This window comes from Nocardiopsis synnemataformans (assembly GCF_965343085.1).
Classification (GTDB): domain Bacteria; phylum Actinomycetota; class Actinomycetes; order Streptosporangiales; family Streptosporangiaceae; genus Nocardiopsis; species Nocardiopsis alborubida.
In genome coordinates this window covers 1-57,671 of the sequence record NZ_CBDRFA010000008.1, presented here as the reverse complement: position 1 = coordinate 57,671, position 57,671 = coordinate 1, and the positions used below count along the sequence as shown (strand labels likewise).

45 protein-coding genes, 1 pseudogene and 1 CRISPR repeat array (1 of these 47 running past the window's edge) are annotated in these 57,671 nt (G+C 70.5%); of the genes and pseudogenes, 23 read left to right on the top strand and 23 right to left on the bottom strand.

Annotation, left to right across the window (positions count from 1 at the left end; translation table 11 throughout):
- Window positions 1-414: a CRISPR direct-repeat array (repeat unit 29 nt; unit sequence GTGCTCCCCGCGCACGCGGGGATGGTCCC); it reaches 837 nt to the left of the window's first position.
- Between the two features lie 294 nt (window positions 415-708).
- Window positions 709-1,845: a methyltransferase domain-containing protein gene (locus tag ACSIH6_RS06305; RefSeq protein WP_435107276.1), complete on the top strand. Its 1,137-nt coding sequence runs from the start codon at window positions 709-711 to the stop codon at window positions 1,843-1,845.
- Between the two features lie 6 nt (window positions 1,846-1,851).
- Here ACSIH6_RS06305 and ACSIH6_RS06300 read toward each other — a convergent pair.
- The 3 genes and pseudogenes from ACSIH6_RS06300 to ACSIH6_RS06290 form a co-directional block, all read right to left on the bottom strand.
- Window positions 1,852-2,028 (bottom strand): annotated as a pseudogene (locus ACSIH6_RS06300) (Scr1 family TA system antitoxin-like transcriptional regulator); the annotation flags it as partial.
- A 239-nt stretch (window positions 2,029-2,267) separates the two neighbouring features.
- Window positions 2,268-2,459 carry a DUF397 domain-containing protein gene (locus tag ACSIH6_RS06295; protein ID WP_435107274.1) on the bottom strand — a complete coding sequence of 64 codons (192 nt, stop codon included), beginning with the start codon at window positions 2,457-2,459 and terminating at the stop codon, window positions 2,268-2,270.
- Between the two features lies 1 nt (window position 2,460).
- On the bottom strand, window positions 2,461-3,300 hold the full coding sequence (locus tag ACSIH6_RS06290) for a helix-turn-helix domain-containing protein (protein WP_435107273.1): 840 nt from the start codon (window positions 3,298-3,300) through the stop codon (window positions 2,461-2,463).
- A 186-nt stretch (window positions 3,301-3,486) separates the two neighbouring features.
- On the opposite strand from ACSIH6_RS06290, the gene ACSIH6_RS06285 reads away from it, so the two are divergent.
- The 6 genes from ACSIH6_RS06285 (at window position 3,487) to ACSIH6_RS06260 (ending at window position 7,055) form a co-directional block, all read left to right on the top strand.
- Entirely contained in the window at window positions 3,487-3,903 is a 417-nt protein-coding gene (locus ACSIH6_RS06285) for a hypothetical protein (RefSeq protein ID WP_435107272.1), read from the top strand.
- A gap of 163 nt (window positions 3,904-4,066) precedes the next feature.
- Entirely contained in the window at window positions 4,067-4,318 is a 252-nt protein-coding gene (locus ACSIH6_RS06280) for a hypothetical protein (protein ID WP_435107271.1), read from the top strand.
- The gene (locus ACSIH6_RS06275) at window positions 4,315-4,611 is read left to right on the top strand and encodes a hypothetical protein (RefSeq protein WP_435107270.1); all 297 of its coding nucleotides are present in this window, start codon (window positions 4,315-4,317) and stop codon (window positions 4,609-4,611) included. The genes ACSIH6_RS06280 and ACSIH6_RS06275 overlap by 4 nt, the downstream gene beginning before the upstream one ends.
- Window positions 4,612-4,710: 99 nt before the next feature.
- Entirely contained in the window at window positions 4,711-4,944 is a 234-nt protein-coding gene (locus ACSIH6_RS06270; protein ID WP_435107269.1) for a BldC family transcriptional regulator, read from the top strand.
- A gap of 147 nt (window positions 4,945-5,091) precedes the next feature.
- Complete coding sequence (locus ACSIH6_RS06265) at window positions 5,092-6,228, top strand: ATP-binding cassette domain-containing protein (protein ID WP_435107268.1); 1,137 nt, start codon at window positions 5,092-5,094, stop codon at window positions 6,226-6,228.
- Complete coding sequence (locus ACSIH6_RS06260; protein WP_435107267.1) at window positions 6,225-7,055, top strand: ABC transporter permease; 831 nt, start codon at window positions 6,225-6,227, stop codon at window positions 7,053-7,055. The genes ACSIH6_RS06265 and ACSIH6_RS06260 overlap by 4 nt, the downstream gene beginning before the upstream one ends.
- A 4-nt stretch (window positions 7,056-7,059) precedes the next feature.
- Here the strand turns inward: ACSIH6_RS06260 and ACSIH6_RS06255 are convergent, their stop codons facing one another.
- From ACSIH6_RS06255 to ACSIH6_RS06240, 4 genes are all read right to left on the bottom strand, one after another.
- Window positions 7,060-7,665, bottom strand: coding sequence for a hypothetical protein (locus tag ACSIH6_RS06255; protein WP_435107266.1), 606 nt, complete (start codon window positions 7,663-7,665; stop codon window positions 7,060-7,062).
- A complete protein-coding gene (locus tag ACSIH6_RS06250; protein WP_435107265.1) occupies window positions 7,662-8,339 on the bottom strand; it encodes a hypothetical protein in 678 nt (225 codons plus the stop codon). The genes ACSIH6_RS06255 and ACSIH6_RS06250 overlap by 4 nt, the downstream gene beginning before the upstream one ends.
- Before the next feature lie 132 nt (window positions 8,340-8,471).
- A complete protein-coding gene (locus ACSIH6_RS06245) occupies window positions 8,472-10,649 on the bottom strand; it encodes an ATP-binding protein (protein WP_435107263.1) in 2,178 nt (725 codons plus the stop codon).
- Complete coding sequence (locus ACSIH6_RS06240) at window positions 10,633-11,337, bottom strand: response regulator transcription factor (RefSeq protein ID WP_435107262.1); 705 nt, start codon at window positions 11,335-11,337, stop codon at window positions 10,633-10,635. Before ACSIH6_RS06240 ends, ACSIH6_RS06245 begins: the two co-directional genes overlap by 17 nt.
- 233 nt (window positions 11,338-11,570) lie before the next feature.
- Here ACSIH6_RS06240 and ACSIH6_RS06235 point away from each other — a divergent pair, with 233 nt between their 5' ends.
- The 3 genes from ACSIH6_RS06235 to ACSIH6_RS06225 all read left to right on the top strand — a co-directional run bounded on the left by ACSIH6_RS06235 (window position 11,571) and on the right by ACSIH6_RS06225 (window position 14,150).
- The gene (locus tag ACSIH6_RS06235) at window positions 11,571-12,311 is read left to right on the top strand and encodes a L,D-transpeptidase (RefSeq protein ID WP_435107261.1); all 741 of its coding nucleotides are present in this window, start codon (window positions 11,571-11,573) and stop codon (window positions 12,309-12,311) included.
- 67 nt (window positions 12,312-12,378) lie between these two features.
- On the top strand, window positions 12,379-12,735 hold the full coding sequence (locus ACSIH6_RS06230; RefSeq protein WP_435107260.1) for a hypothetical protein: 357 nt from the start codon (window positions 12,379-12,381) through the stop codon (window positions 12,733-12,735).
- 158 nt (window positions 12,736-12,893) lie between these two features.
- Window positions 12,894-14,150: an FAD-dependent oxidoreductase gene (locus ACSIH6_RS06225; RefSeq protein WP_435107259.1), complete on the top strand. Its 1,257-nt coding sequence runs from the start codon at window positions 12,894-12,896 to the stop codon at window positions 14,148-14,150.
- Window positions 14,151-14,225: 75 nt separating this feature from the next.
- Here the strand turns inward: ACSIH6_RS06225 and ACSIH6_RS06220 are convergent, their stop codons facing one another.
- From ACSIH6_RS06220 to ACSIH6_RS06210, 3 genes are all read right to left on the bottom strand, one after another.
- Window positions 14,226-14,699, bottom strand: a complete 474-nt coding sequence (locus tag ACSIH6_RS06220; RefSeq protein ID WP_435107257.1) for a hypothetical protein — start codon at window positions 14,697-14,699, stop codon at window positions 14,226-14,228.
- Entirely contained in the window at window positions 14,696-17,074 is a 2,379-nt protein-coding gene (locus tag ACSIH6_RS06215) for a molybdopterin oxidoreductase family protein (RefSeq protein ID WP_435107256.1), read from the bottom strand. The genes ACSIH6_RS06220 and ACSIH6_RS06215 overlap by 4 nt, the downstream gene beginning before the upstream one ends.
- Window positions 17,075-17,341: 267 nt before the next feature.
- Window positions 17,342-18,046 (bottom strand): IclR family transcriptional regulator, encoded by a 705-nt coding sequence (locus tag ACSIH6_RS06210; RefSeq protein WP_435107255.1) that lies wholly within the window; start codon window positions 18,044-18,046, stop codon window positions 17,342-17,344.
- Between the two features lie 120 nt (window positions 18,047-18,166).
- Between ACSIH6_RS06210 and ACSIH6_RS06205 the strand changes: the two genes are divergently transcribed.
- The 5 genes from ACSIH6_RS06205 to ACSIH6_RS06185 all read left to right on the top strand — a co-directional run bounded on the left by ACSIH6_RS06205 (window position 18,167) and on the right by ACSIH6_RS06185 (window position 23,484).
- Window positions 18,167-18,580, top strand: coding sequence for a nuclear transport factor 2 family protein (locus ACSIH6_RS06205; protein ID WP_435107254.1), 414 nt, complete (start codon window positions 18,167-18,169; stop codon window positions 18,578-18,580).
- A gap of 149 nt (window positions 18,581-18,729) precedes the next feature.
- Window positions 18,730-19,563 (top strand): SDR family NAD(P)-dependent oxidoreductase, encoded by an 834-nt coding sequence (locus ACSIH6_RS06200; RefSeq protein WP_150251010.1) that lies wholly within the window; start codon window positions 18,730-18,732, stop codon window positions 19,561-19,563.
- Window positions 19,556-21,004 (top strand): FAD-dependent oxidoreductase, encoded by a 1,449-nt coding sequence (locus tag ACSIH6_RS06195; RefSeq protein WP_435107253.1) that lies wholly within the window; start codon window positions 19,556-19,558, stop codon window positions 21,002-21,004. Before ACSIH6_RS06200 ends, ACSIH6_RS06195 begins: the two co-directional genes overlap by 8 nt.
- Window positions 21,005-21,323: 319 nt before the next feature.
- The gene (locus ACSIH6_RS06190; protein ID WP_435107252.1) at window positions 21,324-22,646 is read left to right on the top strand and encodes an MFS transporter; all 1,323 of its coding nucleotides are present in this window, start codon (window positions 21,324-21,326) and stop codon (window positions 22,644-22,646) included.
- 13 nt (window positions 22,647-22,659) lie between these two features.
- Window positions 22,660-23,484: an SDR family NAD(P)-dependent oxidoreductase gene (locus tag ACSIH6_RS06185; RefSeq protein ID WP_435107251.1), complete on the top strand. Its 825-nt coding sequence runs from the start codon at window positions 22,660-22,662 to the stop codon at window positions 23,482-23,484.
- Window positions 23,485-23,774: 290 nt separating this feature from the next.
- On the opposite strand, the gene ACSIH6_RS06180 is transcribed toward ACSIH6_RS06185, so the two are convergent.
- From ACSIH6_RS06180 to ACSIH6_RS06150, 7 genes are all read right to left on the bottom strand, one after another.
- Window positions 23,775-26,081, bottom strand: coding sequence for a glycoside hydrolase family 3 protein (locus ACSIH6_RS06180; RefSeq protein WP_435107250.1), 2,307 nt, complete (start codon window positions 26,079-26,081; stop codon window positions 23,775-23,777).
- Window positions 26,078-27,367 (bottom strand): glycoside hydrolase 5 family protein, encoded by a 1,290-nt coding sequence (locus ACSIH6_RS06175; RefSeq protein ID WP_435107249.1) that lies wholly within the window; start codon window positions 27,365-27,367, stop codon window positions 26,078-26,080. The genes ACSIH6_RS06180 and ACSIH6_RS06175 overlap by 4 nt, the downstream gene beginning before the upstream one ends.
- Window positions 27,364-28,248: a carbohydrate ABC transporter permease gene (locus ACSIH6_RS06170; RefSeq protein WP_435107248.1), complete on the bottom strand. Its 885-nt coding sequence runs from the start codon at window positions 28,246-28,248 to the stop codon at window positions 27,364-27,366. Before ACSIH6_RS06170 ends, ACSIH6_RS06175 begins: the two co-directional genes overlap by 4 nt.
- Window positions 28,245-29,132, bottom strand: coding sequence for a carbohydrate ABC transporter permease (locus tag ACSIH6_RS06165; protein ID WP_435107247.1), 888 nt, complete (start codon window positions 29,130-29,132; stop codon window positions 28,245-28,247). The genes ACSIH6_RS06170 and ACSIH6_RS06165 overlap by 4 nt, the downstream gene beginning before the upstream one ends.
- 44 nt (window positions 29,133-29,176) lie before the next feature.
- Window positions 29,177-30,499, bottom strand: a complete 1,323-nt coding sequence (locus ACSIH6_RS06160; RefSeq protein WP_435107246.1) for an ABC transporter substrate-binding protein — start codon at window positions 30,497-30,499, stop codon at window positions 29,177-29,179.
- Between the two features lie 2 nt (window positions 30,500-30,501).
- Window positions 30,502-33,618 carry an alpha-mannosidase gene (locus ACSIH6_RS06155; RefSeq protein ID WP_435107245.1) on the bottom strand — a complete coding sequence of 1,039 codons (3,117 nt, stop codon included), beginning with the start codon at window positions 33,616-33,618 and terminating at the stop codon, window positions 30,502-30,504.
- Window positions 33,619-33,784: 166 nt separating this feature from the next.
- Entirely contained in the window at window positions 33,785-34,798 is a 1,014-nt protein-coding gene (locus ACSIH6_RS06150; RefSeq protein WP_435107244.1) for a LacI family DNA-binding transcriptional regulator, read from the bottom strand.
- Window positions 34,799-34,947: 149 nt separating this feature from the next.
- Between ACSIH6_RS06150 and ACSIH6_RS06145 the strand changes: the two genes are divergently transcribed.
- On the top strand, window positions 34,948-37,122 hold the full coding sequence (locus ACSIH6_RS06145) for an endo-beta-N-acetylglucosaminidase (RefSeq protein ID WP_435107243.1): 2,175 nt from the start codon (window positions 34,948-34,950) through the stop codon (window positions 37,120-37,122).
- A 235-nt stretch (window positions 37,123-37,357) separates the two neighbouring features.
- On the opposite strand, the gene ACSIH6_RS06140 is transcribed toward ACSIH6_RS06145, so the two are convergent.
- Entirely contained in the window at window positions 37,358-38,296 is a 939-nt protein-coding gene (locus ACSIH6_RS06140; protein ID WP_435107242.1) for an alpha/beta fold hydrolase, read from the bottom strand.
- Between the two features lie 625 nt (window positions 38,297-38,921).
- Here ACSIH6_RS06140 and ACSIH6_RS06135 point away from each other — a divergent pair.
- Both ACSIH6_RS06135 and ACSIH6_RS06130 read left to right on the top strand, forming a co-directional pair.
- Window positions 38,922-40,085, top strand: a complete 1,164-nt coding sequence (locus tag ACSIH6_RS06135; protein ID WP_435107241.1) for a sensor histidine kinase — start codon at window positions 38,922-38,924, stop codon at window positions 40,083-40,085.
- Entirely contained in the window at window positions 40,082-40,741 is a 660-nt protein-coding gene (locus tag ACSIH6_RS06130; RefSeq protein WP_435107240.1) for a response regulator, read from the top strand. Before ACSIH6_RS06135 ends, ACSIH6_RS06130 begins: the two co-directional genes overlap by 4 nt.
- Before the next feature lie 139 nt (window positions 40,742-40,880).
- On the opposite strand, the gene ACSIH6_RS06125 is transcribed toward ACSIH6_RS06130, so the two are convergent.
- Window positions 40,881-42,575 carry an SLC13 family permease gene (locus tag ACSIH6_RS06125; protein WP_435107239.1) on the bottom strand — a complete coding sequence of 565 codons (1,695 nt, stop codon included), beginning with the start codon at window positions 42,573-42,575 and terminating at the stop codon, window positions 40,881-40,883.
- A 273-nt stretch (window positions 42,576-42,848) separates the two neighbouring features.
- Entirely contained in the window at window positions 42,849-44,015 is a 1,167-nt protein-coding gene (locus tag ACSIH6_RS06120) for an enolase C-terminal domain-like protein (protein WP_435107238.1), read from the bottom strand.
- Window positions 44,016-44,130: 115 nt separating this feature from the next.
- Here ACSIH6_RS06120 and ACSIH6_RS06115 point away from each other — a divergent pair, with 115 nt between their 5' ends.
- A complete protein-coding gene (locus tag ACSIH6_RS06115) occupies window positions 44,131-44,832 on the top strand; it encodes a GntR family transcriptional regulator (RefSeq protein WP_435107237.1) in 702 nt (233 codons plus the stop codon).
- 311 nt (window positions 44,833-45,143) lie between these two features.
- Here the strand turns inward: ACSIH6_RS06115 and ACSIH6_RS06110 are convergent, their stop codons facing one another.
- Both ACSIH6_RS06110 and ACSIH6_RS06105 read right to left on the bottom strand, forming a co-directional pair.
- Window positions 45,144-45,959 (bottom strand): helix-turn-helix domain-containing protein, encoded by an 816-nt coding sequence (locus ACSIH6_RS06110; RefSeq protein ID WP_435107390.1) that lies wholly within the window; start codon window positions 45,957-45,959, stop codon window positions 45,144-45,146.
- A 653-nt stretch (window positions 45,960-46,612) separates the two neighbouring features.
- Window positions 46,613-46,852, bottom strand: a complete 240-nt coding sequence (locus tag ACSIH6_RS06105) for a hypothetical protein (protein ID WP_435107236.1) — start codon at window positions 46,850-46,852, stop codon at window positions 46,613-46,615.
- A 335-nt stretch (window positions 46,853-47,187) separates the two neighbouring features.
- Here ACSIH6_RS06105 and ACSIH6_RS06100 point away from each other — a divergent pair, with 335 nt between their 5' ends.
- The 3 genes from ACSIH6_RS06100 (at window position 47,188) to ACSIH6_RS06090 (ending at window position 49,687) form a co-directional block, all read left to right on the top strand.
- Window positions 47,188-47,838: a LuxR C-terminal-related transcriptional regulator gene (locus ACSIH6_RS06100; RefSeq protein WP_435107235.1), complete on the top strand. Its 651-nt coding sequence runs from the start codon at window positions 47,188-47,190 to the stop codon at window positions 47,836-47,838.
- Between the two features lie 183 nt (window positions 47,839-48,021).
- Complete coding sequence (locus ACSIH6_RS06095) at window positions 48,022-48,969, top strand: ABC transporter ATP-binding protein (protein ID WP_435107234.1); 948 nt, start codon at window positions 48,022-48,024, stop codon at window positions 48,967-48,969.
- Window positions 48,950-49,687: an ABC transporter permease gene (locus ACSIH6_RS06090; protein WP_435107233.1), complete on the top strand. Its 738-nt coding sequence runs from the start codon at window positions 48,950-48,952 to the stop codon at window positions 49,685-49,687. Before ACSIH6_RS06095 ends, ACSIH6_RS06090 begins: the two co-directional genes overlap by 20 nt.
- A gap of 178 nt (window positions 49,688-49,865) precedes the next feature.
- Here the strand turns inward: ACSIH6_RS06090 and ACSIH6_RS06085 are convergent, their stop codons facing one another.
- Complete coding sequence (locus ACSIH6_RS06085; RefSeq protein WP_435107232.1) at window positions 49,866-51,101, bottom strand: M23 family metallopeptidase; 1,236 nt, start codon at window positions 51,099-51,101, stop codon at window positions 49,866-49,868.
- A gap of 641 nt (window positions 51,102-51,742) precedes the next feature.
- On the opposite strand from ACSIH6_RS06085, the gene ACSIH6_RS06080 reads away from it, so the two are divergent.
- On the top strand, window positions 51,743-57,671 hold a 5,929-nt coding region (locus tag ACSIH6_RS06080; protein ID WP_435107231.1), incomplete at its 3' end, for an amino acid adenylation domain-containing protein.

The window sequence follows — 57,671 nt, the reverse complement described above, 5'->3', positions numbered from 1 at the left end:
CGTCACCCGTAGCCCACCGTGCTCCCCGCGCACGCGGGGATGGTCCCGCAGGAGGATGGGGGCGTGGTAGACCGCACGCGTGCTCCCCGCGCACGCGGGGATGGTCCCGCGTCGAAATGTGGTCGTGCCCCGCGAGGACTGTGCTCCCCGCGCACGCGGGGATGGTCCCTGTGCAAGGTCGCCGAGATCGAGCACCCGGAGGTGCTCCCCGCGCACGCGGGGATGGTCCCGTCGAGGATCGCGTGGACACCCAGGTGGAGGTGGTGCTCCCCGCGCACGCGGGGATGGTCCCCAGGTCGACGCCTGGTGGGCCGCCGCGCTCGGGTGCTCCCCGCGCACGCGGGGATGGTCCCATGGTCTACGTCCGCGCCGAGCTGCGGGCCGCGTGCTCCCCGCGCACGCGGGGATGGTCTCGTGGAGATTTTCGACGGCCAGGCTGCGGTCGCCGACAGGGGAGACGGCAGACACGAACGGCTGGGAGCCAGCGCTACCCCGGCCCGGCACCGCGCAACCGGCGCTGTTCGAGACCGGCCGATCCCATGTCAGCTAGTCGCAGGAGGGTTACCCTCTGTGTGAGCTGTTCCCCTGTGGAAGGAGTGCCATGGCCAAGCATGAGGGCCAGCCCAAGCCCAGTAAGCCGTTCGAGCCCGCACCGCCCTCCCCGGACTCCCCGACACCCGGCGGCGGCACCCGTGAGAAGCCCAAGGGATGACGAGCCCCGAGTCCCTCGCGGACGACCTGAGCCGGTCGGGGTACCTGACCGACCGGCGCTGGCACGCCGCCTTGGCCGCCGTCCCCCGAGAGCTGTTCATCCCGGCCGCCGCGGTGGCCGTGCCGGTGGACGGCTCACACCGGTACCCGATTGACCGTGACGCCGACCCCGACACCTGGCGCACCGCCGTGTACACCGACACCGCCATCGTCACCCAGCTCGACGACGGCGCCTCCGACCTATCCGCAGGCGTCGGCGACTACACCAGTTCCGCGTCGGCCCCCGGGATCGTGGTCGACTTCCTGGAACTGCTGGACCCCTATCCGGGCGACCAGATCCTGGAGATCGGCACCGGCACCGGATGGACAGCCGCCCTACTCACCTCCGAGCTGGGAGCGGAGGCGGTCACCACCATCGAGGTCGACGACCAGGTTGCCAAGGACGCCGCCACCAACCTTGAGCGCGCCGAGCTGGCACCGACCCTCATCGTCGGTGATGGCACGGACGGCTGGGCGAACGGGGCCCCCTACGACGGTGTACACGTCACCTGCGGCGTCCGCACCGTCCCGCGCGCCTGGGTCGCGCAGACCCGGCCCGGTGGTCGCATCGTTCTGCCATGGGTGCCCGGCTTCGGCCATGGCCACCAGACCCGACTCACCGTCATCGGTGAAGGCTGTGCGGTCGGCCGGTTCACCAACGGCAGCACGTACATGATGCTGCGCTCCCAGCGCCCGCCCGCCCCAGCGGCCGACGAGGGCGGCGACTGGCGGGAAGGTTCCACGTTGCTCGATCCGCGGCGCGTTGTCGGTGCCGACCCGGGTGCGCACGTCGCCATCGCGGGAATGCTCCCGGGTCTGTTCGGGCATGGCGCGAACGGCGAGGCGGGCACGTTCCAGCTCTGGCTCTGGGACGGCAACGGGTCGGCCGCACGCGTGGCCTACGATCCGCAGTACACGCGGTGTGGCGTCGAGCAGCAGGGGCCTCGGGCCCTGTGGGAGGAACTGGAGCACGCCTATCTCACCTGGGTCGGCTGGGGTCTGCCAGACCGGGCCCGGTTCGGGCTGACAGCCACCACCGAGGGCCAGCAGGTGTGGCTCGACGAGCCCACCCGCCTGGCAACGAACCCGATGTGACCGTGTCTCGATCGTCTCGCCGGGACGGAGGGCGGCCAGGCGCAGGTGGTTCATCAGGGTTCTGTATCGGGCGATCTCGTCGGGCTCCTCCAAGTAGATTCCATCGGTGTCCGTTTCCAAATAGACCACCGTGGGGTCGACCGATTCGGGAAACTCCAGGATGACGAAGAAGCCTTCGCTCCCCGTGCACGCGAGGATGGTCCTACTCGGGGGTGCTCCATCTCCTGGGGGCGGATGAAGCTGTCGGGACGGGAGCACTTCGGGCTCACTGTGACCGCGATCGGCCATCAGGTACGGCTCGGCGAACCTGACAATACGGTCCTGGCGGATAGTGTCCGACAACCCTGGGCGGTAGAGTGATCTCGGGAATCGAACACAGGGAAGCCCCGGCCTCATGGCCGGGGCTTCCCTGCTGTTGGCCTCTAGCCTTGCGAAGTCTTCACCGTGGTCACCAGGTGAGCCCACTCGCGAGCAGCGAACATCAGGTGCCCCTGTTCTCGATTCTGGGTGTCTCGCACGGCGGACCCGGTCGGCAGGTCTGCTACCTCTACGCAGTTCTGAGGCTGGGAGTAGGAGGACTTCCGGAAGAGGTCAGCGGGAATCGAACTGCTCATCTCAGGCAATCATTTCTCGTAGTCGGGCTATGGTGTCCTCCGGCTTGAGAGCCGTGAGGCGTAGGTGGCCGAACAGGGTGCGGTACCGGGCGACTTCGTCAGGTTCTTCCAGGTAGAGGCCGTCGGTGTCGGTTTCCAGGAAGATGACGGTCGGATCGACGATGTTCGGGAAATCCATGATGACGAACGGTCCGCCTGTGCCAGGGTGCAAGCGGTCGTGCGGCACGAGCTGAATCGTCATGTAGGGGTTCTCGGCAGCCTGGATCAGGTAATCGACCTGGTTGCGCAGGGTCTCCGGGTGGTCTCTGAGGCGCATGAGTGCCGTCTCGTCGAACACGAACCAGGCATCGTCGGGCGGGTCCTCGCGAAGGATGTTCTGCCGCTTGATGCGTGCGTCGACCACCCTCTGAACATCCTTGCTGTCCCGGACGAGCGCAGTGCGGGTGATCAGTTCGGTGTACTCCGGTACCTGTAGCAGACCCGGGATCACCGCGAGTTCCCAGTTGCAGATCACGCTCGCCTCAGCCTCGAAGCCGACGAACTTGCTCGACAACACGTCCTTGTAGCGCACCCACCACCCGCGTTCGCGGGACTGGCGGCACAGGTCCAGGACTGCCTCGCGGGTCTTGTCGTCGGTGACCTCATACACGTCCAGGAGCGTACGGATCTCTGCGACCTGCGGACGCTGGCGTTCACCCGATTCGATGTTGCCGATCTTGCCGCGCGACCACTCGGTGGCCGCCACGACGTCCTCCAGTGTCTTGCGGGCTTCGTGGCGAAGACGGCGTAGCTCCTCGGAGAGTCTGCGTCGACGCACTGTAGGGCTGTATCGGTCGCTCATCTGCTGCTCCTGGTGGGCCGGTGTACCTGATCGTATGACTGGCCAGGTGAAACCGGACAAATATGGAATACAGGGACTGTATTCCTTGAGGGTCTTGCAAACATGTATTCCATGTTTCAGTATGGAGGGTGTTCGATTCCCTCGCCGCCTTCCCAGCGGCACCCTTCGTCACCAGGAGGTCGCTCCGTGCGCTACCTGATCCAGTTCTTCGTCATGCTGTGGCGGGCGATAGCCCCGCCCGCCCAGGGCCGCCACGCGCGGTCCGCGCCGCCTCCCGCTCGAACCCAAGCCCCGCGCCGCCGCCCGCCCGTGCGTCGCCGCTGGGAGTGGCAGGACCTGCCGCCCCTTCCCCCGCAGCCCGTCGAACCCCCTGCGGAACGCGACCTGATCCCGCCCTATTACCGGGCATGGGAGCAGGCGCGAGCAGACAAGCGCCCCGCCCCCGACCACCTCGGCGGCGACCTCCTGCACGTCATCGCCCCGGCCGCGCCGCACCCGACCCCGCGCCCGCGTCCGTCCGACGACCTCACCGACCTGGCCGCCGTGGTCCGCCAGTGGCACACCGTCCAGACCGCCCGAACCGTCGAGGGGGTGAGGGCGTGAACTCCCTCGCCTTCCGGCCGCGCCACCATGGCAGCCACCACCGTCACCGCAGCCGCCGCGCCCGCCCCTTTCTGACCGCGCTCCCCATGGCACGGGTCGGCGTCGCCACGGGCGCCCTTCCGATCGTGCGCGCCGCGCACCAGGCACTCCGGGAGGCGAAACGATGATGTCCGCGACCACCGCCGTCACCGTCACGGACCTGACGTGCGACGACGTCCGCCTGTGCCGCGAGGCCAACGGGTCCGGCGCCCTCGCTTCCCTGGCCGTGGCCGCCTGCCACGTCGACCTCTCCCCGGGCTGGAGCACGCACGGCCGCGCCGCGCGGGTCGCCGCCCTGGAGAAGCTCGCCCGCCTGGCCGCCCAGGCCGCGCACGAGCTGCGCGAGTCCGGCCAACGCCAGGGGCGTGAGCCATGACCGCCGTACCCGAGCCGCGCCGCGAAGCCAGGACCGTGTTCGAGGTGCACGAGGTCGAGAGCAGGGAGGCCCTGCACGCCTGGGCGCGCGCCCACGGGGTAAGGGTCCGCTACCTGGGCTCGACCTGGCAGCACGAGGAGGTCTACGGAGCCCAGCAGGGCACGCAGGTCCGCGTGTGCCGCACCCCCTGGGAGCACCACCGCCTCCACCCGCTCGTGTGGAGGTCACCGCTGGAGGCACTGCCGCTGGAGAAGCTGCCGTCCATCCCCCGGCAGCGCACACCCACTACCTGAACCGGTCGCGTGCCGGGCGGCCCCGAGCCCCCGGCGCGCGGCCCTCCACCCTTCACCTCCTGCTTCTCGCCCCGCCTCCACCCCCGACGAAGGACAACCGTGCCCAACAAACCCCACACACCCCGTAAGCCCCACGCATCCCATGCCGACCTGCCCGTTTCCCTGCTCACCGTGGCCGAGGTGGGCGACCTGTTCAGGGTCAACCCCAGGACCGTGAACCGGTGGGTCGCGCAGGGGCGCATCCCCGTGGTGCGTACCCCCGGCGGCCACCTCCGCTTCGACCCGGCCGAGGTCCGCCGACTGCTCCGGGCCGACCAGTGGCCCGCCACCTGAACCCCTGCGCGTGCCGGAGACAGCGCCCCGCGCCCGGACCGGAAGAAGATTCTGTACGCCGTACGGAATTATCTCCGGTTCCCTTGTGTTGCCTGGAGCGTAGGGCGTACTGTACGGCGTACGACAAGCGGTGGAGAGGGGAACGCTGTGAACACGACCGGAGGCGCGATCACCGCGCGCGGTCTGGGCAAGCGCTACGGGAACAGCTGGGCGCTGCGGGGGTTCGACCTGGCCGTGCCCGCGGGCAGCGTGTGCGGGCTGCTCGGACCCAACGGCGCTGGCAAGACCACCGCCGTGCGCGTCCTTGCCACGCTGCTGCGCGCGGACGAGGGCACCGCGCGCGTCGCCGGGTACGACGTGGCGTCCCAGGGGGACGCGGTCCGCCGGAGCATCGGACTGGTGGGCCAGAACGCCGCCGTCGACGAGGTGCTCAGCGGACGGCAGAACCTGGAGATGTTCGGCCGCCTGTACCACCTGGGCGCCCGGCGCGCCGCCGCGCGGGCCGACGAGCTGCTGGAGCGCTTCCGCCTGGCCGACACCGGCCGCAAGCCGGTCAGCGCCTACTCCGGAGGCATGCGCCGACGCCTGGACCTGGCCGCGAGCATGATCCTGTCCCCGCCCGTGCTGTTCCTGGACGAACCCACGGTAGGGCTCGACCCGAGGGGCCGCAACGAGGTGTGGAACGCCGTCCGTGCCCTGGTGGCGGGCGACACCACGGTGCTGCTCACCACCCAGTACCTGGAGGAGGCCGACCAGCTCGCCGACCGGATCTCGGTGGTCGACTCCGGCCGCGTCGTCGCCGAGGGAACACCGGAGGAGCTCAAGTCCCGCCTGGGCGGCGACCGGCTCGACGTGGTGCTCCACGAGGCCGCCGCGCTCGACGGGGCCGCCGCCCTCATCGGCCGGGTGACCGGCGAGCGGCCCGAGATCGAGGCCGACGCGCGCCGGATCGGTGTCGGCGTCCGGAACCGGGTCGCGGCCCTGACCGAGGTGGTGAGGGCGCTGGAGGAGGAGGGGATCGCGGTGGAGGACGTCGCGCTGCGCCGACCGACCCTGGACGAGGTGTTCCTGCACCTGACCGGCGGTCATGAGGGCCGTGGCGACCGCGATGACCGTGGTGGCCGTGGTGGCGCCGAAGGAGCCGGTGAAGCCGGTGACCGCGACACCGGTGGCAGTGACGGTCGCGACGTTCGTGGGGACCGCAGTGACCGCGATGACCGCGAGGACCACGGCGAGCGCGGAGGGCACGAAGATCGCGGCGACTGCGTGGGGGAGAGCCGATGAACGACACCACTGTCCGGGCCGCGGGGCCCGCGCCCGCCGACCGGCTGCTCTGGGCGCTGGCGGACGGGTGGACCATCGCCCGGCGTGACGTCGTCCACTGGCTGCGCCAGCCTGGCCAGCTCGTCGCGGGACTGCTGTTCCCCGTGGTCATGGTGCTGATGTTCGGGTTCCTGTTCGGCGGGGCGATGACCGTGCCCGGCGGCGGGGACTACCGCGAGTTCCTGATGCCCGGCATGTTCGCCATGGCGATGGTCTTCGGGGTGGGCGAGACGGTCACCGCCGTGTCCCAGGACGCCGTGCGCGGGGTCACCGACCGGTTCCGCTCCATGCCCATGGCGCCCTCGGCCGTCGTGGTGGGGCGGTGCGCGGCGGACATGCTCCGGTCGGCGATCACCCTGGTCCTGCTGGTCCTGTGCGGCCTGCTGGTGGGGTGGCAGTGGAACGGCACCGCCGGTGAGGCCGCCGCCGGAATCGGGCTGCTCCTGCTGCTGCGCTTCTCGCTGGTGTGGGTGGGCGTCTACGTGGGCCTGGCCGTGCGGGGCGAGGGCGCCGTCACGGCGGTGCACATGCTGGAGTTCCCGCTGGGCTTCCTGTCCAACGCCTTCGTGGCGACGGCGTCCATGCCGGTGTGGCTGGGCGCGGTCGCGGACTGGAACCCGCTGTCGTCCACGGTCGCCGCCACCCGGGAGCTGTTCGGCAACCCGGGGTGGGGCGGGGAGGGCTGGATAGCCCAGAACGCGGTGCTCATGGCCGTGGTCTGGCCGCTGGTGCTCACGGCGGTCTTCTTCCCGCTGTGCGTGCGGCGGTTCCGGGTGCTCGGCCGCTGAGGGTTCAGGCGTCCGGCTGCGGGCCCGGGTCCTCCTCCAACGCGGCGAGGAAGGCCCGGGCCCGCCTGCGGTTGCGCGCGGTGAGCGGCATCGCCACGAACAGCATGAGGGGGAACACCACGAGACCCACGATGTTGCCCCAGAACCCGGGTCCGGTGGCGTACGTCACCGACCACAGGTTCAACGCCAGACCCAGGCCGAAGATGGCGGACATGGTCTTCGGCCAGTACTGCTGCCGCAGGACCGCCTCGGCCTGGTGGCGGGCGATCTGGTTGACCAGGGGATCGGTGCCGGGGACTCCGCCGCGGACCAGCCGCGCGGCCTCGCGCATCCTCGCCCGGTCGGTGCCCGGCGGTAGGGGGGTCGTAGGAAGCGATCTGACGATGACCACGGCCATGAAAATGCCGAAGAGGGCTCCCGAAGCCGCCCCGAACGGAAGGGCCCACACGGCGCTGTCCCCCATGGCTCGGAGGAAGAAGGCCCAGAAGATCCCCGTGAAAGCACCGAAGAAGAGGCCGACGACGAGGCCAGCGCGGATCGCGTAACCACGCGGGTCCCGGTGGGCGTAGGCCCTGATGCGGACGAACAGGGGAGGGCGCTGCTCGTTCATCGGCCCGTCTTTCCGTACGCGGTTTCGTGAAGTGCGCGGAACCTACGTGCCCTCTCCAACCGCCGGAACTGGAGGGGGGCCAAAAACATGATCGCTCCGAAGAAGGCGAAGCTGTTGGCCTGGATCGCCATCTGGTTCAGGTCGCCTTCCCGAGCACCCCAGGCGAAAGCGGCGGCGTTCATCGCGAGCATCAGGACGCCGCAGGCGACAGGGACCAGTCGCAGGGCCGGGGGGAACAGGAGCCCTGCGTTCGAGGTGAGGGTGTCCGCCCATGCCCGGGCCACCTGATCGGTCCAGGGGTCGTTGCTGAGTACACCGCCGTTCACCAGCGCCCTCGCGGTCCGTGCCTGCTCGGGCGTGGTCCACGGAGGAAGCCGTCCCGGCCGTACCGGTCCCCGGGTGGACAGGAGGGGGAGGAGCAGGGAGAGGGGAAGGACGAACAGGGCCACGGTCGCGGCCGCGACCGACAGGACCGCCGCGAACTCCCCCCACTCCCGGAACACTCCGGAGACGTCCTCCGAGACGACGTCGAAGAGCATCATCGCTCCGGCGTTGACCGCCTGGTTCCCCAGGAACACGCCGAAGAGAATCGCCAAGGTCGTCACCCAGCGGTCGTACGACCGGGCGTAGCCCTCCCCGACGTTCGGGACACGGACGTTCGGGGGCTGGTGCACGCATCCTCCGCGGGCCCGGGGCAGGGGGAAGCGCGGTCGGGCCGGTGTCGCGCCTGCCTGAATCCTAGACGAGACAGGGCATTCCGGGCGCGACGTGACCGCCTCCGGTCGCGGCCGGAGGCCCGGTCACCCTCAGTCCTCCGCCAGCCACTCCGAACCCTCCGGCCACTCCGGTTCCTTCGTTCCCTCCGCTCCCTCCGGGCCCGCCAGCGGCAGCCGCACCGTGAACGTTGTCCCCTCACCGACGACGCTCTCCACCGACACCGACCCGCCGTGCAGTTCCACCAGGTTGCGCACGATGGCCAGCCCCAGCCCGCTGCCACCAGTGCGCCGGTTGCGCGACTTGTCCGCACGCCAGAACCGGTCGAACACGTGCGGCAGGTCCTCCGCCGGGATGCCCACGCCCGTGTCGGCCACCTCGATGACCGCCTCCCCGCCCGAGCGGCGCGCCCCGACGGTGACCGTCCCGGACGCCGGGGTGTGCCGCAGTGCGTTGCCCAGCAGGTTCCCGACCACCTGGACCAGCCGTGTCCGGTCGGCGACGACCACCACGTCCCCGGCCTCCGCCACCAGCCGCAGCCCGGCCCCGGCGGCCCTCAGCCGCTGGCTGTCCACCACCTGCTCCACGAGCGCCCCGGCGTCCACCGGCTCCGGGGACAGCCGCAGCCTGCCCGCGTCCGCCAGCGCCAGGTCCTGGAGGTCGTCGACGATGTCCTGGAGCAGCAGCGTCTCGCCGACCAGCATCCCCATCCGCTCCCGGTCCAGGTCGGCGATCCCGTCCTGGGCCGCCTCCAGCCAGCCGCGCAGGTTGCTCAGCGGCGTCCGCAGTTCGTGCGAGACGTCGCTGACCATCGCCCGGCGCTGCTTCTCCAACCGCTCCAGGTGTTCGGCCATCTCGTTGAACGCGTCCGCCAGCTGCCCGATCTCCCCGGAGTCGCGCACCTCCACCCGCGAGCGCCCGCGCCCCTCGCGCATCCGCCGCACCGCGTCGGTGAGCGCGCGCACCGGGCGGACGAGGCGCGTGGACACCGCCACGCTCACCACCACCGTCAGCACCAGTACCAGCAGCACCACACCGAACACCCGAACCAGACCCTCGCCGGTCAGCGGCACGACGCCCGACGCCTCCGCCTCGGGGTCGTCGATGAACAGCAGCGCCGCCGGGGCCACGTAGGGGTCGAGCTGCTCGCGCCGGGCGGAGTCCAGGCACGCGGAGGTGCGCGTGTCGAACCGCGGCGGCTCGGGAGGCGCACCGGACCCCGGAACGCCCGACTCCTCGGGAACCGCACTCGGGAGCTGCTCCTCCTCGGGTACCTCGGGCCACCACGGTTCCTGCGCCGGTGCCGGTTCGTCCTGCACGGGAGGCGCGCCCGAGCCACCGGGCGCGTCCTGGACCTGTGCGGACGGTTCCACGGGCACGGGGTCCGCGCCGCTGTCGGGAACGGCCGTCTCCTCCCCGGGCGGCGCCCAGGATCCGGTCTCGTCCTCGGGCATCCCGAGTTCGCGCGGAGCGTGGGCCTCGTCCGCGAAGCCCCCGGGGTCCGACACGGAGCCGAAGGGCAACGCCACGGGAACCCCGAGGGCCCCGTCCATCCGGTACTCCGCCTCCACCTCCGCCTCCTCGGGGGCCTCCACGCCCAGACAGGTTCTGAACAGCCCGTTCAGCTCGTCCAGCGCCTTCCGCTCCCCGTCGGTCGGCTCCTCCAGCGATTCCAGCCCGCATTCCAGCCACCCGTACCGGTCCGCCTGGGCCCCGGTGACGGTGGGGCGTCCGCTCGGCCCGTCCTCCACCTCCACCGCCAGCCCGTACAGGTCGCGCAGGCAGGCGGCGGTGTTCTCCGCGACCTCGGCCAGCCGGAGCTGTTCCTGCTCCGACAGCGCGAACGGCCCCACGGCACGGGGATCGATGCGCCCGTTGACGTCGGAGGCGAGGGTGACGTCCACCGCCAGCGGGTCGACCACCGAGGTCGTCCGCGGCGGAAGCGGCCGGGCCTCCTCGGCCGAGTCCGCGATCAGCCCGCGGTTCTCGGTGGTCAGGACGATCCGCCGTCCCGTCTCCTCGGACAGGTGTCCCACCGTCTCGCCCACGCCGTCCCACCCGGGATGGGCGGCGGCGTAGGCGACGAGCGTGTCGTGGATGCGGGTGTCCACGGCCAGGGTCTCCCCCTGCTGCACGGTGAGCGACTCCGACGTCCTCTGCACCGCCAGCCACGCCGTCGCGAAGATCGAGCAGACCGCCACCAGCACCGAGCTGGCCAGCAGGCGTGCCAGCAGGCTGTGCCGCAGCGCGCCCCTACGCCGACCGGTCATCGGCCTTCCCCACGAGCTTGTAGCCGACGCCGTAGACGGTCACGAGCCGCACCGGCCTGCGCGGGTTCGGCTCCAGCTTCCGGCGCAGGTTCTTCACGTGCACGTCGATGGTGCGCTCGGTGATGAACCGGCTCATGCCGTGGATGTGCTCCAGCAGCTGGGCGCGCGTCAGGACCCGGCCCGGCTGGGCGGCGAGCGCGGCGAGCAGCTGGAACTCGGCGGGCGTGCACGTGACCGGGGACCCGTCCACCCGCACCGCGTGGCGCGACGGGTCCACCGCGACCGGGCCCGCGCGCAGCACCCGGTCCGCGTCGTCGGGGTCCCTGCGCGAGCGGCGCAGCAGCGTGCGCACCCGCGCCATCAGCTCACGCGGGCTGTAGGGCTTGGTGACGTAGTCGTCCGCGCCCAGGTCGAGCCCGGTCAGCAGGTCCTCCTCGGTGGAGCGGGCGGTGAGCATCAGCACCGCCACGTCGGACTCCGCGCGCAGGGCCCGGCACGCGTCGAGGCCGCTCATGACCGGCATCATCACGTCCAGGACGACCAGGTCGGGGCGGTCCCGGTGGTGCGCCGCGACCGCCGCGCGCCCGTCGTGCACGACGCGGACGAAGTGCCCCTCGTGCTCCAGGTAGCGCCGGATCAGGTCGGCCTGGTTGACGTCGTCCTCGGCGACCAGCACATGCGCGCACACGGTGACCTCCGATCGGCTTCCGGCCCGGTCGGGCCTCGGTGCGGCTCGATCGTACGCGTGCGCGCGAGGGCGCCGGAGCGGGCCGGTGGAGCCGCCGCAGGTCACCACACGGGACCCACACGACGGGCACACGGGTTCTTCACATTCGTCGGCCAGTGTTCGTTGTCGTCCGGAGCGCGAGCACACCGGACGCCTCCCCAAGCGAAGCCGGATGGAATCCCATGCGCCCAACGATGCCCGTGAGCCCTACCCGGGCTCTGACGTCCCTCGCGGTCGCCGCTGCCCTGACAGCGCTCACGGCCTGTTCGTCCGCCCCGGCCGACGAACCGGCGTCGGGGGAGGCGGCCGCCGACACCGCCGGGGACGGCGGCGTCGAGGGCGTGGAGATCGCCACGGTTCTCGGCGACGGGGTCGCCGTCCACGCCGAGCCCGGCGGCGAGGAGGTGCTGCACACCCTCGCGAGTCCGAACGACTTCGGGGTGGACCGCACGTTCCTCGTCGAGCGCAACGAGGGCGAGTGGCTCCAGGTGCTGCTGCCGGTCCGACCGAACGGCAGCACGGGCTGGGTCAGGAGCGACGAGGTGTCGCTGGCCTTCACGGAGTACCGAGTGGAGGTCGACACCGGCGACTTCGCGTTCACCGTCTTCGACGGGGACGAGGAGGTGCGTACCGGGGTGATCGGCACGGGGGAGGGCGAGACCCCCACTCCCGAGGGCCGCTACTACTTCACCGAGCTGCTCCAGCCGCCGGACCCGGAGGGGCCCTACGGGGTCTACGCCTTCGGCCTGAGCGGGTTCTCCGAGACGTTGGAGACGTTCGCGGGCGGGCCCGGCCAGCTCGCCGTGCACGGCACCAACGACGAGGACGCCCTGGGCCGCCAGGTCAGCCACGGGTGCGTCCGGGTCTCCAACGAGGACATCACCTGGATGGCCGAGAACCTGCCGATCGGCACCCCGGTCGAGATCTCCGCGTGAGCCGACCGGCTCCGGACCGCCGCGCGGGACGGTATCCCGCGCACACGAACCACACACGAGGACTGACATGCGTCTGAAGAACTACCTGATCGTCGCCGGTTTCGCGGCCGCCGCCCTGTTCGGCGGCTCCCCCGCCTGGGCCGACGACGCGGTCGCCCTTTCCGCGACCCCCGCCCCGGTCGACTGCCCGGCGGACCCCTCCCAGGAGCCCGCGCCGCCCGCCGAAGAGTCCGGTGCGGGGGTCGAGCCGTGCGAGGACTCGGCGCCGCCCGCCGAGGAGGCCGGGGCTCCCGCACCGGACGAGGCGGCCGAGCAGGAGGCCGAGGAGGCCGGGGCTCACGCACAGGACGAGGCGGCCGAGCAGGAGGCCGAGGAGGCCGGGGCTCCCGTCCCCGTGCCCGCTGACCCCAACTACACCGGCTGACCGACCGGTCCATGATCGGTGTCACCCCGTGGCGCGCACGGGGTGACACCGCGAGGGCGGGGCCCACCGCACACGCGGCGGGCCCCTCCGTGCGCTCCACCCGCGGCTCGCCGGGCCGAGTCCGGGCCGGTCGCGGGCGGCTGGCCTACTCTGGCGCCATGACTGATCTGCCGCAGCGCTGCGACGCCGTGGTCGTGGGGGCGGGCATGGCCGGACTGGTCGCCGCCGCCGACCTCGCCGCCGCCGGGCTCGACGTGACCGTCGTGGAGGCCGGGGAGTCCGTGGGGGGACGCGTCCGCAGCGACGTGCGGGACGGCTACGTGCTCGACCGCGGCTTCCAGATCCTCAACACCGCCTACCCGGCCGTCCGCCGCCGTCTGGACCTGGACGCCCTGCGCCTGAGGTCCTTCCCCAAGGGGATGGCCGTGCGCACCGACCGGGGGCTGCTGCGGCTGCACCCCTCGCCCTCCGGGGCCCTGTCGTCGCTGTCCCTGCTGTCCGGCTCGCTCGTACGCCCCTCCGACCTCTTCCGCCTGCTGCGCGCCGTGGCCGCGGACGCCCTGGAACCGGCCGACCGGATCAAGGCCCGGCCCGAGACCGACACCCTCACCGCGCTGCGCCGCCTCGGCCTGGGCAAACGGGCCGTGAACACCCTGGTGCGCCCCTTCCTGACCGGCGTCTTCCTCGACGAGTCCCTGAGCACGTCCAGCAGGGTCAACGACCTGGTCTGGCGCAGCTTCGCGCGGGGGCGGCTGACCGTCCCGGAGGCGGGGATCCAGGCCGTCTCCGAACAGCTCGCGGCGCGCGCCGGGAGCGCGCGGTTCCTGCTGGGGACGGCCGCGCACGAGGTGGTGCCGGGGCGGGTGCGCACCGAGGCGGGGACCGTCCACGCCCGCGCCGTCGTGGTCGCGGTCGGCCCGGGTGCGGTGCCCAAGCTCCTGCCCTCGCTGCCCGCACCGGTGCTCAACCCCGCCACCACCTACTACCACTCCCGTCCCGCCGGACCGGAGGACGACCCGCTCCTGCACGTGGACGGGCGCTCCCGGCGCATCGGGACCAGGCTGACCAGCGTCATGGTGCTGACGGCCACCGCCCCGTCCTACGCGCCTCCCGGCCGGGCGCTGATCGCCTCCTCCACGGTGGGCCCCCACCAGCCCCCGGAGGCCGAGGTGCGCGCCGAGGCCGCCGGGATCCTGGGCGCGCACGACGGGGACTGGGAACACCTGGAGACGGTGCACGTGCCCGACGCCCTGCCCGCGGCGCCGCCGCCCCTGGGCGACCTGCGCCGTTCGGTCCGACTGGAGGAGGGCCTCTACGTCGCGGGCGACCACCGCGACACGCCCTCGCTCCAGGGGGCCCTGGTCAGCGGGGAGCGGGCCGCCGCCGCGGTCCTGGCCGATCTCGTCGGGCGGTGAGCCCGCCGCGGCCGCACGTACGGCTCCGTGCGGGCGGCCGCGTCAGCCTCGCGCGGAACGGATCCGCGCGGTCCCTCAGGTGACCAGGATCTGCGGCGAGACCGTCTTGAGCATCGCGTCGGCCCAGCTCATCTGCCGTAGCGACTGCGGGTGGCACCGCTTGGTGAGCGCCAGCAACCCGGCGTCCGCGGTCACCTGCGCGCCCTGTCCGAGCAGATCCCAGTCCAGCGACACGCCCGCCGCCATGCGGTACAGCCGACGCAGGTCCGCCAGGAGCAGCAGATCGGGGTCGGAGTCGTCGCCCGGCAGCTCGCCCGCCTCCTCGGTGGGCGGGTCCGGGTTCTCCAGCTCCGGCTCCCCGAGGTCCAGGCCGTAGCGGGTACCGGCCTCGGCGATCTCCCGCACGTGGTCGCGCGACCAGCGGACCAGGTCCCTGGCCACGTGGTGGATCTCCTGCTCCTTCTCGTGCCGGTCGGCGATCCTGAGCAGCTCCCCGGCCAGGGCGCTCTCGGCGTCGTACAGTTCGCGCAGGGCCACGACGATCCTCATCGCGCACCTCCGGTGACGTGTTCCTCGGAGGCGGCGTCGGGACCGCCCACGGTCTCGGGCACCCCGGCGCCGACCGGCCGGGACGCGGTCGTCGTCGGCGCGGGCGCGGGCGAGCCGTCCCCAGGCCCCAGGAGCCGCAGCCGGGCCGCCGCGGTCTTGAACAGGGGCTGCTTGGACACCGGGTCCCAGTCGGTGACGGTCGTCTCGTTGGCCGCCCGGTCCCGGTCGACGGAGCCCCCGTCGGCATGTCTGTCCCAGTAGCCGTAGTGGAACGGGACGAACAGCACCCCGGGGCGGATGCCGTTGATCCGCGCCCGCGCCCGGATCACCCCGCGTGGCGAGGTCACCTCGACGGGATCGCCTTCGGAGATCCCGGCCTCCCGGGCGTCGGAGGGCGAGACCTCCACCCAGACCTCGGGGGCCGCCCGTTGCAGCTGCGGTGAGCGCCCGGTCTTGGTGCGCGTGTGGAAGTGGTAGAGCGTGCGGCCGGTGATGAGCGCGAAGGGGTACTCCCCGCTCGGCTCCTCGTGCGGTGGCAGGTACTCGGCGGCCTTGATGATCGCCCGGCCCTCGGGGTTCATCGCCTTGTACTCGGTCGGCTCCAGCGGCGCCCCGGTGACCAGGTCGCGGCCGTAGCTCTCGCACTGGTCGGGCGCCGCCCAGAACCGGCCGTCGGCGTAGAGGCGCTCGGTGCCGTCCGGGTTCTGGTCGTTGCAGGGCCACTGCACGCCGCTGCCTCCGCGCAGCCTGCCGTAGGTGAGGCCGGTGTAGTCGCACGGCCGTCCGGCGGTGGCGCCCTTCCACGCCTCGAAGGCCGACTCGGGGTCGTGCCACCGCGGGAACGGCGCGCCGTCCCTGTCGCGGAAGTCCATCCGCCGCGCGTAGTCCAGGAGGATGTCCAGGTCCGACCGGGCCTCGCCGGGCGGGTCGACGGCCTTGTCGGACAGGTGGACGGTGCGGTCGGTGTTGGTGAACGTGCCCGTCTTCTCGCCCCAGGTCGCGGCGGGCAGCACCACGTCGGCGAGTTCGGCCGTCTCGGTCAGGAAGATGTCCTGCACCACCAGGAACAGCCCCTCCCGCGCGAGCACCGAGCGGATCCGCGCCAGCTCGGGCAGCGACACCGCCGGGTTGGTGGCGCTGACCCACAGGAACCGGATCGACCCCTTCTCGGCGTACCGCATGATCTGCATCGCGTGGGTGGGCGGCGCGTAGTGCGGGATCCGCATCGGGTCGAGGTTCCACACCGCGGCGAGATCGCTGATGTGGTCGTCGTTGCTCCAGTTGCGAAAGCCCGTGAGGTCGCCGTCGGCGCCGCACTCGCGCGTGTTCTCCGCCGTGGGCTGCCCGTTCATCTGGAGGACGCCCGCGCCCGGCCTGCCGAGCATGCCGCGGATCAGGTGGATGTTGTTGACCTGCACGGACGCGGCTGTCGCCTGATGGGACTGGTAGAAGCCCTGGAGCACGGTCGACATCAGCCGCTCGGCGCCGCCCAGGAGCACGGCGGCCTCGCGGATCCGCTCCGCGGGGACCCCGCAGATCCCGGCGGCGCGCTCGGGCGGGTACGCCTCGACCTCCGCGACCAGGGAGTCGTAGCCGACCGTGTGGGCCTCGACGTAGTCGTGGTCGACCATGTCCCGCCGGATGATCTCGTGCAGGATGCCGTTCATCAGCGCGACGTTGGTCCCCGGCAGCGGTGCCAGGTGCAGCGCGGCCTCCCGCGCCACCGGGGTCGGCCGGGGGTCCACGCACAGGATCCTGGGCGGGTTGGGCCCGGCCAGCCGGTCGAGCACGCGTGTCCACAGCACCGTCTGCGTCTCGGCCATGTTGTGGCCGTAGAGGGCGATGACGTCGGCGTGGTCGATGTCGGTGTAGGAGCCGGGCTGTCCGTCGCAGCCGAACGACTCCTTGAGCGCGGCGGCCGCGGTGGCCGTGCACAGCCGGGTGTTGCCGTCCATGTGGTTGGTGCCGATGGCGCCGTGCCCGATGGCGGCGAGCGTGTAGTACTCCTCAAGGAAGAGCTGGCCGCTGGTGTAGAAGCCGATCGCGCTGGGACCCTGTTCGTCGAGCAGTTCCCTGCTGCGCCGCACGACCAGGTCCATCGCGGTGTCCCAGTCGGTCTCGACCAGTTCGCCGTCCCGGCGCACCAGGGGCCGGGTGAGCCGGTCGGGCGAGTGGTTGGCCTGCCACCCGTAGAGGTCCTTGGGGCCCAGGCGTCCGTGGTTGACCCGGTCGCCCTCCCGGCCCCGCACCCCCACGATCCGGTCGTCCTTGACCGCGATGTCGAGTGCGTCGCCGTTGGAGTGCAGGATCGTCGCGGACTGCACCCAGCGGTCCACCTGGTCGGGGCCCACCCCCTCGGCCAGGTGGCTGTCCACTCTGGTCGGCCATTCCTGGCCGGGCCCGTACGGGGTACGCGACCCCCATGGTTCGGCGATCCTGTCCCTGGACGGCACCGACACCACCCCTTCCCGTGTGGCCGAAACGCGTGAACGCCGCTACCCGTGGGGAAAACGCGTAAACGGCGCGGGGCCCGGTCCCGACACGGCCCACCCCGAGCGGACCGGGCGCGGGGCGGGAACACACGCCAGAGCGGATCCGGGCGGCGGCCTGCGGGGTCCGGGCCGATTCCGCCCGGTCCCGGTTCAGGGCAGGTGCACCATCCCGGCGATCAGACGGGCCGCCTCCCGCACGGCGGCGCCGAAGGGGGCGGGGTCGTCCAGCTCGAGGACCGAGATGCCGACGCTGGCCACCGGCTCGGAACGCGTCCCGACCACCGCCGCCGACACCCCGGTCACCGCGTTGGTCACCTCGGCGTGGGAGACGGCGTAGCCCCGCTCGCGGGCCAGGGCGACCTCTCCGCGCTCTCCGGGCCGGGGCGGCATGGCCGCGAGCAGCGCCAGCCCGGCCGACCCCTTGTCGATGGGGTCGACCCGCCCGGTTCGGAAGGCGATGTGGGCCGTGGCCCTGCGCGGTTCCACCACCATCAGGGCGCGCGCCTCGTCCTCACCCTCGGGAACGACGAGGTGCGCGGTGGCCCCCTGCGACTCGGCCAGCTCGGCCAGGACCGGACCGGCGACCTGGCGCAGGTCCGCCTCCACCGACTCGGCCAGTGCGACCAGTCCCGGCCCCAGGGTGATGCGCTTGAAGGGACCGCGTTTGCACAGCCGGTGCTCCTCCAGCGTGCGCACCAGCCGGTGGGCGACCGTGCGGTGCACCCCCACCCCCTCGGCGATCTCGGTGAGCGACAGTCCGTGCGGACTGCGGCTGAGCAGCTCCAACACCTCGATCCCGTTGTGCAGGGTCTTGGACGTCCTGGTGTTGGGCCTGTCGGCCGGTGTCTCGGGCATCTGGCTCCTCTCGCATCGCGAAGATACACCTCCCGCCTCTTGACGCAGGTGACGTGTGACACATACGTTAAGCCTTAATTGCACACCTAGTGCGATTATCGCACACATGGAGGGGGAGGTATGGACGGTTCGCTGGTCACCGGCATCCACCAGCTCTACGCGCGCCAGTCCCACCTGATCGACGGCGGCCACGCCGACGCCTGGGCCCGGACCTTCGCCCCCGACGGCGAGTTCCACTCACCGACCTATCCCGCGCCGGTCGTGGGGCGCGACCGTCTGCGCGCCTTCGCCGAGGACTTCGCGCACGCGGCCCGGGAGGCGGGCGAGGTGCGCCGCCACGTGGTCACCAACCTCTTCGTGGAGTCCGCGGACACCACACAGGCGCAGGTCAGCGCCTATCTTCAGGTCATCGGTACCCGTGTGACGGGTGACACCAGAATCCTGAGGCTCACCACCGTCAGCGACCGGCTGGTCCGCGACGGGGAGGACTGGCGCATCGCGCGCCGGGACGTCCGGCGCGACGACACCGCCTGAACCCCGGCCGCGCCCTCCGGCCCCGGCCCACCGCCGTCACATCCCCACCGACCAGCCCCGGCCCCACCACCCCGTTTCCACCACACCTGTTCCCACCACGCCGTTCCCACCACGCCGTTCCCACCACACCCACGGAAAGGCCGCACACCATGACCCAGCACGAGGGCACCGGCCCCGCCCGCGTCGTCCACCGCGTGATGGAGGCCGTCCACCCCGAGATGGCCGGCCGCACCGCGGTCGTCACCGGTGCCGCGCGAGGCATGGGCCGCAGCTTCGCCGCCGCCCTGGCCACCCGCGGCGTCAACGTCGTCGCGGCCGACATCAACGACGTCGACATGAAGCGGACCGCCGACGAGATCAACCGCGAACTGGCCGACGGCGCCCTGAGCGAGCGGCCCGGCCGGGTCGCGCCCCGCCGCGTCGACGTGGTCGTGCCCGAGCAGCACGACGACCTCGCCCGCGCCGCCGCCGACGAGTTCGGCTCCCTCGACTACTGGGTCAACAACGCCGGGGTCTTTCCCCACGCACCCGTCGGCGAGATCACCGCCGAGCAGATGTCCACCGTCCTCGACGTCAACGTCCAGGGCGTCCTGCACGGCGCCCAGGCGGCCGCCCGCCACATGCTGCCCGGCGGCGTGATCGTCAACATGTCCTCGGTGTCGGCGGTACGCGTGCGCCGGGGCCGCGCCGCCTACTGCGCCTCCAAGGCCGCCGTCGCCCACCTGACCGAGTCCCTCGCCGTCGAGCTGGGCGACAGGGGGCTGCGCGTCAACTCCATCGCCCCCGGCTTCATCGACACCGAGATGACGCGCTGGCTCCAGGACGACCCCGAGGCCCTGGCCGCCGCCCTGGACAACGTGCCTCTGCACCGGGTCGGCTCCCCCGAGGAGGTCGTCGGCGTCCTGCTCTTCCTGCTCTCCGACAGCAGCCGCTACGTGACCGGGCACAGCATCGCCGTCGACGGAGGGTCCCGCCATGTCTGAGCACCTTGAGCGCGTCGATCACCACGACGACGAGGAGAGCGCCGACGTCGTCGTGATCGGCGGGGGAGGGGCCGGGCTCGCGGCGGCCGTCACCGCCGCAGAGGAGGGCGCGCGCGTCCTGCTGTTCGAGTCCGAGTCCGAGCTGGGCGGCTCCACCCAGCTCTCCGCGGGGCTCTTCACCGCCGCCGCGACCAGCGTCCAGCGCGGCGCGGGCGTGCAGGACAGCGCCGAGCGCTTCTACCAGCACTACATGGACCTCAACCAGTGGATGCTCGAACCCGGGCTGGTCCGCACCTTCTGCGAGAACGCCGGACCCACCCTGGAGTGGCTCATCGGGCTGGGCGCCGGGTTCCCGGCGCGGACCTCCACCAACGCGCACACGCCCGGCCTGACCCGGGCCGGGGTCGAGGACGTCTGGCGCGCCCACGTCCCCGCCGACCAGGGACTCGGCCTGGTCCAGGTGCTCGCCGCGGCCTGCCGCCGCCTCGGGGTCGAGACCGTGCTCAACACCCGGGTGCGGCGCCTGCTGTTCGAGGACGGCCGGGTGCGCGGCGTCGTCGCCGACGGGGTCACCGTCCGCGCGAACGCCGTGGTGGTCGCCACCGGTGGCCTGGCCCGGGACCCCGAACTGCTCAAGGAGTACTACCCGGACGCCCTGGAGGCGGGCGAGCACGCGTTCGTCGTGGCCGCGCCCGGCAGCCGGGGCGACCACCTGCGCTTCGCCGAGCAGGTGGAGGCCTCCGTCACCGGCGCGGGCTGGGGGCTGCGGATGCCCACCGCCTACTTCCAGCGCCACCACCACTGGCAGTCGGGGTTCCCCCCGCTCTCGCGCGTGTACGTCAACGGGGCCGGGCGCCGCTTCATGGACGAGGACGCCTCCTACGCCGTCTCCACCGGCATCATCGACGCCCAGGGCGGTTCCGCGTGGTGCGTGTTCGACGACCGGGCCCGGTCGTCGCTGCCCGCCGGATACGCGGACTGGACGCCCGAACGCGTCACCGAGGAGGCCGACGCGGGCCGCACCCTGCGCGCCGACACCCTGGAGGAACTGGCCGCCCTCATGGGGGTGCCCGAGGCGGCGCTGCTCACCACGGTGCGGACCTGGAACTCCCAGCTGCCGAACGGCGAGGATCCGGACTTCCTGCGCCACCTGACCCTGCGCGGGAAGGGGGCGGAGGCCGACCCCGAGCCCCTGGACACCGCCCCCTACCACGCGGCGCGCGTGCTCCCGGCCGAGATCGTCTGCACGCACGCCGGTCTGGAGATCGACTCCTCCGCCGCCGTGCGCGACCGCACCGGGACCGCGGTCCCCGGGCTCTTCGCCGCGGGCGAGGCGGGCGCCGGGGTCCTCGGTCCCCGCTACGTCGGCGGCGGCAACGCGGTCGCCAACGCCCTCACCATGGGACGCATCGCCGGGCGGGGAGCGGCGGCGCGGGGATAGACGGGGCCCGCCTGGCGGACACACTCCGTCCACAACCCCGCCGCGCGACGGGGGGCGTCACCGGACACGCCCCGGGGCGTGCGCCGGGGACACCCGCCCTGACGCGCACCCGCCCCGCACCTTCCACCCGCCCCGTATCTTTCGCCCACCCCGCACCTTCCGCCCCACCGCATCGGACGCTTCACACGGTCCACCTCGGCACACGGCTCTCACCGCGTTCTCATCAGGCGACAGCACACGCCCCGGCCCCCGCCATCCCCCACAACCACGGGATCGGGCGGCGCACACACCGATCCGACCCTCTCCCCAGGGAGGCAGCATGTCACTCCACCAGCAGTCGGCGTCCGGGCCCGCACCGGCACCGGAGGCGGGCTTCCAGTCGCGGATGAAGGTCATCCGCGCGGCGGTCATCGGCACCGTCGTCGAGTACTACGACTTCGGCATCTACGGCTACATGGCCACGTTCGTGGCGATGCTCTTCTTCGTCTCCGAGGACCCGACGGCGGCCCTGATGGGCACGTTCGCCGCCTTCGCCGTCGCGTTCTTCATGCGCGTGCCCGGCGGGATCCTCTTCGGCCACATCGGGGACCGCTACGGGCGCAAGCGGGCCCTGTCCTGGACCATCCTGCTGATGGTCCTGGCCACCGCCGCCATCGGCGTGCTGCCCAACTACTACACGCTCGGCGTCTGGGCGACCACCCTGCTGGTCCTGTGCCGCTGCGTCCAGGGCTTCGCCGCGGGCGGCGAACTCGGCGGGGCCAACGCCTTCGTGGCCGAGTCCGCCCCGGCCCGCTGGCGGGCCACGCAGACCTCCCTGGTCAACTCGGGCACCTACTTCGGCTCGCTGTTCGCCTCGCTGGTGGCGCTCGCCTTCGCCACGGCCTTCACCGAGCAGCAGATGCTGGACTGGGCGTGGCGTCTGCCGTTCCTGCTCAGCCTGCCCATCGGCGTCATCGGCCTCTACATCCGCAGCCACCTGGACGACACCCCGCAGTTCAAGCAGCTGGCGGACCAGGGCGAGACCGAGCGCATGCCGATCCGGACCCTGCTGGTCACCAACTGGCGGTCCGTGCTGAAGATCATCGGCCTGGGCGCGGTGATCACCGGCGGCTACTACATCGTCTCGGTGTACGCGGCCACCTACCTCCAGACCACGGCCGGGCACTCCGCCCAGCTGGCCTTCGCCTCGACCTCGGTCGCCATGGTCGTCGGCGCCGCGACGCTGCCCCTCTCGGGCTACCTGGCCGACACCATCGGCCGCAAGAAGGTCATCCTCATCGGCAGCGTCGGAGCCGTGCTCCTGGGCTTCCCGATGTTCATGATGATGTCCGCCGGTCCGGCCTGGGCCGCGATCGTGGGCCAGTCGGCCCTGTTCGTGTGCGTCTCGGTCGTCAACGGCGCCTCGTTCGTCACCTACGCCGAGATGCTGGGCGCCTCCACCCGCTACAGCGGGATCGCGCTCGGCAACAACGTCACCAACACGCTCCTGGGCGGCACCGCGCCCTTCATCGCGACCTGGCTGATCAGCGCCACCGGCCAGCCGCTGGCGCCCGCGGGCTACTTCGTCCTCACCGCCGTGGTGACGCTGGTGGCCGTCCTGTTCGTCACCGAGACGCGCGGCACCGAACTGCCGATCGACTGAGAGGAGTGGGGACATGCGGGCAGCGGAACCACCGACCGGCGGAGCCGGACACGGGCTGGCCGGGCGCGTCGTCCTGGTGACGGGCGCCGCGGGCGGCATGGGCAGGGCGGAGGCCCTGGCACTGGGGCGCGAGGGCGCCCGGGTCTGGGTGGCGGACCTGGACGGGGAGCGTGGCGAGCGCACGGCCCGGGAGGTCGGCGAACTGGGTGCGACGGCGCGGTTCGCCCGCCTGGACGCCGCCGACCCGGACGACTGGGCGCGCCTGCGCGACCGGATCGCGGACGAGGACGGCGGACGCCTCGACGGGCTGGTCAACAACGCCGGGGTCAGCCACCGCTTCGGGATCGCCGACACCACGGACGAGGACTGGCGCCGCGTGCTCGACGTCAACCTGTCCAGCGTGTTCTACGGAATGCGGTCCATGGCCCCGCTGCTGCGCGAGTCGGGGTCGGCGTCGGTGGTCAACGTGTCCTCCATCGCCGGGATGACCGGCTATTTCTCCGCCTCCTACGGAGCGAGCAAGTGGGGCGTGCGCGGCCTGAGCAAGGTGGGCGCGCTGGAGTTCGCGCCCTGGGGCGTGCGGGTGAACTCCCTGCATCCCGGGCTGGTGGACACCCCGCTGCTGCGCTCGGGGGCCGACGACTTCGTCGAGGAGAGCCTGCGCTCGGTGCCCGCGGGCCGGGTGGCCGAACCCGGGGAGGTCGCCGACGTGGTGCTGTTCCTGCTGTCGGAGGCCTCCCGGTACGTGACGGGGACCGAACTGGTCGTCGACGGCGGTCTGACCTCCGGCGGCCTCTACCACCGGATCACCTCGGGCCTGCGTGAGGGGCCCGTCTGAGGATCCGGCCACGGCTCCGGGGAGGCGCCCACCGTCCGGGTGCCTCCCCGGTCCCCGGAGCTCGCGGGGCTTCCGGGACTCCTGGCGCTCCCAGGGTGAAGTTGCTTCGGTTCGGTGGACAGGTGTCCGCTTTCGGATGCTTTGTCATCGAACGAGGAGATTGAAGTGCCCAAGACCCACGTCAGCGTCGTGTACGCGCGCCTGGGCGTGTCCAACCGCGTCCAGGCCGCCATCCTCGCCCACGACAGCGGCCCTCACCTCCGAGCGCTGGCTGTACCTGACCTCTGTGGTCAGTACAGCTGGCGCACCCGTTCCCAGTCCGCCTGGAGGTCGACGCCGAGTTCGCCCACCGAGGTCACCGCGATGACCGAGGTCCGCTCGGACGGGCCCCGCCAGGGGAACTCCACGACCCGGCTCGCCCCCGGGGCCAGCTCCACCTGGGCGAAGGCCGTGAGCACACGCGTGCGCGGCAGGCGCACCCCGTCCCGGCGGCGCGTGTACAACTGGACGGTGTCGTCGGCGGGCGACCCGCCCGCGTTGCGCAGTTCCACCCGGATCCGGTGGTCGGCGGTGCCCCGTCCCGCCTCGTCGACCGCGCTGATCCGCAGTCCCGGGGCGGGGGCGCCCCAGCCGAAGGGGCGCAGGACCGGCCGTACCGCGTCGGCGTACACCCCGTCCGGGGAGTGGCGGTCGTCGTGGTGCACCGGGACGGCTCCGGCCACCGACGGCAGCGTCATGGGCAGCCGGCCCCGGATAGGGATCCTCCCGGTGAGCGCGTCTACGACGGCGTCCGCGCCGTGCGGCCCGGGGAAACCCGCCCACAGTACGGCGTCAGCGCTGGCGAGCACGTCGGTGAGCACGTGGGGGCGCCCTGCCACGACCACCACCGCCACGGGGGCCCGGGTCGCGGCCCGCACCTGTGCCAGGAGCGCGTCCTGGTCGCCGGGCAGACGCAGGTCCGCCAGGTCCACGCCCTCGCCCGAGGTGGCCCGGGTCCCCTCGCTCCCCGCAGACAGGTCGGCCGCGCCGACGTCGGTGAACCGGTCCCGGTAGTCGCGGTGGCTGGTCCCGCCGAGCACGGCGACGACGAGGTCGGCCGCCGCGGCGGCCGTGCGCACGGCCGCCCGGTCCCAGGAGCCGCCGTCGGGCTCCAGACGGGGGACGTGGTCCAGGCGCGCGTGCCCGGACATCCCCGTGCGCACGGCGTCCAGGACGCTGAGGGCGGAGCCCGGCGGCAGCGGGGGCACGTAGTCGCCGAGCAGCGCGGTGGCCTCGGCGGCGTGCGGTCCGACGACCAGGACGCGTCGCGCCTCCCGCAGGCCGAGCGGCAGGGTGTCGTCGTCGTGGAGCAGCACCAGCGACCGGCGGGCCAGGCGCGCGGACACCTCCTCGGTGCGGGCGCGCCGCGCGGACAGCACCGCGCGGCCGCGCTCCGGCGGGTCGGCCGCGGTGCCGTCGGGGGAGGGCAGCAGACCGACCGCCCGTTTGACCGAGAGCACGCGTCGGCAGGCCCGGTCGACCGCCGCCGCCACGGCCGGGTCACGGTCGGCGGCCTCCTCCAGCAGGGTGTAGGCGCGGTCCCACAGAGACAGGTCCACCCCGCTGAGCAGGGCCAGCCGTGCCGCCTCCCGCGGCGAGCCCGTCACGGCCTCCAGCCGGTCGACGGCCAGACCGTCGGACATGACCAGCCCGTCGAACCCCCACTCTCCGCGCAGCACGTCGCCGAGCAGCCAGGGGTTGGCGCAGCACGGGACGCCGTCGATGTCGTTGTAGGCCGCCATGACGCCGACCGCGCCCGCCCGGACCCCGGCGCGCGCTGGAGGAAGGTGGAGTTCGCGCAGGTCGTGTTCGCCGATGACGGCGGACTGGCCGTTACGGCCGCCCATGGACTCGCCCTGGGCGGCGAAGTGTTTGAGCACCACCCCGACCCCGTCGCGGCCCAGGCCGTTGCGGTCGGGCCCCTGCATGCCCCGGACCAGCGCCGCCGCCATCCGCGCCGCGAGTTCGGGGGACTCACCCAGGCACTCCTCCGCGCGCCCCCAGCGGGGGTCGCGGAGGACGTCCAGGGCGGTGACCAGGGCCAGGTGGACCCCGCTCGCGGCCAGTTCGGCGCCCACCGCGCGGGCGGCCTCCTCCACGAGGCCGGGGTCCCAGGTCGCGGCCATGTTCAGGGGCACCGGCAGCAGTGAACCGCCGAGCGCCTGGTGGCCGTGCGGCGCCTCCTCCACGATCAGGGGTCCGACGCCGTGGGCGGCGGACCGGCGTACGGCGTCGGTGACCAGGGCCGCGACCTCGGCGCGCTCCTCGGGAGGGATGCCGTCTGCCCAGGACCGCCCCGACCACGGGTCGGCGCGGAACAGGCCGTAGAGGGCGCCGAGCCCACCCCACCGCTCGATCTCGGCGTGCAGGAGGTCGGTGGTCTCCCAGGTCCGGCCGTTGCGCCGCACGCACTGCCAGCCGAAGAGGCGCTGGTTGAGCTGTCCGGCCTTCTCCCGTAGGGACATGCGCGCGAGCAGGTCATCGACGACGGTGTCGACCTGTGCGTTCCGTCCGCCGGAGTCCGCTGCGTTCCGCCCGTCGGGATCCGCCGCGCTCACGCGTCCACCCGCAGGGGCGAGTCGGAGCTGACGGCCCCGTAGACGCTGCGCCCGCCGGGGTACGGGGGCAGCACCGTGTCCACCCCGCGCGCGGCCAGGCGCGCGGGCGCGTCGGCGTCGGCGGAGGTGACCAGGGCGGGCCGCTCGCCGCGCGCCGCCGCGGCCATCCACGCCTCGAACACCCCGCCGCCGGGGGCCAGCTCAGAGCGGCTCACCGGCACTCCGCGTCCGTCCACCGGAACCCGCACCGCCGTGGTACGCGGCGGGGGCGCGGGGGCGGACGCCAGCTCCGCGGCCAGGGCGCCGAACCGGCGGGCGAGGGGTTTGGCGGCGCCGCCCTCGTCGAACAGGCCCAAGGTGAACTCCAGTTCCGGGAAGTCGGCGTAGGCGCGGGAGACGTCGTGGGAGCACCACCAGGTGACGCCCCACAGGTTGGCGGAGTCGGCGGCGTGGCGCACCGACCCCTCGCAGAAGTCGGCGGCCTCGCTCTCGCCGAGGCAGTTCAGCGGCGCGCCGATCTCCTGGAGCCACACGGGCCGGTCCGGGGCGGCGAAGGCCAGGGACAGCTCGGTGAGGTAGGCGGCGTGCCGTTGGCTCTCGGGGGACATGCCGCCGTAGTGCTGGCCGGTGCCGTTGAAGATCCAGGAGTGGATGGCGGTGAGGTCCCCGAGACGGGCGGCGTGCGCCGGTTCGAAGGGGTGGTCGTCCAGGTACCAGACCGCGTCGTAGGCGGCGTGCAGCACCGGCAGCGCGGAGTCCGCGGGCACCGCGCCCAGCAGCGCCTCCAGCCAGGCCGCGGCCTGGTGGCGGTCGGCCGCCATGGGGGAGGGGTGGGGCCGGTCGGAGAACTGGTTGAGCTCGTTGCCCAGCGTCAGCGCCAGCACCCCGGGCACGTCGGCGACGGCGTCGTGCACCGCGCGCACCAGCCGCGCCTGGGCCTCGACAGCCCCGGGGTCGGTGAACATGTTGCGGCCGTGCCAGGAGGTCAGCCAGCTGGGCAGGAAGTCGAAGCTGGACAGGTGCCCCTGGACGACGTCGACGGCGGTGTCCAGACCGGCCCGCGCGGCCAGCTCCACCGTCGTGCGCACATCGGCGAGCGCGCGTTCACGGATCAGCGCGCGGTTGGGTTGCAGCAGGGGCCAGAGCGGGAAGATCCGCACGTGGTCCAGACCCAGCTCGGCGATGGCGTCGAAGTCGCGCCGGACGTCGTCCCAGGACGGTTCCAGCCACGAGTAGAACCAGCCCTTGGACGGGGTGTGGTTGACACCGAAGCGCAGTTTCCTCATCCCTTGATGCCTCCAGATTCCAGACCGCGGAAGAAGAAGCGCTGTAGCGCGACGAAGAAGACGACGATGGGCACCAGCGCGATGATGGTCCCGGCGGCGATGAGCCGCGGATCGCTCACGAACGTGCCCCTGAGGTGGTTGAGCCCGACCGTCAGGGTGTAGCTCTGCTGGTCGGACAGGACGATGAGCGGCCAGAGGAAGTCGTTCCAGGCACCCATGAAGGAGAAGATCACCACGACGCTGATCATGCCTTTGACCTGGGGAAGGCAGACATGTGTGAAGCGTCGCCAGGCGTTGGCGCCGTCGATCACCGCGGCCTCCTCCAGCTCGCGGGGGATGGCCAGGAAGGCGTTGCGCATGAGCAGCACGTTGAGCGCGGCGACCAGCCCCGGCAGCGCCACGCCGACGAGGGTGTCGTGGAGGTTCAGGGACCGCACCAGCAGGAACTGGGCGATGATGACCGTCTCGATCGGCACCAGCAGCGCCGCCACGAAGACCATCGCGGCCGCACCGCGCCCCCGGAAGCGCAGACGCCCCAACGCGTACCCGGCCAGCGTCGCGCCGACCACGTTGCCCGCCACCACCATGACCGCGACGACCAGGGAGTTGACGAAGTAGCGCACGAGCGGCAGCCGCTGGGTCACCTCCACGTAGTGCTCGAAGGTGGGGTCGCTGGGCAGGAGCTGCGGGGGAGAGGCGTAGATGTCGTCCCCGGGGCCCTTGACCGACAGCGACAGCTGCCACAGCAGCGGCCCGGCCAGCACGAGGAACATCAGGACCAGGACGGCGTACCGGACCGCGTCGGGTCCCGAGGGGCGCCGGGCGGCCCCGCCCCTCCGGACGGCCGCGGACCGGACGCCCGTGTGCGTGGGGGTGCTCATCGTGCCTCCCGGTCGCGGTTCTGTAGCCACAGCTGCGCCAGCAGGAGCGCGCCCATGATGACGAACATGGCGAGGCTGATCGCGCCCGTGTACCCGGTCTGCGCCTGTAGGCCGGTGCCCTCGTTCTGGATGAGCATGGTCATGGTGACGTTGCGCCCGCCCACGCCTCCGGTCCCGCCGGTGAGCACGTAGATCTCACCGAAGACGCGGAAGGCGGAGATCGAGGAGAACATCGCGATGAGCGTCATCGTCGACCGGACCCCGGGCATGGTCACGTGCAGGAACGAGCGGATCGGCCCCGCGCCGTCCACTGCCGCGGCGTTGTAGAGCTCGGGGTCGATGTTGGCCAGGGCGGCCAGGTAGATCACCATGTAGTACCCCAGCCCCGACCACAGGGTGACCACCATGGCGCTGATCAGCAGCAGCCAGCGGTCGGTCAGGAAGGGGACGGGCTCCTGCACCACCTGGAGCCAGCTCAGCAGCGAGTTGATCATGCCCCTGCTGTCCAGCAGGTTCGTCCAGATGAGGCCGACGATCACCACGGACATGACGACGGGCAGGTAGAAGCTGGTGCGGAAGAATCCCAGGAGCCGTCCAGGGCCCGCGACCAGGGACGCCAGCACCAGCGGCAGCACGACCATGAACGGCACGACGCACACCACGTACAGCGTGGAGTTGAGCATCGCGGTGCCGAAGCGCGGGTCGTCGAACATCCGGCGGAAGTTGTCCAGGCCGACGAACTCCCCGCTCCTCAGCAGCGTGGCGTCGGTGAACGCCAGGGCCAGGGTGTTGAAGAAGGGGAACAGAATGAAGGTGATGATGACGGTGAGTCCGACGGCCAGGAACAGCCACGGCACCCACCAGTGCGTGTGCGTGCGTGTCACGGCCGCGCGGTGAGTGCCGCGCGGCCGCACGGGGATGGTGGTGCTCACTCCGTGGAGAGCCTCTCGTTCGCGTACTCGGCCGCGTCCGCCAGGGCGTCCTGGGCGCTCTTGTCCCCCTGGATGGCCAGGGCCACCTGCTCGCGCAGGTAGTCGGCCGCCTGGGAGGAGAAGGCCGGCGGCCAGTGGACCTCGGCCTCGCTCACCTGCTGGGCGGCCTCCACGCGCACGCGGGAGTCGTCGTCGCCCTCCTGCACCTCGGTGAAGTAGGGGTCGTCGAGGACGCCCTGGGACGAGGGGAAGACGGCCGCCTCCCGGGCGAAGGCGAACTGGTTGTCGGGGTTGGTGACGAACCGGGCGAACTCCGTGGCCAGGGCCTGGTTCTCCGAGACCGCGTTGACCGCCAGGGACTGGACGTACATGTTCGGAGCCGCCGTCGCGATGAGGGGGCCCATCCCGACCTCCTCGTACACCCGCGGCGCCGTCTCGCGCAGGTCCTGCAACGTGTAGGAGCTGCCCGGCAACCAGGCCAGGTGGCCGGACTTGAAGGCCTCCAGCTCACCGGTCTGCAACTCGTTGAGCGCGTCCTCGGTCATGCCGCCCTGCTCGTACAGCCGGGCGTATCGCTCGACCAGCTCGACCCCCTCGGCGTTGTCGAAGGTGAACTCGGTGCCCTCGGCGTTCATCAGCTCCACGCCGTAGGTGCCGAAGGTCTCGATGGCGGGCATGCGCCCCACCATGGGGACGCCGTCGCACTCCTCGGCCATGGTCTCGGCGGCGTCGAAGAGCTCGTCGAAGGTGCCGGGGAGCTGCTCGGGGTCCAGCCCGCACTCCTCGAACAGGGCGGTGTTGAAGAACGAGGGGCCGGTGTTGAGGTACCACGGGTACCCGTAGGTGCCCCCGCCCAGGCCGTCGAAGGTCAACGCGTCCCACGAGGCGGGCAGGTAGGCCTCCTCCGACTCCGGGTCGGCCTCGGCCAGATCCAGCAGCGTGCCCGCCCCGGCCAGGGTGTAGGCCGCCTCGGGTCCGATGTCGATGACGTCGGGGAGCGTCCCGGCCACCGCGTCGGCGGAGAGCTTGTCCTGGTACCCCTCGGCCGGCTGGTCCACCCACGCGACGGTGGCTCCGGGGTTCTGCTCCTCGAAGGCGGTGATCAGGCCGGTGAAGTACTCCTCGTATCCGCCCTTGAGGTTCCAGGTCTGGAAGGTGATCTCACCGGTGAGCGAGTCGTTCCCGTCCGCGCCGTCCGGGGAGCCGCCGCCCACGATGCCGCAGCCGGTCAGCAGGAGGGTCGTCGCGGCGAGGCCGCACGCGGCCGTTCGCAGGCGCCGCGGTCCGGTCGCGCGCGCTCCTGGGATGGGTCGTGCCATGGTCACTCCTCGGTGGTGCGGGGGATGTCGTCGGTGGTCCGGTGCGGGGACCGCACGCGCAGCGTCGCGACCTGGAAGGGTCCCAGGACCAGGCGGTCCTGCTGCCAGGCCTTCGGCAGGTCGGGGTCCTCGGCGGGGCGTTCGAGCAGGTCGGTCTCGGTGACCGCGGGGTGTTCGCCCAGCGACCCGCACAGGCCCAGCCGGGCGCTGGCGCGCCCGCCCCTGGCCTCGTGGACGCGGACGACGAGGTCGCCGGAACCGTCGTCGGCGAGCTTGACGCAGTCCATGACCGCCAGCCCGCTCATGGCCTCCAGCCGCACGAGCGGCGCGACGTCGGGCAGCGCCTCCAGGGCGGGGGCGTTGAGGTCGTAGGCGGCCAGGAGGGTGTCGGAGGGGTCGGCCTCGCACACCAGCGACCAGCGGAGCACGTGGCGTCCCTCGTCGGTGCCGGGGTCGGGGAACCTGGGGCCGCGCAGCAGTGACAGCCGCACGAGCGTGCCGCCCCCGGGGCCCGTCAGACGGGACACGTCGGCGCCGTAGGTGGAGTCGTTGACCACGCCCACGCCGTAGCCCGGCTCGTCCACGCGCACGTAGCGGTGCGTGCAGGACTCGTAGCACGCCTCATCCCACGAGGTGTTGCGGTGCACCGTGCGCCCGACGTGGCCGAACTGGGTCTCGAAGTTCGCCGTGTCGGTGCGCACCGCCAGGGGCAGGCTCGCCTTGAGCAGGTGCTCGCGCTCGTGCCAGTCGACGTCCGCCTCCATGTCCAGGCGCCGGGCCCCGGGGGCGAGCGCGTAGGTCAGGCGCACTGTCGAGGCGCCGAAGCGCCGCTCGACCACCACGCGCGCGGTGCCGTCCCCGTTCTCGGCGCGCAGCTCCGCGACGTCGTCCAGGTCGCGGCCCAGGCCCAGTGTGTGCCGGTCCACGTCCCAGGCGTCCCAGCGCACGGGCACGTCCCGGAAGAGTTGGAGGGCGCCGAGGCGCTGGCCCGGGGGCACCACCTCGCGGTCGGCGGCCAGGTCCAGGACGGAGCGCACGTGCCCGGTCGCGTCCACGGTCACGCGCAGCAGCCCGTTGTCCAGCGTGAACCCGCCCCCGTCCGGGGCCACGGCCGCCGGGGTGCCCGCGTACTCCCGCGGGCGCCGCACCGTCCACCAGTCGGGGTCCTGCCCGGGGACCGCGGTGTCGGAGGCGGTCACCGGGACCAGGCGGCCCGGCCGGGCCGTCCCGTCGTCGAGGGCCCGCGCGGCCCGGTCGGCCAGCTCCCGCAGCCGCCGGTCGATCTCCGCGTAGGCCTCGCGCGCCTCCCGGTGCACCCACGAGATCGAGGATCCCGGCAGGATGTCGTGGAACTGGTGGAAGAGCACCCGGGACCAGAGGGCGTCGATCTCCTCGGCGGGGTAGGGCGCGCCGGTGCGCAGGGTGGCGGCGGCGGCCAGGTACTCCACGGTGCGCAGCAGCGCCTCGGCCCGCCGGTTGCCCTGCTTCATCGCGATCTGCGAGGTGAGCGTCCCGCGGTGCAGCTCCAGGTACAACTCACCGCTCCACACGGCCGGTGCGCCCTCGGCCTCGAACTCCGCCTCGGCCTCGGCGAAGAAGTCGGACGGCGGCCGGACGGCGACGGTCGGCGCCCCCTCCAGATCGGCGAAGCGCCGGGTGCGGGCGAGCATCTCGCGCGTGGGCCCTCCGCCCCCGTCGCCGTAGCCGAACGGCAGGAGTGAGTGCGAGGCGACGGACTTGTCACGGAAGTTGGTGGCCGCGTGCCGCAGTTCCTGGGCCGAGACCTCCGCGGCGTAGGTGTCCACGGGCGGGAAGTGGGTGAAGATCCCCGTGCCGTCGATGCCCTCCCAGCGGAAGGAGTGGTGGGGGAAGGGGTTGGTGTCGTTCCAGGAGATCTTCTGCGTGAGGAACCAGCGGAACCCGGCGCGCCGGGCGAGCTGGGGCAGGGCGCCGGAGTAGCCGAAGCTGTCCGGCAGCCACACCTCGCGGGGCTCGACGCCGAAGCGGTCCATGAAGTACCGCTTGCCGTGGGTGAACTGCCGCACGATCGACTCGCCGGAGGGCATGACCGCGTCGGACTCCACCCACATGCCGCCCACGGGGACGAAGCGCCCCTCGGCGACCCGTTCGCGCACCCGGGCGAAGAGGTCGGGGTGGTTCTCCTCCAGCCAGGCGTACTGCTGCGCCGAGGACATGGCGTAGACCAGGTCGGGGTCGGCGTCCATCAGGTGCAGCACGTTGGCCACCGTGCGCGCCACCTTGCGTTCAGTTTCGCGCACCGGCCACAGCCACGCGGAGTCGATGTGGGCGTGGCCGACCGCGGAGAGCCGGTGGGCCGTGGCGTGCGCGGGACGGGACAGGACGTCGGCGAGGGCCCCGCGCGCGTCGGCGGCCGTGGCGTGGACGTCGTGCGGGTCCAGGGCGTCCAGCGCCCGGTCCAGGGCGCGCAGCAGCCGCCAGTGTCGTGCCTCGGTGTCGGGGACCTGGGCGATCAGGCCCGCGACGGCCTCCACGTCCTGGACCAGCTCCCAGGTGTCGTGGTGCAGCGCGCACAGTTCGACCCGCCGCAGCCGGTAGGGCTCGAAGTCCGCCGCGTCCTTCTCGCCCCGGTCGGTGACCAGGAAGGGGGGCAGGCCCAGCACGAGCGGGTTGGCCGCGGCCTCGACGTAGAGGGTGAACGTGCCGTCCCCGTCCACGACGCCGGTCGATGCGCCGGGGCCGCGCAGGCGGACCCAGCCGTTGCGCGGGTGCAGGCCCTTGACCACCGTCCCGTCGGGGCGGTAGACGGTCCCCTCGCAGTGGCCGCCGACGGAGTGGTCCTCCCAGCCCAGGTCGACGAGGAGTTCGACGGTCCCCTCTCCCGGAGGCATCTCGCCCGCCAGACGGAACCAGGTGGTCCGCCAGGCGGACGCCCACGCCGACCCCACATCGAAGGGTTCCCACGCGGGCACGTCCCCGGACGGGTCGAGGACGCGGGCCGCGGGGACGGGCTCGCCGTCGCCGCCCACCTCCCACGCGTGCACACGGACACCCGCCAGGGGCGTGTGGACACTGGGAAGCACCCGTTCGCGCAGGATCCTGGCCGCGCGTTCGACCGTGATCTCGGGATGGGTGTGCATCGTGCTCCTCACGTGTGGTTGTGAGCCTGCACACTAATCCGCTTTAGTTGAGAACGTCAATACCCCCGGAACCCTGGGGAAGGGTAGCTGAACCGCCCCGAGTGGCCTCGAGAAACACGGTGATCACCGCAGGTCACCGGCGTTCGGAGGATCGGGAGAACGCTGACTACGCGCTCTCGCGGACCACCAATTCGGGCACCTTCTCCTCGGTTCCCTCGTCGCGGTCGCCGTCGATGATCCGGAGCAGATGCTCGGCCACGTCGGCGCCGAAGGCGGCGGTGTCACGGCGCAGCGCGGTCAGGGGCGGGTGCACGACGCCGCACATCGGTGAGTCCTCGCAGGTCACCACCGCGATGTCGGCGGGGGTGCGCAGACCCGCGGCGCGGATCTCGCCGAGCCCCGCCACGGCGAGCACCTCGTTGTCGTAGATGACGGCGGAGGGCCGGTCGGAGGTCGTGAGCAGGCGCTGCGTGGCGCGCGTCCCCGAGGCCACGGAGAAGTCGGTCTGTAGGACGTCGGCCGCCTCCAGGCCGTGCTCGCGGCCCGCGCGGGTGAAGGCGTCCACGCGGCGGTGCACGTGCAGCAGGGACGGGTCGCCGCACACGTACGCGATCCGGGTGTGGCCCGCCGACCGCAGGTGGTCCATCACGGTGCGCATGGCCGCCGCGTCGTCGATCGAGACCGACGGCACGGCGCCGACCGGGTCGGGGCCTCCGGCCACGATCGCGGGCAGGCCCAGGTCGGCGACTATCCGCGGCCGGGGGTCGCCGATCCGCAGGTCGACCAGAACCACGCCGTCGACACGGGAGTCGTTGGACCACCTGCGGTACAGGTCGATCTCGCCCTCGATGCTCTCGGTGACCTGGAACAGCAGGCCGTACCGCCGGGCACTGAGCACGGTGTGCATGCCGCTCATGAGGTTCATGAAGAACTGCTCCGAGCCCACGCTCTGCACGGTGCGGGTGATCGCCAGGCCGACCGTCATCGCCCTGGCTCCGGACAACGCCTGGGCCGCGTGGTTGGGGGTCCACTGCAACTCCTCGACCACGGCCAGGACCCGCTGCCTGGTCTCCTCGGACACACCGGGTCGGCCGTTGAGCGCGAACGAGGCGGCCGTCTCGGACACGCCCACACGGGCGGCGATGTCGCGCAGGGTCGGACGGCCGCGTTTGGGTGACATGAAGGACCTCTCCGGTGCACGTTGTGGGGCCGCTCGGCCTCCCCGCCGGGGCGGTCCCGACGGGGGACGGGTCTTGTGGAGATCACTTTAGCGCTTTAGTGTTGCGCCTCACCAACGCCGGAACCACTGGAGCGGAGGAGACGGAGCACATGAACGACGCACAGGACAGGGCGGACGGGACCGCGGGCGTCCGACCCCCTGGAAGGCTGAACAGACGGACGTTCCTGGGGGGCACGGGCCTGGGGGTCGCGGCCTCGCTGCTCCCCTGGGGGGCGGCCCCCGCTTCGGCCGCGCCCACCCCCGCCGCACACGGCGCGGAGACCGGCCCGCTGCCCCCGCTCATGCACGGGTACTCGGCGCCGCAGGTCAAGGCGTGGAGTCCGGAGACCGACACCCACGCCCCCTACCTGCGCTCGCGCGTGCCCCTCGCCGCGCGGCTTCCTGCCTTCTCCCCCACCCAGGCCCGTCCCGGACTCGACCCCCGGCCCCGACTGATGTCGCTGGCCAACGACTACCTCCAGCCCGGGTACGAGACCGCCGGCTACCCCTACGGCACGGGCTTCGACGCCTACGCCCTGCGCTTTTGGCAGTACCCCGACCTGTACGCCTCCTGGCACGGACTGCCCCTGGAGGGCGAGCACGGGGCCGAGGAGCCACAGTACGGCTTCCTCAACCTGCCCAACCCGGGCTACACCGACGCCGCCCACCGCAACGGCGTGCTCAGCCTGGGGTGCTGGTTCTGGCCGCGCCCGGAGGACTTCGCCGACGCGGTGGAGCAGAACCCGGACGGCTCCTTCCCCATGGCCGACAAGCTCGTGGAGATGGCGGAGTACTTCGGCTTCGACGGCTACTTCGTCAACCAGGAGGACGACGTCACCGGTGAGCAGGCCGTCCTGCTCATGGAATTCCTCTCCTACCTGGCCGACCGGGCACCCGAGGGCTTCCACGTCCAGTGGTACGACGCGCTGACCGTGGAGGGGCGCGTCTCCTACCAGAACGAGTTCAACGACGTGAACTCGCCCTGGATCGTCACCGGGGACGGCGAACGCGTCTGCGACAGCGTCTTCCTCAACTACTGGTGGAACGAGCAGCGCGTCCGCAACTCCCGCGAGCACGCGCTGTCCCTGGGTCTGGACCCCTACGAGGTGGTCTACACGGGCCAGGAGATCGGGCTGAACCGCTTCGCCCAGTCCTACGATCCCCGCCTCGTCTTCCCCGAGGGGGGCGAACCCCGAACGAGCTGGGCCTTCCTCGGCGCGGAGATGGTCTGGTACACCGTCGAGGGGGCCAAGGACAGCGTCGAGGCGCAGGCGCCCGCCTACACCCGGGAGCGCCACCTGTGGAGCGGGCCGCTCCAGGACCCCTCGCGCACCGGCCGGACGGCCCCGCCCGACACCGCCGACCCGCTGGACCCGCGCGGGTGGGACGGGACCGCGCACAGCATCGTGGAGAAGTCGGTCATCGGCTCGCTGCCGTTCGTCACGGGCTTCTGCGCGGGGACCGGACTGGGCTTCTTCGTTGACGGGCGCAAGGTCGGCGACGACCCCTGGTACAACATCGGGGTCCAGGACCTGCTCCCCACCTGGCAGTGGTGGGTGCGCGACGGCGACGGCGAGCCCGCGGACGACGTGGTCGTGGACTACGACTACACCACCGCGTTCGACGGAGGGAACAGCCTGAAGGTGTCCGGCGCGCTCGCACCGGGCGGCTCCGTCCTGGTCCGCCTGTTCAAGACCGGGCTGACCGTGACCGCCTCCACCGTGCTCCGTGTCGTCCACGACCTGGCCGGGGACGGCCCGGTGGCGGAGATCGCGCTCGTTTTCCAGGACACTCCGCAGGAGTGGGAGCGTCTCGCACTGCTCGACTCGGCGCGTCCGCTGACCGGTGGCTGGTCGGAGTCCGAGGTCGCGCTGGAACCGTGGGCGGGTCGGGAGATCGCCGCCATCGCCCTCTCGGTGCACGCCGGGGAGGACGCCGAGGAAGCCGCGGACGTGGCGGTCCGCCTCGGGCGGCTCACAGTCGCCGAGCGCGGGGAGGGGCCCGTCCCCGCGACGCCCGCCGCGCCGACCGTGGACGGGTTCGAACGCGACGGGGACACCGCCAGCGTCTACCTCCGCTGGGAGCCGGTCGGGGGCGCCCGCCACTACGACCTCTTCCACGTGCACGGGGAGTCGCGCGCGTGGGTCGGGCGGATCTGCGGTGAGGCCTTCTGCGTCGGGGCGCTGCGCCGTCCGGACGGCGCGGCCTCCAGCGCGATCGAGGTGGAGGCCGTCACCCCGCTCGGGCGCCGGTCCGCACCGGCGCGCGTGGCGCTGACCTGGTGAGGAGGGGTACCGGCGTGCCCTTCCGGCGTGCGAGCCACGGCACACCGGAGTGCGGCGCGGCCTTGCCCGCGCGGGACTGAGCACGGGGCCGGGTCCCGCTGCGGGTGCTGCCATCCGCGCCGGGACCCACGGGCCCCACCGGTCGCGGTGCCCGCGCAACGGGTCCCGACGGTCCGAGTGCCGCTTCGCGCGGTCGGCGCCGCGTTCCTGTCGGCGCCGCGCTCCCGCCGGTGCCTCAGGCGGCGGCCTGGTCGGTGACGCGCCGGACGGCCTCGACGGCGAGTTCGGGCTGGTCGACGTGGATGTAGTGGCCGCTCTCCTCGGCGGTGCTGAGCCGGCTGTCGCCGGAGACCTGGAGCCACTGCTCCTGGCCCTCGGTCCACACGCGCTCCAGTTCGGCGCCGTACTCGGGGATCTCGCCGAGGTACTGGACCCCGTGCTGGATGACCTCGGTCGGGATGTCCCCGGCGGAGCGGACCTCCGCGTCGCTGTCGATGACGATGCTCTCGGGGTTCTCGCCCTGGAACATCGCGAGGTTCTGCGCGCGCACCTCGGCGCCCGGGCCGGTGGCCGACTCGGGGATCACCTCGGTGATGTCGTCGAGCATCGTCGGGGACGTGGCGTCCAGCAGCACCAGGCCCCTGACCCGGTCCTGGTGGTCGGGGGCGTAGCGGGCGGCGATCAGCCCGCCCAGCGAGTGGCCGACCAGGACGACCGGGCCGTCACCGGCGACGTCGTCCAGGACGGCGGTCAGGGTCCGCCCGGCGTCGGCGATGCTCTGGGGGCCGGGCGGCTGGTCGCTCCCGCCCTCGCCGAACCGGTCGTAGGAGCAGACCCGGTCCCCCTCGCTCAGGGTCTGCTGGAGGTCGGCCATGGTGTCCAAGCCGTCGCCCATCCCGGCCATGAGGACGACGACCGGCCGGTCGTCGGCCGGGGCGCCGGAACAGGAGACGTTCAGGGAACCGCCCTCGACGTCGAGCGTCTTGGCCCCGGCGAACAGCTCCCCGTCGGTCATCACCTCCTCCGCGGCCGACTCCAGGTCGGACTCCACCTCCTCCAGACCGGCACCCACGTCCTCCAGGCCGGACCGCACGTCGGAGCACCCGACGAGGCCCGTTCCGGCCACGGCCAGGCACAGTGCGGTCAGGGCGGTCGTCCGGATGGTGCGCGACATCGGGGCCTCCAGTGAGGGAATCGGGACGGGGTGGTGCCGCGGGGCCGCGGGAGAGGGCGTCGGTCCCGCTCCCGTGAACCGGAACTCCGCGACTGGGAAGAACCTACGGACGCGGCGGTGCCCGGGTCATCACCGCGCGGTGGACACCTGAGTGTGGCTCGCGCGGGGGACGGGCCCCGCCGCCGAACCGGACGGCACCCGTACGCCCGCACGGGGCTTCGCACCCCGCCCTCGCGCGGGGCGGTGCCCGTTCACCTGCGCCGACGCGTCCAACCTTGGGCGGCGAGACCGTGCCCGGGGGTGTTGGGACGTGCCCGCCGCTACCCCTGGGGAACCGTGGTCCGCCGCGGACGGCGCGCAGGCCGCGCACCGGAGACGACCGGTGACGGCCCGCCCCGTGATCCCGTGTCCCCCGCGCGAGCTACGCGCAGGTGTCCACCCCGCGGTGACGACCCCGCGCCGCCCCGGTCCGTAGCGTTTCCCCCAGTCGCGGCGCCCCGGCCGCGCCGCTCCGACGAAGGAACCCCATGAGACCTCCCCGGCAGTTTCCGGCCGTCGCCGCGGCCGCGTTCCTCCCCGTCCGCGGGCGCGCCGAGCGACCCGCCGCCACCACTACACTTCCCCAGTGACCAGTCTCCGGCGGCTCCCCCACCTGTGGCAGCGACTCGACGTCACCCTCCGGGACCTGCCCCTGGGACTGCTGCTCCTGACCGCCTCGCTCATCCCGTCACTGCACGGACAGGGGACCGAGTTCGGCGGCGTGGCGGACCGACCCCTCGACTCCCTGGGCCTGGTCGCGGCCGCCCTCCAGAGCCTGCCCCTGGCCGGGCGCAGGCGCTGGCCGGCCCTGGCCCTGGTCCTGGTGGCGAGCGGCTTCGCCCTCGACCAGTTGTCCGGTTACCACCTGTTCGCGGGCACCGCGCTGCCCATCGCGCTGGTGAGCGCCGGCGCCCACCTCCACCGGTACCGGCGCACCGCCATGCTGGTGGGCTCGGCGGCCTACGTGGTGCTGGCGGTCGCGGTGGACCGGGTCGGGGCGGGCGAGAGCCCGGCCGGGTACGTGACGTTCTACGCGGCGCTGGCCCTGGCCTGGGGCATCGGGGCGTGGTTGCGCTCCACCCGCATCGCCGAGGCCGAACGCCGCCGTTTCGTCGCCGAGGCCACCCGCACCGCCGAACGCACCCGCATCGCCCGCGAACTCCACGACGTCGTGACCCACCACGTGACCGCGATGGTCGTGCAGGCCGAGGCGGCACGCTACCTGACCTCCGCGCCCGAGCGGCTCGACCAGACCCTCACCGCGGTCACCGACACCGGCAGACGGGCCATCACCGACCTGCGCCACCTGCTCGACCTGCTCAACCCCGACCACTCCACTCCCGCTCCCGCCTCCGACGAAGGGCTGCTCACCGTGGTGGAGCAGACGCGCCGGGCCGGACAGCCGGTGGAGTTCAGCGAGGAGGGCACCCCGGCCGCCTCGCGCGGCAGCGCCGACCTCGTCGCGCACCGCGTCGTGCAGGAGGCCCTGACCAACGCCCTCAAGTACGCGCACGGCAGCCCCACCACCGTGCGGGTGCGCCACCGCCCCGAGGAGATCACCGTGAACGTCACCACCGACCACGCCGGGCCTCCGGGCGTCTCCCCCGGGGGGAGCGGGCGGGGCCTGGTCGGCCTGCGCGAACGCGTCGAGGTCCTGGGCGGTGACTTCACAGCGGGCCCGCACGAGGGCGGGGGCTTCACCGTGCACGCGCGCATCCCCGCACGCGCCCCGGTGGGCGACCGGGCATGAGTGCGCCGATCCGGGTCCTGGTCTGCGACGACCAGGTGCTGATCCGCACCGGCCTGGTCACCATCATCGACGCCCAGCCCGACCTGGAGGTCGTCGGCGAGTGCGGGGACGGCAAGGCCGCGGTCGAACTCGCCGAGCGACTGCGCCCCGACGTCGTGGTGATGGACGTGCGCATGCCCGTGCTCGACGGCATCGAGGCCACCCAGCGCCTGGCCGGGGCCGGGGTGGACCGTCCCGTCAAGGTCCTCGTGGTCACGACGTTCAACCTCGACGAGTACGTCTACGAGGCGCTGCGCGCGGGCGCCAGCGGGTTCCTGCTCAAGGACGCGCCCCCGGCCCAGCTGCTGCACGGCATCCGCACCGTGGCCACCGGCGCGGCGCTGCTGGACCCCGAGGTCACACGCCAGCTGGTGGGCAGGTACGCCGCCCGGATCCGGCCCTCCCACACCGCCGTGGTCGACGCTCGGCTGACCCCCCGCGAGCTGGAGGTCCTGTGCCTGATCGCCAACGGCATGTCCAACGGCGAGATCGCCGCGAGCCTGTTCATCAGCCAGGAGACCGTGAAGACGTTCGTCTCGCGCATCCTGACCAAACTCGACCTGCGCGACCGCGTCCAGGCCGTGGTCTACGCCTACCGGCAGGGTCTGGTGACCTGACTCCCGCACGGGGACGCGCGCACCACGAGACCGTGACCGGGCCCCAGGTCCCTCGGCAGGGGCCCGGGGCCTCTCCCGCGTTCGCGACGCGAGGGGCCCCGGGTCGCCGGAGGTCCCGGCTCCGTTCGTGTCGGCCCGGTCACCGGAATCCGGCGGGAAGGGTCATGAGGTCGACTCCCCACAGCAACGGCAGCACGTAGAGCGACCCCGCGACGACGAGGGCGAGGGCGGTGATGTTCAGCCAGAACCCGGTTCTGACCATCTCCATGATCTTCACCCTGCCGGTGCCGAACATGATCGCGTTCGGAGGGGTGCCCACCGGAAGCATGAACGCGCAGTTCGCGGCCATCGCGCAGGGAACCATCAACGCGTACGGGTGAATGTCGAGAGAGACCGCGAAGGCCGCCATGACCGGGAGGATCATCGTCGACGTCGCGGCGTTCGAGGTGATCTCCGTCAGGAACAGCACGAGCGCGGTGGCGAGGACGATGGTCAGGATGACGTTGACCCCGTCGAGCACGCGCAGTTGGTCGCCGATCCACGCGGAGAGGCCGGTCTCGACGAACCCCGCGGCGATGGCCAGTCCGCCGCCGAACAGCAGGAGGATCCCCCAGGGGACCTTCTTCGAGTCCTCCCACTGGAGGATCCTCCTCTCCCCGCCGTTGCGAGCGGGCAAGGTGAACAGGACCACCGTCGCGACGATCGCGATCACACCGTCGCTGATACCCGGGAGAAGGCCCTCCCAGAGGAACGACCGGGTCACCCACATGAACGCCGTTCCGAGGAACACGCCGAGTACGACCTTCTCCTCGGTGGACATCCCGCCGAGGGACCTCCTCTCCTCCCGGATGATCTCCCTGCCGCCGGGAAGCTGCTTGAACCGGACCTTGAACGTGACGCCTGTCAGGTAGAACCACGCGAGGGCGAGGAGGACGGCGGCGGTCGGGACTCCGAACAGCATCCACCCGCCGAACGAGATGTTCTCACCGAAGAGCTCCCCGACGGTCGCCGAGAGAACGGCGAGCGGTGGCGTCCCGATCAGCGTCCCGAGGCCGCCGATGGTGGCCGCGTACCCGATGCCGAAGACGATGGACTTCTCGAACTTCGGCAGGTCGGCGGCGAACTCCCCGCCCCGCAGCGAGCGGGCGGCCTGGTACACGACCGCGAGGCCGACGGGGATCATCATCATCGTGGCGGCCGTGTTGGAGACCCACATCGACAGGAAGCCCGTCGCGACCATGAAGCCGAGGACGATGCGGCGCGGACTCGTGCCGATCGCCGCGACGATCGAGAGGGCGATGCGTTGGTGGAGGTTCCATTTCTCCATCGCGATCGCGAGCGAGAACCCCCCGAGGAACAGGAAGATGATGTCGTTGCCGTACGCCGCGACCACGGCGTCGCCCTCCAACGCGCCGGTCAGCGGCAGGAGCACGACCGGGAGCAGGGACGTGACCGGGATGGGGATCGCCTCGGTGATCCACCAGGTCGCGACCCAGAGAGTGGTGGCGAGGACCGCCTGCCCCGCCGGTGAGAGCCCCTCGGGTTCGAAGAACACGAGCGTCGCCACGAACAGCAGCGGACCGAGTAGCAGCCCGGTGACGCGTGCGGGCGTGTACCCGGGGCCGGGGTCGGGGACGCCGGCCCCTTCGGCCGGTTCCGAGTTCTCCAGACCGTCACGGGCGGCGGCGGTGGGGCCGCTGCCGCCAGCCCGGTCGGACGTCATCAGGGCCGCTCGTGGCGATCTCCTGAGTTTCGAGAAGGTCAGAAGGTCCTTGATCTCTCGGTGTGACGCCCACAGGTTTCCCCATAGGGGTTGCAGATAGGGGGTTGCCATTGTGTACCTTCTCTGGTCTTCTGCTCGGCTTGGCTCGACTTGCTGAAGGAGATCGGCTCGGGTGGCACGCGGGTCGGCACCGGCCGTGGGGGAGAACGGGCCGTGGGTACTCCGCACGGGGAACAGAGGGCCGTCGGCGGTCGTGGAACCGACTCCGTCGGCGGCGCTCGTCGTCGAATGGTCGTCCACGCTGCTTCGGAGCGGTCGTGTGCGATGTCGGAGACGGCGGCTCCCGTGTCCGCGACCGGCACGGGAGCCGCCGGTCTCGGCCGGTCAGCCGTGCAGGCCCCGGAGGATGTCGTGGAACTTCGCCTTGCCCTCGAGTCCGATGCCCGGAAGGTCACCCGGCGCCACGCGACCGCGGGTGATCACCGCGTCGTCGGTGAAGCCGCCCGTGGGCTGGAACTCTCCGGGGTAGGACTCGTTGCCGCCGAGCTTGAGAGCCGCGGCGATGTGCAGTGAGAACTGGTGCCCGCCGTGCGGAACGCACCGGCGGGAGGACCAGCCGTGCTGGGCGAGCATGTCCAGGACCCGGCGGTACTCCGTCAGCCCGTAGCTCAGCGCCGGGTCGACCTGGATGAAGTCGCGGTCCGGTCGCATCCCGCCGTAGCGGATCAGGTTCCGGGCGTCCTGCGACGAGAACAGGTTCTCGCCGGTCGCGATGGGATTGCGGTAGTTCTCCGACAGCGTCGCGTTCAGGCCGTAGTCCAGCGGGTCGCCGACCTCCTCGTACCAGAAGAGGCCGTACTGGTCGATGGCCTGGCCGTACTCCAGCGCGGTCCGCAGGTCGAACTTGCCGTTGACGTCCACCATCAGCCGGGACCCGTCGCCGTCCAGGACGTCGATGACCGCCTCGATACGCCGGAGGTCCTCGGCCAGGTCGGCGCCGCCGATCTTCATCTTGACGATCTCGTACCCCGCGTCGAGGAAGCCGCGCATCTCGTCCCGGAGGTCCTCCAGAGTCTTGCCGGGCGCGTAGTAGCCGCCGGCGGCGTAGACGAAGACGTCCTCGTCCGGTTCGCCGTCACCGTAGTGGTCGGAGATCCACCGGTACAGCGGCACCCCCGCGGCCTTGGCGGCGAGGTCGTGCAGCGCCATGTCCACCACGCCGACGGCGACGGAGCGTTCACCGTGTCCGCCGGGCTTCTCGTTGCGCATCATGACGTCCCACGCCCTGGCGGGTGAGAGTTCGCCGTTTCCGTCCAGCAGTTCCTCCGCCGCGGCGTCGCGCAGCCGAGGCAGCATCCGCTCGTTCAGGATGGCCGTGGCGTTGTACCGGCCGTTGGAGTTGAAGCCGTAACCCACCAGGGGCTCGCCGTCGACCACCACGTCACTGACCAGTGCCAGGACCGTGCAGTCCATCTTGCTGAAGTCGATGTAGGCGTTGCGCATCGACGAGCTGATCGGGATGGTGCCGACGTGGGCGGAAACGATTCGCATGGGTCTCTTCCTGCTGAGCTTGGTCTTATAAGACCCTTATAAGTTATGCGGAGCCTATACTGGCTGAGACGGGGGTCACAAGCCCGCGAGCGAGAACTGGATGAGAGAGGTCACGATGACCAGCGCGAACGTCTTCTCCAGCAAGGGCGGGCTGGCCTACACCGAGCTGCGCCGCCGCATCACCTCCGGTGAGCTCGCCCCAGGATCACGCCTGTCGCAGTACGAGCTGGCGGAGGAGATGGGCATGAGCATCACGCCCCTGCGCGAGGCGATCAGGCGGCTGGCCAGCGAGGACTGGGTCGCGATGGACACCCACCGGGATGTCCGCGTGGCGCCCATGAGCGCCTCCGAGGCGCGCGAGCTGCTGGAGGCCCGTCTCTCGCTGGAGCCCTCCGCCACCGAGCTCGCCGCGCTGCGCCGCACGGAACAGGACATCGCCGCGATGAGGGAGGCGGCCGACGCACTCCTACCGGTCACCCGCACCTGGGGCGAGGAGGCCATCGCGGCGCACCGGGCCTTCCACCGGGCGATCTACGCCGCCTCCCACAACAACGTGATGACCAGGCTCCTGGACGACCTGTGGGACAAGGCCGACCGGTACCGGCGGATCGGCCTGGAACTGCCTGCGGGCGCCGAGCCGCGCACCATCGACCTGAACCAGCACCACGAGATTCTGGAGCTCGTCGTCACCGGCGACGGTGCCGCCGCGGCCGGACTGGTGCGCTCCCACATCCTCAACAGCCTCGGGGCCACGGTCACGGACACCCTCGAAGGCAGGGAACGCGCCTACCACCCCATCGCCGGGCGTTCGACCTGACACCCCCTGAAGCGTCAGCGGCCTGCTCACTGACGTGAGGTGCTGCCACCAGCGTCTGCGGAACTCAGCACGCCTCGGCGGGTAGGTAACTCACTGGTGTCCCTGTGGAAGCGGGGCCGACGCACCGCTCCATCCACATGAGAGCCGACGGGGCCTTCCTCACCGCCCAAGACCAGGCAGGGCACGGCGAGGTCGCGCGGTCCCCGGTCGGTGCTGGCCTGGACGTGCATAGGCGGCGGCGGTGATCCGGCGCAGTTCCGCCCGGGGAACTCGCCCCGCCGTTGGAGGACGTACTCCTGTGCCAAGTCGGCCTACTGTCCAGTGTTCAACCTGCTCAGTTCCGCCCTCAGACTCTCGAGGGTCTCGTCCGGGCAACGTGCCGCGCTTTGCAGCGCCGCGAACTGCATGCGCCAGCGCGTTGTCTCCGTGGTGTTGGTGGCCAACTGGCCATCACGAGCGCTCTCGGTGAACAGCACGTCGGGGTGGGCACCCGTGGTCGTGATCAGCTTGAACGGACCGGAGCCACCGGGATGCCTCGGAGCGTCCATGGGGATCAGCTGCATGGTGATGCGCCCGCGCTCGATGAGGTCCACCACGGACTCCAACTGCTCCTGGGTGGCTTTCAGACTCCCGTACCGCCGGTAGAGGAGGGTCTCGTCCACGACCAGCCACAGCTTCGGGTGGGTGCTCTCCGCCAGCCTCGCCGCACGCTTGGCCCTCGCGGCCGCTCGTGACCGCACTTCCTCGTCGGTGAGCCACTGAGCCCCGTGTTTGATCAAGGCTTGCGCGTAAGCCCTCTTTTGCAGGTGAGCGGACCAAGCCAGGACCAGGTATTCGTAGACCGCACTCGACCTGTCCACGAGTTCGGCGACTTCCTCCCGCCAAGCTTCACGGTCGTCACCGGTCAGCTCTTCCCACACACGGGGTAGACGTTCGGATCCCAGAGCGTTCACGAGGTCCGCGCGCAGGTTCGCTGACGGGGCCGTGATCCCTCTCTCAACTGCGGAAATGGTGCTCTTGCTGGTGTTGGCCGCGCGTGCCAGAACCGACTGTGTCATGCCGGAGTCCTTGCGCATGGCACGTAGCTCGCGCCCGTACCGGCCTATGACCTCTCTTCCAGGGGGCATGACAGGCATGACATCACAGATTCCAGTATTAGTGTAGGGGGTTCCTGGAAAAGCTGTCACTGAAGAGGGCGCTCCAGTGTCGTTGCAATGTGCTTCACATGGGCATTGACAGCATCTGCCAGCGAGATTCCAGCGTCATTAATTCCTGCGGGCTTCACCATCCGAACGTATGTTTGCCGATCTGATTCGACACCGGTCGACGGCCGCCACCATTGCGCGGAACCCCGGGTGTGGCCGCATCCGGCCACGCGAATTTTTGGTTCGACGAGGTCTTGGCGGGTCAGCAGCACTGCTGTCCGGGTTGGGTTCATGTGCTGTTCGTGGCAGGTTCATATTTTTGACACCTGCACGCATGGGCCGAAACGCTTTCATTCGCCAGTGCTTGCATCGCCCTCTACCTGCACATTTGTACCCTATCGGCTGGTCCACGTGATTCCAGGGCATCGAATATCAGAATCGCGCAGGCTTTTTATTCACATCGGGCCGAATCGCCGGCTAGGTGACTCCATGGCTCGGCAACACCGCCATGAGCAGCAAACTTGGCAGATCCGCTGGGTCTGGTTCCATATATCAGAAACCAGCGCATTTCGCAAGAAGACACGCTGCTATGAACTGGATGCGCCCAGTATTTCTCCTGGAAAGGTGTGTGCTTCTCATGCCTGCATGGCTAGGCTTCCCCCGATTGCGGCGGTCACCAGCGTCAAGGGGGAAGAGGTCGGCCTCCAGGCCTCGGTAAGGCCCACCGCCGAGCCGGAAATATCGAGATCGCCCTCTTGGAACCCGACGGCTCCCTGCTGTTCATTCGCCGTGTCGAAACTGGAGCAGTAAATGAAGTTACCACCGCCTATCTTCATGACCTGGCGTCGCTCTGCCGGAAGGGCTGTTCTGGGCATGCCGGTTCACGCTGACCCGGGATGTGAAGGAGTCGGTACGGGCGTGGGTGCTCTCGTTGAGCCCTGGCGCCCGCGCCCCTTCGGGGGACGTGGCCAGCTCGTCAGCTGGTTTCAGAAGGCCCTGCCCCATCAGGGCCAGCACGGATTCGCCCTCCCCCAACGGTGCTGGTGGATCCTGCGGTGCGTCACCGTCTCCCGAGCGGGATCCGGTGGCGTCTCCACACCCGTCCTTGTTTTCTTGAATCCGGGTACAAGCGGATCATGCAGAAATCGCTGGGATTGAGTACATGGTTAAGTCAATTTCTCTGACTGGGCGTGGGTGTGGGTCGCTTGTGGTGGCGATCCACGTCGGCAGTGAAGTAATCCACCAAGGGCTCATTGCAATGCTGAGATCGGCTCCGACTCGATATGAAATCGTGCCATTTGATTCGATTGGCTTCCGTGCCGAGAAGCTGATGGACAAACCGCCGAACGTCGTCATCCTTGGCTGTGGCGACGAGCAGGTAGCGGATATCGAGGAACTCGCGCAGCGGTCATGGTCGATCGGCTCCAAAATACTTCTCCTGCTCCCACGAAGTGATGATCGTTTATTCGACAGTGTGGCTAAATTGTCCACGGACGGGTTCCTCATTATGGACCTGTTGACCACGGAAGTACTCGACGACTCCCTACAGAATGTAGCCAAAGGCGACGTGGTGATTCCGCGACCGATCGCGGGACGGCTATTGGCCCGTACGAGAGGTGGTCAGGGTCACGCGCGACCGCAGTTGCCCGAGCTGACGCCGAGGGAGACGCAGGCCTTGCAGTTGTTGGTTCGCGGACTCAGTAACAAACAGATCGCCACACAGCTCCAAATCTCCTCGCATGGCGTGAAACGCCTGGTCGCGAACCTGCTGGCAAAGCTTAACTGTAAGAACAGGACCATGGCTGTGGCCATGGCCCTGCAATGGAAGCTTGTAGAGAAGGACACAGCGGCAGATGCTTGAGAGCCTTCACGCATGCCCTCCGGGAAAACGCCTTATTAGATTTCGATCACACCCTAAGCCCTCGCTGCGGAAGGCGTCGACTGGCGATCCACGCTCCGCATGGCAGCCGCTCCGGACCGATCCAAATGCTGGACCGTACCTCCGAGTCAACAGGAAGATGTTTTGCTGTACATCAAAGATATCGTGAAGGTCTACAAGCGCGGGGCCCGCGCCAATGACGGCGTCAACATACATGTTGAGGCCGGCGAGGTGGTGGGTCTCCTCGGGCACAACGGTGCTGGCAAGACGACGCTCATCAATCAGGTGGCCGGGCTCACCGTGCCAACGTCCGGCTCCATCCGGGTCGATGGATGCGATCCGGTGGCGGAACCGTCGAGAGTCCGTCGCATGGTCGCGGTGATGCCGCAATCGCACGCACCATTGACCGGCGTGACACCTCGACAGGTCATTAAATCGATGGCCCGTATCCGGGGGATGGACAAGCAGGCCGCCGGCGCGCGGACCGATGAACTGATCGAGGTCCTGGACCTCGCAGAGTGGGCCGACACTACGGGTGAGCGGCTCTCCGGGGGTGTCCGAAGGCTGACGGCGTTCGGCATGGCCGCGGCGTCACCCGGCAAGGTCGTGATGCTCGACGAACCGACCAACGACGTGGACCCCGCCCGCCGGAGGCTCTTGTGGGAGCAGATCCGCGAGTTGGCGAATCGGGGCTGCGCCGTCCTGCTGGTCACCCACAACGTGATCGAGGCAGAGCGGAGCGTGGACCGCATCGTCGTGTTGGACTCCGGAAAGGTGATGGCGGAGGGGACGGCGGCACAGCTTCGTTCCCGCGCGGCTGGCGATCTCCGACTGGAAATGACGGCTGCGGACATCGACAGCCTCCCCTCCATCCCGGACCACATCGCGACCGCGGGCCCTGCGGTGCGTGCCCCCCGACGGCTGACGGTCGCCCTCGAATCCAGTGCGGCCGCCGCTGCGCTCGCGTGGGCGCAGCAACTCCGCGACTCACAGGAGATCGACGAATTCTCTCTTGTGCCGGTCGGCCTGGAGGACGTGTATCTGGACCTCGTGGGCGGGGAGTCCACGCCCACCGCAGAAGAAGGGGAGCACGATGCGTCACTGGATGTCTAGCTACGGCCTGCTGCTCGGCTGGGCGGGGTTGCGGGGACGTGCGACGTTGCCGCTGAATCTGGTGATCCAGACCTGCCTCGCGGTGGGGATCATCGTCGGGTTCGCGTTCCTCATGCCCACCATGGACGCTGAAACGGCGCTTTACCTGGCGACGGGTGCGCCCGTGCTCGGGCTCGTCACCGTCGGGATGGTGATCGGGCCCCAGGAAGTCGCTTCGGCGAAGCAGGAGGGCATTTTCGAGTTCAACCGGTCGCTGCCCGTGCCGCGGAGCGCGCTCATCGCATCCGACGCCACGATCGCCCTGGTGACCGCTCTGCCGGGGATGCTGGCCGCGCTCATGGTCGCCTGGCTGCGGTTCGACCTGGAACTGCAGATCAGCCCCCTGATCGTTCCCGCGATCCTCCTGACCGCGGCCGCCGCGATCGGCATTGGCTATGGCATCGGATACGGACTTGTCCCGCCGGTTGCCCGGATGATGTCCCAGCTTGTGGTGTTCGTCGCGCTGATGTTCTCACCGATCGCCTTTCCGGTCTCCCGGCTTCCTGACTGGTTCGCCGCCGTTCACACGGTATTGCCGTTCCAGTACATGGCCGAGAGCTTCCGCGATACGCTCAGTGTTCCGCCCGACGGTGTCCGGCTCATGCCCTTCCTCGTTCTCGCGGTCTGGTCCCTCGGGGGATTTCTGGTTGCCTACCGAATGATGGCCCGACGGACATGAACCACATCGGTGCCCGGCACCTGGCCGCAGCGGTCGGGACGTCGGCGGTGGGCATGGCCGTTCGATGAAGAGCCTCCGGCGGATGCGGTTGCTGACCCGCACCAGCCGGAGGCTCTCTGATACCGCTCCCGGCGCCGCCGGAGTGCCACCAAGGGCACTCGGCCGCCGCGGGCGTGGTCTACAAGGGCTCCACCACCGCGCGTTCCCCCGGGACAGCCAGATCCCGGACGTGGTTCCGCGCCAGTCCGGAGGGCCATTCGCGAAAGTGGCGGAACCGCATGGGTACGCCCCTGGCGCCGGACAGGTCATCACTGTCCATGGCCTGCATGTGCACATGCGGCTGGGTTGAGTTTCCCGAGTTCCCGCAGCTCGCGATGTGCTGGCCCACCACGACTTCGTCACCGGCGGAAACTCGGATGCTGCCGGCCTGGAAATGCACCAGAGCGACGAAGACACGGCCCTCCGCAAGAGATATCACCACATGGTTTCCGGCGATGGCTCCCACGCCCTGGCGGACCCGTGCTCCCTGACTCAGTGCGTACGGAATCAACGCGGCCTGTGACCTGCGCGCTTCGTGGTCGGGCTCGCCATCGTGCACCGCGACAACGGTTCCGTGGACGGGGGACAGAATCGGCCGACCGAAGGCGAAGAAGAGTTCCGGCGGCTCGGTGGCGAGGAAAGTTCGCCAGCTTCGACTGCCTGCCGTCCGGTGTCTGTCGTCCACACCGACGAAGTCGATGGCGTAGCGCCCACCGTACATGTCTGTTCCATGGCTCGGAACGCGCCGGGCCGGACTGTTCTCGACGCGCCACAGTCCAGTGAAGGGCAGGGAGACCTCTATCCCGCGGTCCCCAGAACTTTGCGAGGGTGAATCTCCAACCATGGATTCAAGATACGCCATCGATCCACCGAGGGTGATCGCGCCGATCGCGGCGGTTCGGGCGACGAATATTCTGCGGGAGGTTTCGGAATTTCTTTCCTTATCCCCGCTGGATGACCCGCTCTCCGCTTCCTCGTTCTCGATGCGGGTTTCATCGACTGTTTCGTTCGCCGGGCCGTTGCGCTGTGACGCGCCGGGGACGGGAGTGTCCCCGGCGCGGCGGGCGAGGGCCCTCCGCAGTAGAGGGCGGACTAGTTCCCCCAGGAGCAGAGCGACGATGAGGTACGGCAGTAGGGCCAGCCAGTAGAGCCCCGGCCCTTCGAGGGCGCGTACGAGCCGGAAGGGGGCGTCGGCGGGACCGGCGACCATCGCGCCGACGGTGACGGCCGCGAACAGCCACACCAGCACGGTGCCGGTGCGCCGCCACACACCGTCCTTCCTGGACACGTCCCTGACCAGGCGCCTGTACAGGTACACGTGGATGGCGGCCACGACGGCCAGGATCAGGACCGCGTTCAGCAGTAGAAGGATCATGTCGGCGCTCTCCGGTCGTTGCGGGGATCGAGGTGTGGCCCACGCTCACTGTCCGGTCGCTTCTGATGGCAGAATGCGACCCTTTTCGGAGTTTGACACCAACGGCACTGTGGCGCCACCCGCGCGATTCAGGAGAGCGGAGAATTCGTCCGTCCGTCCTCGACCACGTGCAGGGCTGGGAAAACTCAGCAAACCATCCCCTTTAGTCTTGTTCGGTCACCAGTGGAACACAGTACGTCATGTGTGGGATCCACCGGATGTGCCCTGGAAGGGGTAGCCGGTTGATCAGGGCCATAGCACCCCAGTTGGGCATTACTGCGCGCGGCGGCACGAATTAGTCTCGGTATCGTCCAGTTCTTCCGAGTTGGGTGGCGGGTCTTCTCGCTGAAGCACAAAGAGGTTCGCACGGAACGTTCACAGGAGTTTGTTCTGGCCCGGTTCGCGCCCGTCGTGAGTGTTCACGTCGACGGCGTGAAGGCATCTCTTGATTCGTTCGACGAGCGTCACTGCACTCAATCAAGACCGGTAGTACAAAGCATCGTTCATGATTTAAGAGGACTGCAGCCTTGAACACTCCTGACGACCCAGTGGAAAACCCCCTTGCGTCTTCAGAAAGCGGCCGGATCGAGAACTCGTACCCGATGGTGCCCACCCAGCGGGGCATCCTGTTCCAATCCCTGCATGGGGGGAAGTCCGGGCTCTACCACGCGCAGACGCTGTTCGAGATCACTCAGGACCTCGACATCGACGCGTTCCACGAGAGCTGGGCACGGGTCACGGAGCGGTATGCGGCACTGCGGACGAGCTTCCGGGCAGCGTCGAGCGACGAGCCGGTGCAAGTGGTCTGGGAGAGCGTCGAGGTCCCGTTCGAGTACGAGGACTGGCGGAACCTGACCGAGGTGCAGCGGTCGTCCGCACGCGGGGCCCGTCTGCGGTGGGACCATGAGCACGGTTTCCCCGAGGCGCCCTTGTGGCGACTCCACCTCGTCCGTCTGGAGGAGCAGCGGTATGAGGCTCTCTGGAGTCTGCACTACGCCCTGATGGACGGGCGGAGCCAGGCGAGGGTACTCCGTGAAGTCGAGCGGTCCTATGAGCACCTCGTCGCACAGCGAGCGGTCGACGGGCCGCCGGCGGCTCCGTTCCAGGACTACGTCGATTGGTGGAACCGCCAGGACACCGACCGGTCCGAAGCCTTCTGGCGCGAGGAACTGCGGTCCGTTCCGTCCGCGAGCCCGCTTCCTGTGGAGCTCAGGCCTTCCATGGCCGAGGGGGCTCCGTCGGAGGCTCGCCAGATCGCTTACGACCAGGCCTCCTTGGTCCTGGACGAGCGGGAGACCGCACACCTTCGGGACGTCGGAGAGCGGCACGGTCTGGAGCTCTCCACTCTGGTCCAGGGCGCCTGGGCCTTCCTGCTGAGCCGCTATCAGGGCACGGAGGACGTGGTCTTCGGGGTCACCACCCCCGGCCGGTCCGCTGATCTGCCCGGGATCGAGGGCATGGTGGGGGCCCTCATCAACACGCTGCCGCTGCGCGTCGGCGTGCCCGCCTCGATGGCTTGGGCGGAGTGGCTGCAGGATCTGCAGCGGCGGTACACGCGGCTTCACGAGCACGAGTACAGCCCGCTGCTGAAGATCCAGCAGTGGAGCGGGATCGGTTCGGGAGAGTCGCTCTTCGAGACCGTGGTGACGGTCGAGGATCACGAGGAGGAGCCCGACCCCTGTTCCCTCCGGATGGTCCGGACCTGGGCGGAGAGCCATGCCGGCTATCCGCTGAGCGTCGTGGTGACCCCCGGGAACCGCCTCACCCTCACGGTCCACTATGACACCGTGCGTTTCGGGGCAGAGGCGGTCGAGCGCCTGGTGGGGCACCTCCACCGCATCCTGACGGAATTCGGGCACAGACCGCAGGCCTGCCTGGGGGAGTTGGCCCTCCTTCCCCAGGCCGAGTTCTCCCGGCTCGTCCACGAGTGGAACGACACGGACACCCCGTACTCGCAGGATCTGTGCATCCACGGCCTGTTCGAGAGGCAGGCCGAGAAGACCCCCGAGGCTTTGGCCCTGCTCTTCGAGGACGAGCGCTGGACCTACCGCGAGGTCAACGAGCGAGCCAACCAGGTCGCGCGCTTCCTCAAGCACATCGGGCTCGAACGCGGGGACCAGGTCGCGATCCTCACAGAGCGCTCCGCGGAGATGATCCCCGCGCTGCTGGGGATCCTGAAGGCGGGAGCGACCTACATCCCCCTGGACGCCAACGCCCCCGTCAAGCGGTGGCACTGGATCATCGACTCACTGAAGATCACCTGTGTCCTGACGGAGACCGGCCTGGTGCCACGCTTGCTGGCCGCCGACCCGCTCCCGAACCTCGCCCACATCGTGCGCCTGGACTCCGAGACCGGCGACGGGGACCTTGACCCCGAACTTCCGCACGTCGTTCACTCATCGGACGAGATCGCGGGTATGCCCCGAGGCAACCTTCCCACGCAGGGTGATCCGCGGGACATCGCCTACATCATCTTCACATCCGGCTCCACGGGGACTCCCAAAGGCGTGACGGTCGCGCACTTCCCCGCGGTGAACCTGATCGAATGGGTCAACACCACGTTCTCTGTGGGACATGAAGACCGCATCCTGTTCGTCACATCTCTCACCTTCGACCTGTCCGTCTACGACATTTTCGGTATTCTCGCCGCCGGGGGATCGATCCGTGTGGCCACGGGCCAGGACATTCAGGAGCCGGCGAACCTGTTGTCCTATATCTCACGTGAGCCCATCACGTTCTGGGATTCGGCGCCGGCCGCCCTGATGCAGCTTGTTCCCTTCCTGCCCATGGACGGAGACGGCGCGATCGAGGTGGTCTCTCGCTCCGTTCGCCTGGTCTTCATGAGCGGTGACTGGATCCCGCTCCAGTCACCGGACGTCCTGACGGCAGCGTTCCCGAACGTCCAGGTCGTCGGTCTCGGCGGTGCCACGGAGGCGACAGTCTGGTCGAACTACTTCCCCGTCGGGGAGGTGGATCCCGACTGGTCGAGCATCCCGTACGGAAAGCCGATCCAGAATTCCTACTACTACGTTCTCGACGAAAGCCTGCGTCCCTGCCCGATCGACGTTCCCGGCGACCTTTACATCGGCGGTACGTGTCTGAGCTCGTGCTATGCGAACGAACCGGAACTGACGGCGAGCAAGTACATCCCCTCGCCCTTCAGCGCCATTCCCGGGGACCGCATCTACAAGACGGGCGACATGGCGCGCTGGCGCCCTGACGGGAATCTGGAGTTCCTCGGGCGCACCGACTCCCAGGTCAAGATCCGCGGTTACCGCATCGAACTCGGCGAGATCGACAGCGTCCTGAGCGAGCATCCCGCCATCCAGGACTCGGCGACGATCGTCCGTGAGGACAGGCCGGGTGACCGAACCCTCGTCTCGTACGTCATTCCGCACCCTCAGCTCGCCCAGTCGGCCGTGCAGGAGCACGACGGCGCATTGGCGGACAAGCGCGTCGACCGTTGGCGCGAGGTCTACGACTCCTTTGATCCGAGCGCGGCGACCGAGGACGGCCACGATTTCTCGGGCTGGAACAGCAGCTACACCGGCCGACCCATTCCCCTGGAGGAAATGCGGGCCTGGCAGGAAGAGACCGTGGCCCTGGTCCGCGACCACGACCCGAGAACGATTCTGGAGATCGGCTGCGGTACCGGCCTGCTGCTCTTCCCCCTGGCTCCCGGACGCCACCGGTACTACGGAACGGACCTTTCCTCATCGGTTCTGGAGTCCGTCCGCAGCCGCCTCGACGCCCATCCCGAGCTGCGGGAGGTCGTCACCCTGAGTCAGGGGGAGGCCGACGGCGTCAGTGATCTGCGACTGGACTCGGTCGACACCGTCATCATCAACTCGGTGGTCCAGTACTTCCCCGGCATCGACTACCTTGTGCGCGTTCTCGAAGGGGCGCTGGCCCGAGTCGCCGAAGGCGGACGGATCATCGTCGGCGATGTCCGCAGCCTCCCCTTGCTCGAAGCCTTCCACGCCAGTGTCGAGGCGCACCGCGTGCCCGACTCCATGACGCGTGAACAGCTTTGGCGGCGTGTCCAGCACCAGGTGCGGCAGGAAGAGGAACTGACCCTCGACCCCGCGTTCTTTCGGGACTGGGCCACCGGTACCGGCGCCATCTCCCGCGTCGAGATCCGGCCCAAGGGTGGCCGCCATCTCAACGAGATGTCGATGTTCCGCTATCAGGTGGTGCTCCACGTCGGATTCGACTCCCAGGACAGGGCAGAGCGTCCGAACCCGAACTGCCCCGACCACGACTGGGCCTCCGAACGGCTCACCCTCGCCAAGCTGCGCGAGACGTTGGATGGTGACCGGCCTGACCGGATCCGACTGCGCGATGTCGCGAACTCACGCGTGGAGGACGCGGTACGGACCCTCCGTTGGCTGAAGGGGGAGTCCGGGCTGGAGACGGTCGAGGCCTGGCGTGCACAGGCCGAGCCAACGCGAGGCGTGGACCCGGAGGAGATCAGGGAGCTCGCCGAGCGGGCCGGTTACCGGTCCGCCATCGACTGGAGCCGCCACGGCTCGGACGGCGGCTACACCGTTCTGCTGACCCGGGACGGGATCGAGCCGAGCACCGACCAGGAGGAGTACCTCGATCCGACCGCGATCGAGGGGCAGGCGGTCCAGGACTGGTCGAGCTACGCCAACCAGCCGCTCAAGGCCGAAATCCAGGACCTCCTGATCCCCCGGCTCCACGCGTATCTGACCGAGCGGCTGCCCGGTTACATGGTGCCGTCCGACCTCGTCGCACTGGATGCTCTGCCGGTCACCTCCAGCGGCAAGCTCGATCGGCGCGCGCTACTGAACCCGCAGGATTCCGTGTCGCTGGGGACGACCGTTCGCGTCCCTCCGCGCAACACGACTGAGGCGCTGCTCGTCTCGGTGTGGGAGCAGATCCTGGGCCGCTCCCCCATCGGTGTCCTCCACGACTTCTTCGAACTGGGCGGGCATTCCCTCCTCGCGGCTCAGTTGGCGACCCGGATCCGGCAGGTGTTCTCGCTGGAGGTGCCCGTCCGTCTCTTCTTCGAACTGCCCACCATCGCCGAGGTCGCGCGCGAACTGCAGCGGAGGCAGGAGGAGCTCCAGCCGTTGGAACTGCGCCCGCTGGCCCAGGTCTCCCGTGACGAAGCGCTGCCCGCCAGCTTCGACCAGCAGAGGCTCTTCTTCATCGATCGCCTGAGCCCCGGCACCACGTCCTACACCGTCAACTGGCTCATCCCGCTTCCGGCGTCCCTGGAGGAGGCGGTGATCCGGGACGGGCTGGACGAGATGGTTCGACGCCACGAATCGCTGCGCACGACCTTCCGTGAAGAGGACGGCCGGGTCTGGCAGGTCATCGCGGACGACCGGCCGGTCGCGCTGCCGACGACCGACCTGTCCATGCTCCCGGAGGAGGAAGGAGAGAGGCAGACGCAGGAGGAGATCCGACGGTGGTGGGATCAGCCCTTCGACGTGGGCGAGGGCCCCTTGCTGCGGGCCCGCCTCATCAAGTTCTCGGAGACCGATCAGGTCATGGCGCTCAGTGCCCACCACACGGTGTTCGACGGCTACTCGATCAACCTCTTCTGCCAGGAGTTCCTCCAGATCTGCCGGGCCCTGGCCGACAGTGAGCCCTCCCCGCTGCCGGACATGGAGGTGCAGTACGCCGACTACGCGGTATGGCAGCAGAGCTGGTTGGAGAAGGACAGGCTCGCGTTCCATCTGGGCTACTGGAAGGAGCAGCTCTCCGAGGCACCGGAACTGCTCACGCTGCCCACCGATTTCCCACGTCCGGACGAGCAGAGTCTCAAGGGCGGCTTTCTGAGGCAGCGGCTGTCCGCCGAGACGACTCGACAGGTCGCACATCTGAGCCGCGAGTACCAGGTGACGGACTACATCACCATGCTCAGCGCCTTCGCGGTCTTCCTTTCCCGCTACAGCGGGCAGGACGTCGTCGTCATCGGTGTGCCGATCGCGAACCGGAACCGCGCCGACCTTGAGTCCATGATCGGGTTCCTGGTCAACACGGTCGCCCTCAGCGTGGACCTGCGCGGCAATCCCCGCTTCGAGGACGTGCTTCTCCAGGTCCGCAAGCAGATGTTCGATGCTCAGAGCCACCAGGAAGTTCCCTTCGAGCGGCTCGTCGAGGCGCTGCGGCCCACACGCAGCCTCGGGTACAACCCGGTCTTCCAGGTGATGTTCGCCGACGAGAGCCTTCCCTTCCTGGAACACGAGTCGGCTCTGGTTCAACCCAAGCCATGGATGCACAGTCTGGTCGAACAGGGGATGAGTGTCGGCGTATCCCGCTTCGACCTCACCTGCATGATCCAAGCGTCCCCCGAGGGGATGCGTTTCGGCTTCGAGTACAGCACCGACCTGTTCGGGGAGCCGACGGTCGCGCGCATGGCCGACCATTTCCAGGTACTCGTCGAGTCCGCGCTGGCGTCCCCCGATCAGCGGGTCCGGCAGCTGCCGATGGTCGAGGAAACCGAGCGCGGGGCGATCATCGAGACGGGATACGGAGCCACCAACGCGGCGGCTGTCG

Coding starts and splice junctions, on each gene's coding strand:
- ACSIH6_RS06085 (WP_435107232.1), bottom strand. CDS start 51,101: ATGATCCTTCTACTGCTGAACGCGGTCCTGATCCTGGCCGTCGTGGCC.
- ACSIH6_RS06145 (WP_435107243.1), top strand. CDS start 34,948: ATGAACGACGCACAGGACAGGGCGGACGGGACCGCGGGCGTCCGACCC.
- ACSIH6_RS06230 (WP_435107260.1), top strand. CDS start 12,379: ATGCGTCTGAAGAACTACCTGATCGTCGCCGGTTTCGCGGCCGCCGCC.
- ACSIH6_RS06090 (WP_435107233.1), top strand. CDS start 48,950: ATGCGTCACTGGATGTCTAGCTACGGCCTGCTGCTCGGCTGGGCGGGG.
- ACSIH6_RS06225 (WP_435107259.1), top strand. CDS start 12,894: ATGACTGATCTGCCGCAGCGCTGCGACGCCGTGGTCGTGGGGGCGGGC.
- ACSIH6_RS06185 (WP_435107251.1), top strand. CDS start 22,660: ATGCGGGCAGCGGAACCACCGACCGGCGGAGCCGGACACGGGCTGGCC.
- ACSIH6_RS06160 (WP_435107246.1), bottom strand. CDS start 30,499: ATGGCACGACCCATCCCAGGAGCGCGCGCGACCGGACCGCGGCGCCTG.
- ACSIH6_RS06255 (WP_435107266.1), bottom strand. CDS start 7,665: ATGAACGAGCAGCGCCCTCCCCTGTTCGTCCGCATCAGGGCCTACGCC.
- ACSIH6_RS06110 (WP_435107390.1), bottom strand. CDS start 45,959: ATGCCCCCTGGAAGAGAGGTCATAGGCCGGTACGGGCGCGAGCTACGT.
- ACSIH6_RS06205 (WP_435107254.1), top strand. CDS start 18,167: ATGGACGGTTCGCTGGTCACCGGCATCCACCAGCTCTACGCGCGCCAG.
- ACSIH6_RS06200 (WP_150251010.1), top strand. CDS start 18,730: ATGACCCAGCACGAGGGCACCGGCCCCGCCCGCGTCGTCCACCGCGTG.
- ACSIH6_RS06140 (WP_435107242.1), bottom strand. CDS start 38,296: ATGTCGCGCACCATCCGGACGACCGCCCTGACCGCACTGTGCCTGGCC.
- ACSIH6_RS06115 (WP_435107237.1), top strand. CDS start 44,131: ATGACCAGCGCGAACGTCTTCTCCAGCAAGGGCGGGCTGGCCTACACC.
- ACSIH6_RS06220 (WP_435107257.1), bottom strand. CDS start 14,699: ATGAGGATCGTCGTGGCCCTGCGCGAACTGTACGACGCCGAGAGCGCC.
- ACSIH6_RS06170 (WP_435107248.1), bottom strand. CDS start 28,248: ATGAGCACCCCCACGCACACGGGCGTCCGGTCCGCGGCCGTCCGGAGG.
- ACSIH6_RS06295 (WP_435107274.1), bottom strand. CDS start 2,459: ATGAGCAGTTCGATTCCCGCTGACCTCTTCCGGAAGTCCTCCTACTCC.
- ACSIH6_RS06150 (WP_435107244.1), bottom strand. CDS start 34,798: ATGTCACCCAAACGCGGCCGTCCGACCCTGCGCGACATCGCCGCCCGT.
- ACSIH6_RS06245 (WP_435107263.1), bottom strand. CDS start 10,649: ATGACCGGTCGGCGTAGGGGCGCGCTGCGGCACAGCCTGCTGGCACGC.
- ACSIH6_RS06125 (WP_435107239.1), bottom strand. CDS start 42,575: ATGGCAACCCCCTATCTGCAACCCCTATGGGGAAACCTGTGGGCGTCA.
- ACSIH6_RS06190 (WP_435107252.1), top strand. CDS start 21,324: ATGTCACTCCACCAGCAGTCGGCGTCCGGGCCCGCACCGGCACCGGAG.
- ACSIH6_RS06210 (WP_435107255.1), bottom strand. CDS start 18,046: ATGCCCGAGACACCGGCCGACAGGCCCAACACCAGGACGTCCAAGACC.
- ACSIH6_RS06260 (WP_435107267.1), top strand. CDS start 6,225: ATGAACGACACCACTGTCCGGGCCGCGGGGCCCGCGCCCGCCGACCGG.
- ACSIH6_RS06175 (WP_435107249.1), bottom strand. CDS start 27,367: ATGAGGAAACTGCGCTTCGGTGTCAACCACACCCCGTCCAAGGGCTGG.
- ACSIH6_RS06120 (WP_435107238.1), bottom strand. CDS start 44,015: ATGCGAATCGTTTCCGCCCACGTCGGCACCATCCCGATCAGCTCGTCG.
- ACSIH6_RS06130 (WP_435107240.1), top strand. CDS start 40,082: ATGAGTGCGCCGATCCGGGTCCTGGTCTGCGACGACCAGGTGCTGATC.
- ACSIH6_RS06275 (WP_435107270.1), top strand. CDS start 4,315: ATGACCGCCGTACCCGAGCCGCGCCGCGAAGCCAGGACCGTGTTCGAG.
- ACSIH6_RS06155 (WP_435107245.1), bottom strand. CDS start 33,618: ATGCACACCCATCCCGAGATCACGGTCGAACGCGCGGCCAGGATCCTG.
- ACSIH6_RS06235 (WP_435107261.1), top strand. CDS start 11,571: ATGCCCGTGAGCCCTACCCGGGCTCTGACGTCCCTCGCGGTCGCCGCT.
- ACSIH6_RS06290 (WP_435107273.1), bottom strand. CDS start 3,300: ATGAGCGACCGATACAGCCCTACAGTGCGTCGACGCAGACTCTCCGAG.
- ACSIH6_RS06105 (WP_435107236.1), bottom strand. CDS start 46,852: ATGCCCAGAACAGCCCTTCCGGCAGAGCGACGCCAGGTCATGAAGATA.
- ACSIH6_RS06195 (WP_435107253.1), top strand. CDS start 19,556: ATGTCTGAGCACCTTGAGCGCGTCGATCACCACGACGACGAGGAGAGC.
- ACSIH6_RS06305 (WP_435107276.1), top strand. CDS start 709: ATGACGAGCCCCGAGTCCCTCGCGGACGACCTGAGCCGGTCGGGGTAC.
- ACSIH6_RS06280 (WP_435107271.1), top strand. CDS start 4,067: ATGATGTCCGCGACCACCGCCGTCACCGTCACGGACCTGACGTGCGAC.